The 43,793-nt window shown below is 73.1% G+C and carries 42 protein-coding genes and 4 tRNA genes; 10 read left to right on the top strand and 36 right to left on the bottom strand.

The window, feature by feature from the left end:
• Positions 1-126 precede the first annotated feature (126 nt).
• The 13 genes from rplA to AB0C04_RS19945 all read right to left on the bottom strand — a co-directional run bounded on the left by rplA (position 127) and on the right by AB0C04_RS19945 (position 8,158).
• Entirely contained in the window at positions 127-843 is a 717-nt protein-coding gene (gene rplA / locus AB0C04_RS20005; RefSeq protein ID WP_350875472.1) for a 50S ribosomal protein L1, read from the bottom strand.
• A gap of 83 nt (positions 844-926) precedes the next feature.
• Positions 927-1,358, bottom strand: a complete 432-nt coding sequence (gene rplK, locus AB0C04_RS20000; RefSeq protein WP_350875474.1) for a 50S ribosomal protein L11 — start codon at positions 1,356-1,358, stop codon at positions 927-929.
• A gap of 188 nt (positions 1,359-1,546) precedes the next feature.
• Positions 1,547-2,269: a transcription termination/antitermination protein NusG gene (gene nusG, locus AB0C04_RS19995; protein WP_350875476.1), complete on the bottom strand. Its 723-nt coding sequence runs from the start codon at positions 2,267-2,269 to the stop codon at positions 1,547-1,549.
• A 39-nt stretch (positions 2,270-2,308) separates the two neighbouring features.
• A complete protein-coding gene (secE, locus tag AB0C04_RS19990; RefSeq protein ID WP_350875478.1) occupies positions 2,309-2,701 on the bottom strand; it encodes a preprotein translocase subunit SecE in 393 nt (130 codons plus the stop codon).
• Between the two features lie 213 nt (positions 2,702-2,914).
• Positions 2,915-2,987: transfer RNA gene (locus tag AB0C04_RS19985), tRNA-Trp, on the bottom strand.
• Between the two features lie 205 nt (positions 2,988-3,192).
• Complete coding sequence (locus tag AB0C04_RS19980; RefSeq protein ID WP_350875480.1) at positions 3,193-3,585, bottom strand: MaoC family dehydratase; 393 nt, start codon at positions 3,583-3,585, stop codon at positions 3,193-3,195.
• 1 nt (position 3,586) lies between these two features.
• Positions 3,587-4,033 carry a MaoC family dehydratase N-terminal domain-containing protein gene (locus AB0C04_RS19975; protein WP_350875482.1) on the bottom strand — a complete coding sequence of 149 codons (447 nt, stop codon included), beginning with the start codon at positions 4,031-4,033 and terminating at the stop codon, positions 3,587-3,589.
• A gap of 123 nt (positions 4,034-4,156) precedes the next feature.
• Positions 4,157-4,324, bottom strand: a complete 168-nt coding sequence (rpmG, locus tag AB0C04_RS19970; RefSeq protein ID WP_007073056.1) for a 50S ribosomal protein L33 — start codon at positions 4,322-4,324, stop codon at positions 4,157-4,159.
• Between the two features lie 133 nt (positions 4,325-4,457).
• Positions 4,458-4,530, bottom strand: a tRNA-Met gene (locus AB0C04_RS19965).
• Positions 4,531-4,553: 23 nt separating this feature from the next.
• A tRNA-Thr gene (locus tag AB0C04_RS19960) sits at positions 4,554-4,626 on the bottom strand.
• Between the two features lie 93 nt (positions 4,627-4,719).
• A complete protein-coding gene (locus AB0C04_RS19955) occupies positions 4,720-7,245 on the bottom strand; it encodes a bifunctional diguanylate cyclase/phosphodiesterase (protein WP_357056506.1) in 2,526 nt (841 codons plus the stop codon).
• Between the two features lie 57 nt (positions 7,246-7,302).
• Positions 7,303-7,449, bottom strand: a complete 147-nt coding sequence (locus AB0C04_RS19950; RefSeq protein WP_357056503.1) for a hypothetical protein — start codon at positions 7,447-7,449, stop codon at positions 7,303-7,305.
• A 625-nt stretch (positions 7,450-8,074) separates the two neighbouring features.
• Positions 8,075-8,158: transfer RNA gene (locus AB0C04_RS19945), tRNA-Tyr, on the bottom strand.
• Positions 8,159-8,307: 149 nt separating this feature from the next.
• Here AB0C04_RS19945 and AB0C04_RS19940 point away from each other — a divergent pair.
• Together AB0C04_RS19940 and AB0C04_RS19935 are read left to right on the top strand one after the other, a co-directional pair.
• On the top strand, positions 8,308-8,802 hold the full coding sequence (locus AB0C04_RS19940) for a YajQ family cyclic di-GMP-binding protein (RefSeq protein ID WP_350875490.1): 495 nt from the start codon (positions 8,308-8,310) through the stop codon (positions 8,800-8,802).
• Between the two features lie 552 nt (positions 8,803-9,354).
• Positions 9,355-9,963: a class I SAM-dependent methyltransferase gene (locus tag AB0C04_RS19935; RefSeq protein WP_357056499.1), complete on the top strand. Its 609-nt coding sequence runs from the start codon at positions 9,355-9,357 to the stop codon at positions 9,961-9,963.
• A gap of 48 nt (positions 9,964-10,011) precedes the next feature.
• Here the strand turns inward: AB0C04_RS19935 and AB0C04_RS19930 are convergent, their stop codons facing one another.
• The 8 genes from AB0C04_RS19930 to AB0C04_RS19895 all read right to left on the bottom strand — a co-directional run bounded on the left by AB0C04_RS19930 (position 10,012) and on the right by AB0C04_RS19895 (position 18,903).
• Complete coding sequence (locus tag AB0C04_RS19930) at positions 10,012-11,271, bottom strand: MFS transporter (protein WP_357056496.1); 1,260 nt, start codon at positions 11,269-11,271, stop codon at positions 10,012-10,014.
• 144 nt (positions 11,272-11,415) lie between these two features.
• Entirely contained in the window at positions 11,416-12,291 is an 876-nt protein-coding gene (gene htpX / locus AB0C04_RS19925) for a zinc metalloprotease HtpX (RefSeq protein WP_357056493.1), read from the bottom strand.
• Between the two features lie 116 nt (positions 12,292-12,407).
• A complete protein-coding gene (locus AB0C04_RS19920) occupies positions 12,408-13,892 on the bottom strand; it encodes a proton-conducting transporter membrane subunit (RefSeq protein ID WP_357056490.1) in 1,485 nt (494 codons plus the stop codon).
• Positions 13,889-15,397, bottom strand: coding sequence for an NADH-quinone oxidoreductase subunit M (locus tag AB0C04_RS19915; RefSeq protein ID WP_357056487.1), 1,509 nt, complete (start codon positions 15,395-15,397; stop codon positions 13,889-13,891). Before AB0C04_RS19915 ends, AB0C04_RS19920 begins: the two co-directional genes overlap by 4 nt.
• Positions 15,394-17,370 (bottom strand): NADH-quinone oxidoreductase subunit L, encoded by a 1,977-nt coding sequence (locus AB0C04_RS19910; protein ID WP_357056484.1) that lies wholly within the window; start codon positions 17,368-17,370, stop codon positions 15,394-15,396. Before AB0C04_RS19910 ends, AB0C04_RS19915 begins: the two co-directional genes overlap by 4 nt.
• Positions 17,367-17,777: an NADH-quinone oxidoreductase subunit NuoK gene (gene nuoK, locus AB0C04_RS19905; protein WP_357056481.1), complete on the bottom strand. Its 411-nt coding sequence runs from the start codon at positions 17,775-17,777 to the stop codon at positions 17,367-17,369. Before nuoK ends, AB0C04_RS19910 begins: the two co-directional genes overlap by 4 nt.
• Positions 17,774-18,277 (bottom strand): NADH-quinone oxidoreductase subunit J, encoded by a 504-nt coding sequence (locus tag AB0C04_RS19900; RefSeq protein ID WP_357056478.1) that lies wholly within the window; start codon positions 18,275-18,277, stop codon positions 17,774-17,776. Before AB0C04_RS19900 ends, nuoK begins: the two co-directional genes overlap by 4 nt.
• Positions 18,274-18,903, bottom strand: a complete 630-nt coding sequence (locus AB0C04_RS19895; protein WP_357056586.1) for an NADH-quinone oxidoreductase subunit I — start codon at positions 18,901-18,903, stop codon at positions 18,274-18,276. The genes AB0C04_RS19900 and AB0C04_RS19895 overlap by 4 nt, the downstream gene beginning before the upstream one ends.
• 95 nt (positions 18,904-18,998) lie before the next feature.
• On the opposite strand from AB0C04_RS19895, the gene AB0C04_RS19890 reads away from it, so the two are divergent.
• Positions 18,999-19,574, top strand: a complete 576-nt coding sequence (locus tag AB0C04_RS19890; RefSeq protein ID WP_357056475.1) for a Uma2 family endonuclease — start codon at positions 18,999-19,001, stop codon at positions 19,572-19,574.
• Here the strand turns inward: AB0C04_RS19890 and AB0C04_RS19885 are convergent.
• The gene (locus tag AB0C04_RS19885; protein ID WP_357056472.1) at positions 19,555-19,986 is read right to left on the bottom strand and encodes an ester cyclase; all 432 of its coding nucleotides are present in this window, start codon (positions 19,984-19,986) and stop codon (positions 19,555-19,557) included. The two genes, AB0C04_RS19890 and AB0C04_RS19885, sit on opposite strands and share 20 nt — an antisense overlap.
• An 86-nt stretch (positions 19,987-20,072) precedes the next feature.
• Here AB0C04_RS19885 and AB0C04_RS19880 point away from each other — a divergent pair, with 86 nt between their 5' ends.
• The gene (locus tag AB0C04_RS19880) at positions 20,073-21,098 is read left to right on the top strand and encodes a glutathione S-transferase C-terminal domain-containing protein (RefSeq protein WP_357056469.1); all 1,026 of its coding nucleotides are present in this window, start codon (positions 20,073-20,075) and stop codon (positions 21,096-21,098) included.
• Positions 21,099-21,127: 29 nt separating this feature from the next.
• Here AB0C04_RS19880 and AB0C04_RS19875 read toward each other — a convergent pair whose 3' ends face one another.
• Together AB0C04_RS19875 and AB0C04_RS19870 are read right to left on the bottom strand one after the other, a co-directional pair.
• Positions 21,128-22,090 carry a complex I subunit 1 family protein gene (locus tag AB0C04_RS19875; RefSeq protein ID WP_357056465.1) on the bottom strand — a complete coding sequence of 321 codons (963 nt, stop codon included), beginning with the start codon at positions 22,088-22,090 and terminating at the stop codon, positions 21,128-21,130.
• Positions 22,090-22,833: an NADH-quinone oxidoreductase subunit C gene (locus tag AB0C04_RS19870; RefSeq protein ID WP_357056461.1), complete on the bottom strand. Its 744-nt coding sequence runs from the start codon at positions 22,831-22,833 to the stop codon at positions 22,090-22,092. Before AB0C04_RS19870 ends, AB0C04_RS19875 begins: the two co-directional genes overlap by 1 nt.
• A 140-nt stretch (positions 22,834-22,973) precedes the next feature.
• Between AB0C04_RS19870 and AB0C04_RS19865 the strand changes: the two genes are divergently transcribed.
• Positions 22,974-24,020 (top strand): glucose 1-dehydrogenase, encoded by a 1,047-nt coding sequence (locus AB0C04_RS19865; RefSeq protein WP_357056458.1) that lies wholly within the window; start codon positions 22,974-22,976, stop codon positions 24,018-24,020.
• Positions 24,021-24,050: 30 nt separating this feature from the next.
• Here the strand turns inward: AB0C04_RS19865 and AB0C04_RS19860 are convergent, their stop codons facing one another.
• From AB0C04_RS19860 to AB0C04_RS19850, 3 genes are all read right to left on the bottom strand, one after another.
• Positions 24,051-25,367 carry a DUF2252 domain-containing protein gene (locus AB0C04_RS19860; RefSeq protein ID WP_357056455.1) on the bottom strand — a complete coding sequence of 439 codons (1,317 nt, stop codon included), beginning with the start codon at positions 25,365-25,367 and terminating at the stop codon, positions 24,051-24,053.
• Positions 25,368-25,487: 120 nt separating this feature from the next.
• Positions 25,488-27,419, bottom strand: a complete 1,932-nt coding sequence (locus AB0C04_RS19855; RefSeq protein WP_357056452.1) for a carboxypeptidase-like regulatory domain-containing protein — start codon at positions 27,417-27,419, stop codon at positions 25,488-25,490.
• 79 nt (positions 27,420-27,498) lie between these two features.
• Positions 27,499-28,077, bottom strand: a complete 579-nt coding sequence (locus AB0C04_RS19850; protein ID WP_357056449.1) for an NADH-quinone oxidoreductase subunit B family protein — start codon at positions 28,075-28,077, stop codon at positions 27,499-27,501.
• Between the two features lie 145 nt (positions 28,078-28,222).
• Between AB0C04_RS19850 and AB0C04_RS19845 the strand changes: the two genes are divergently transcribed.
• On the top strand, positions 28,223-28,783 hold the full coding sequence (locus tag AB0C04_RS19845; protein WP_357056446.1) for a sigma-70 family RNA polymerase sigma factor: 561 nt from the start codon (positions 28,223-28,225) through the stop codon (positions 28,781-28,783).
• A complete protein-coding gene (locus AB0C04_RS19840; protein ID WP_357056443.1) occupies positions 28,776-29,981 on the top strand; it encodes a hypothetical protein in 1,206 nt (401 codons plus the stop codon). Before AB0C04_RS19845 ends, AB0C04_RS19840 begins: the two co-directional genes overlap by 8 nt.
• Here the strand turns inward: AB0C04_RS19840 and AB0C04_RS19835 are convergent.
• Genes AB0C04_RS19835 through AB0C04_RS19825 form a run of 3 tightly spaced genes read right to left on the bottom strand, consistent with a single transcriptional unit; the run spans position 29,972 to position 33,284 of the window.
• Entirely contained in the window at positions 29,972-31,498 is a 1,527-nt protein-coding gene (locus tag AB0C04_RS19835) for an aminotransferase class V-fold PLP-dependent enzyme (RefSeq protein WP_357056440.1), read from the bottom strand. The two genes, AB0C04_RS19840 and AB0C04_RS19835, sit on opposite strands and share 10 nt — an antisense overlap.
• A 27-nt stretch (positions 31,499-31,525) precedes the next feature.
• Positions 31,526-32,938 (bottom strand): MFS transporter, encoded by a 1,413-nt coding sequence (locus AB0C04_RS19830; RefSeq protein ID WP_357056437.1) that lies wholly within the window; start codon positions 32,936-32,938, stop codon positions 31,526-31,528.
• 43 nt (positions 32,939-32,981) lie between these two features.
• Entirely contained in the window at positions 32,982-33,284 is a 303-nt protein-coding gene (locus tag AB0C04_RS19825) for an MGMT family protein (RefSeq protein WP_357056434.1), read from the bottom strand.
• 13 nt (positions 33,285-33,297) lie between these two features.
• Between AB0C04_RS19825 and proB the strand changes: the two genes are divergently transcribed.
• From proB to AB0C04_RS19810, 3 genes are read left to right on the top strand one after another with little or no spacing between them, the layout of a single operon-like run.
• Positions 33,298-34,455, top strand: a complete 1,158-nt coding sequence (gene proB, locus AB0C04_RS19820; RefSeq protein ID WP_357056431.1) for a glutamate 5-kinase — start codon at positions 33,298-33,300, stop codon at positions 34,453-34,455.
• Positions 34,456-34,496: 41 nt separating this feature from the next.
• Positions 34,497-35,738, top strand: coding sequence for a glutamate-5-semialdehyde dehydrogenase (locus AB0C04_RS19815; RefSeq protein ID WP_357056428.1), 1,242 nt, complete (start codon positions 34,497-34,499; stop codon positions 35,736-35,738).
• Positions 35,739-35,748: 10 nt separating this feature from the next.
• Positions 35,749-35,934 (top strand): hypothetical protein, encoded by a 186-nt coding sequence (locus tag AB0C04_RS19810; RefSeq protein WP_357056425.1) that lies wholly within the window; start codon positions 35,749-35,751, stop codon positions 35,932-35,934.
• Between the two features lie 104 nt (positions 35,935-36,038).
• Here the strand turns inward: AB0C04_RS19810 and AB0C04_RS19805 are convergent, their stop codons facing one another.
• From AB0C04_RS19805 to AB0C04_RS19780, 6 genes are all read right to left on the bottom strand, one after another.
• Positions 36,039-36,926: a prenyltransferase/squalene oxidase repeat-containing protein gene (locus AB0C04_RS19805; RefSeq protein ID WP_357056422.1), complete on the bottom strand. Its 888-nt coding sequence runs from the start codon at positions 36,924-36,926 to the stop codon at positions 36,039-36,041.
• Positions 36,927-36,981: 55 nt separating this feature from the next.
• Complete coding sequence (moeZ, locus tag AB0C04_RS19800) at positions 36,982-38,163, bottom strand: adenylyltransferase/sulfurtransferase MoeZ (protein WP_357056419.1); 1,182 nt, start codon at positions 38,161-38,163, stop codon at positions 36,982-36,984.
• A gap of 164 nt (positions 38,164-38,327) precedes the next feature.
• A complete protein-coding gene (locus AB0C04_RS19795) occupies positions 38,328-39,137 on the bottom strand; it encodes a DUF3152 domain-containing protein (RefSeq protein ID WP_357056416.1) in 810 nt (269 codons plus the stop codon).
• 132 nt (positions 39,138-39,269) lie between these two features.
• Positions 39,270-40,211 (bottom strand): DUF3152 domain-containing protein, encoded by a 942-nt coding sequence (locus AB0C04_RS19790; protein WP_357056412.1) that lies wholly within the window; start codon positions 40,209-40,211, stop codon positions 39,270-39,272.
• A 5-nt stretch (positions 40,212-40,216) separates the two neighbouring features.
• A complete protein-coding gene (locus AB0C04_RS19785) occupies positions 40,217-41,191 on the bottom strand; it encodes an alpha/beta hydrolase (protein ID WP_357056409.1) in 975 nt (324 codons plus the stop codon).
• Between the two features lie 23 nt (positions 41,192-41,214).
• Positions 41,215-43,236, bottom strand: coding sequence for a hypothetical protein (locus AB0C04_RS19780; protein ID WP_357056583.1), 2,022 nt, complete (start codon positions 43,234-43,236; stop codon positions 41,215-41,217).
• Between the last annotated feature and the right edge of the window lie 557 nt (positions 43,237-43,793).

The following is a 43,793-nucleotide window of genomic DNA, read 5'->3' as shown; positions in this document are numbered from 1 at the left end:
GTTTCGTGCTTCGGGCTCAACGTGGCAGGCGCCGCCGCCTCCGTCGGGGCCCGCCCAACCCAGCGCGCCGGGCGGGCCCCCCCCCCCCCCGCCGGGCCCCCCGCCCCGGTGGAGCGGAGTGTCGGCTCAGGCCTCGGCCGAGCCCTCCTGCAGGTTCTTCACCACGTTCGGGTCGACCGGGACGCCCGGGCCCATGGTGGTGGTGAGGACGACCTTCTTGAGGTACTTGCCCTTCGCCGCGGACGGCTTGGCGCGCAGCACCTCGTCGAGCACCGCGGCGTAGTTGTCCACCAGCTGGCTCTCGGAGAAGGAGGCCTTGCCGATGATCAGGTGCAGGTTGGAGTGCTTGTCCACCCGGAAGGTGATCTTGCCGCCCTTGATGTCCTGCACCGCCTTGGTGACGTCCATGGTCACCGTGCCGGTCTTCGGGTTCGGCATGAGACCGCGCGGGCCCAGGATCCGCGCGATCCGGCCGATCTTGGCCATCTGGTCCGGCGTGGCGATCGCCGCGTCGAAGTCGAGCCAACCACCCTGGATGCGGGCGACCAGCTCGTCGGTGCCCACCTCGTCCGCACCCGCCGCGGCGGCCTCTTCGGCCTTCGCGCCGGCGGCGAAGACGATCACGCGGGCGGTCTTACCGGTGCCGTGCGGCAGGTTGACCACGCCGCGGACCATCTGGTCCGCCTTGCGGGGGTCGACGCCGAGGCGCATGGCGACCTCGACCGTGGCGTCGAACTTGACGTTGGTGGTCTCCTTGGCCAGCTTCACGGCCTCGGCGGGGGTGTAGAGCTTCGACCGGTCGATGACGTCGGCGGCCTTGCGGTAGCTCTTGCTGCGCTGCATGTCTGGTTACTCCTGTGGTCTCTGGCGGGCCGCGGCGTCCGCGCGCCCTCCCACGATCCGTACGGGTCGGTGCTGAGGCGAGGTCAGTCGCTGACGGTGATGCCCATCGAGCGGGCGGTGCCGGCGATGATCTTCTCGGCCTGGTCGAGGTCGTTGGCGTTGAGGTCGGCCATCTTCTTCTCGGCGATCTCACGCAGCTGGGCCCGGCTGACCGAGCCGACCTTCTCGGCCTGCGGGACGCCCGAACCCTTCTGCACACCGGCGGCCTTGATCAGCAGCCGGGCGGCGGGCGGGGTCTTCAGGACGAAGGTGAAGGTCCGGTCCTCGTAGACGCTGATCTCGGCGGGGACGATGTCGCCCCGCTGGGACTCGGTCTGCGCGTTGTAGGACTTGCAGAACTCCATGATGTTCACGCCGTGCTGGCCGAGCGCGGGGCCGACCGGCGGCGCCGGCGTGGCCTGGCCCGCCGGCAGCTGAAGCGTGAACGTCTTGACGAGCTTCTTCTTCGGAGGCATGTCTCTTCCTGGGGCTTGGAGCTTGGGAAAATGCGGCTGACACCGCTCTCGGGGCGCGCACGGTCAGCGCGGTGCGACAGCGGCGACGTTCAAGAGTAGCGCAGGCCGGAACCCGCTCGTTCGCCGAGGTGCGGCGGGCGGACGTACGGCGACGCCGGCGGCGGGCTGAGCCCACCGCCGGCGGCCGGTCAGATCTTGGCTACCTGGTTGAAGTTCAGCTCGACCGGCGTCTCGCGGCCGAAGATCGACACCAGCACCTTGAGCTTCTGCTGGTCGGCGTTGATCTCGCTGATCGTCGCCGGCAGCGAGGCGAAGGCGCCGTCGGTGACGGTGACCGAGTCGCCGACCTCGAAGTCGAGGACCTTGATCTCGGGCTTCGCCTTCTTCTGCTCGGTCTCCACTGCCGGGGCCAGCCACTTGAGGACCTCGTCCAGGGAGAGCGGCGCCGGCCGGTCGGCCCGGTCGGTCGCGCCGACGAAGCCGGTGACCCCCGGCGTGTTGCGCACGCAGGAGTAGGACTCGGCGGTCAGCTCCATCCGGACCAGGATGTAGCCCGGGAAGACCTTCGCCTGGACCTGCGACCGCTTGCCGTTCTTGACCTCGACTTCTTCCCGGGTCGGCACCTCGACCTGGTAGATGTAGTCCTCCATGTCGAGGCTCGTGATCCGGGTCTCGAGGTTGGTCTTGACCTTGTTCTCGTAGCCGGCGTAGGAGTGCACCACGTACCAGTCGCCCGGCGCGTAGCGCAGCTTCTGACGCAGCTCGGCGACCGGGTCGTAGTCCTCGTCCGGCGCGGGCTCGGTGGTCGGGAATTCCGGCTCGCTGGCGGCCTCGACCGACTCGTCGTTCGCCGCCGTCGCCACCGTGGACTGCTCGTCCGCGGGTCCGGCGGTCTCGTCGTACTCAGGCACGCTCGCTCACTTCCGTCACTATCGGCTTGCGGCAGCCGGTCAGCTGGGGTTGCCGAAGACCCACAGCACGCCCTTGGCGAAGCCGAAGTCCAGGACACCCACGATCGTCAGCATCACCGCGACGAAGACGACCACCACCGCCGTGTAGGTCAGCAACTCCTTGCGGGTCGGCCAGATGACCTTACGCAGTTCGGCCACGACCTCGCGGAAGAACCGGGCGATGCGGCCGAACAGGCCCACCCGGTCGGTCTCCGCCCGGGTCTTCGGCCGGCTGTCGGCGGACTCGGCCCGGGCGCGCGACCGGGTCGCGGTGCCACCTCGGGAAACCGGCTCGTCCCCGTCGGTGGCGTCGTCGTCGGCCACGTCGTCGACGACATCGTCGTTCAGGCGGTCGTCGCCGGCGTCCTCGCCGCGCCGCTTGTTCTCGGCCACTTCGCCCTCCGTCGCGGGGTCTTGGTTCCGCACGCCGGGTGGCGTGCGCGGCGTTGGTCACGCCAGCCGGACCAAACCGTCCCGCGACGGGCCGCGGCCGGCGGATCGACCGGTGGGCCCGATGCCTCGGAACCACCCCGTCGATGCCACCACCACGGGCCGGACGCCGCCGTCTCGGCGGCGCGACCCACGGGAACGGTCAGGCCTGAGGCGCAGGGGTGACAGGACTTGAACCTGCAGCCTGCGGTTTTGGAGACCGCTGCTCTGCCAATTGAGCTACACCCCTGTGCGGCAACGCTCGCCCCACCCGACACAGACGGCCGAGCAGGGGTCACTTGCCCCACGGCGGACCAGTGTACGGGTAGCCGCTCGACTTTCCCAACCGGTCCACCCCTCGCGCGTCGGCGAGCCCGCCGGCCGCTGCCCGCCGGGATGGTTCCGACGTTGCCCGACGGGCGTCCGGGCGGCGACCGCCCGGGCCGACCGGTCGGTCAGCGGGCCGTCCGGATGGTCGCTCGAGCCTGCGAGAGCACCTTCTCCCCCAGGCAGGTGGCGGTCACGTCGAGCCGGGTGAGGCCGTCCTCGGTGACCTCGCGTACGACCGCGGTCACCTCGATCTCGGTGCCGTGGTCGTCGTCGGGCACCACGACCGGGCGGGTGAACCGGACTCCGTACTCGACCACCGCGTCCGGGGCGCCGGCCCACTCCGTCACCGCGCGGCCGACCAGGGCCATGGTGAACATGCCGTGGGCGATCACCCCGGGCAGCCCCACCTTGGTGGCGAACCGGTCGCTCCAGTGGATCGGGTTGAAGTCGCCGGACGCGCCCGCGTAGCGGACCAGGTCCGCGCGGGTCACCCGGAACGTCCTGGGTGGCAGCTCCATCTCAGGCCTCCCCGCGTACGACGAGCTTGGACCAGACGGCGACCACCGGCTCGCCGGCGGCGGTGGTGACGTCGGTGCGGGTGGTCAGGAAGCCGTGCCCACCCCGCGTGGTGATGTCCTCGATGGTGTTGACGCAGACCAGCTCGTCGCCGGCGACCACCGGCCGGGTGTACGCGAACCGCTGGTCGCCGTGCACCACCCGGCTGTAGTCGACGCCGAGCGCCGGATCCTCGATGATCTGCCGGTTGGCGGCCATGGTGATCACGAAGGGGAAGGTCGGCGGGGCCACCACGTCGGGGTGCCCGAGCGCGCGGGCGGCTTCCGGATCGTGGTGGGCCGGGTCCGTGGCGCCGATGGCGGTCGCGAACTCGCGGATCTTCTCTCGGCCCACCTGGTAGGGGGCGGTCGGCGGATAGCTCCGGCCGACGTAGGACGGGTCCAGGGACATGCCGCGAACCTACACGGAAACACGATCGCCGATCTGCGCGCCCGGTGGCGGCTGGTGCCGCACCGGTCGATCAGATCGGCGATCGCAGGAGCTTCAGGGGTGGCCGGCGGTGCCGGCCGTTGGTCAGCGGGTCTCGCGGTGGACCGTGTGCCGACCGTCCCGGGGGCAGAACTTCTTCAGCTCGATGCGGTCCGGGTCGTTACGACGGTTCTTGCGCGTGATGTAGTTGCGCTCCTTGCACTCCACACACGCCAAAGTGATCTTCGGCCGGACATCGGTCGCCTTCGCCACGGCGGAGTGCCTTCCTCGCTACGGGTTACAACTACGGCGCATCAGCCTACGCGCGGATGACGCGGACATGCAAAGTGGGCGCCTACGGCGCCCATTCCCACCGACCAACCGGAAAACGCCCGGAGGACGAGAGTAGCGGTGGCCGGACTTGAACCGGCGACACAGCGATTATGAGCCGCTTGCTCTGCCATCTGAGCTACACCGCCGCGGTGGGTCCAGCTGACCCTCGAGCCCCCTTACGGAATCGAACCGTAGACCTTCTCCTTACCATGGAGACGCTCTGCCGACTGAGCTAAGGGGGCCTGCGCGATCTCCCCGTGGGGCGCGCAGAGGTAAGACTACACGGCCCGGGCCGGCAGGTGAAATCGGATCCCCCACCGGGGAATATGCGCAGGTCAGGGCACGACACGCAGGCGCGGCAGCTCCGCGCCGGAGATCGTTTCCGGGTCGATCTGGGCGCCGAACCACGCCTCCAGGCGCTCGTACGGCAGCGGCCGGCTGAACAGGAAGCCCTGCCCGATCTCGCACCCGATGTCCTGGAGCAACTCCAGGGTCAGCTCGCTCTCCACGCCCTCGGCGACCACGGCCAACCCGAACTGCTGGGACAGGGTGACCACCGCGTTGACGATCGCCAGATCGCCCGGGTCGGTCGCCATGCCCTCGACGAAGGAGCGGTCGACCTTCACCTCGTGCACCGGCAGCCGCCGCAGGTGGGCCAGGGACGAGTCGCCGGTGCCGAAGTCGTCCACCGAGAGGCGTACGCCCAGGTCGCGCAGCCGGCGCAGGGTGGGGATCGGGCGGTCCGTGCCGTCGAGCACGCCGGCCTCGGTGATCTCCAGGGTGAGCCGCTGCGGGGGCACCCCGTACTCGGTGAGCAGCTCCTGGACCCGGTCCGGGAAATGCTGGTCGGTGAGCGTCCGTGGCGAGAGGTTCACCGCGACCGAGAGCGGCTGGTCGGCCTGGGCCCAGTCCCGGCTGCGCCGCAGCCCTTCCCGGAGCACCACCTCGGTGAGCCGGTCGAGCTGCCCGGTGTGCTCGGCCACCGCGACGAAGTCCTCCGGGGCCACCGTCCCGTGGGTCGGGTGCTCCCACCGGGCCAGGCACTCCACCCCGACCAGCCGGCGGTCCCGCAGGGTGACCTTGGGCTGGAAGTAGACCTCCAGCTCGCCGTCGTCCAGCGCCCGGCGCAGGTCGCCGGCGAGGCCGAGGCGTCGCAGCGACCGGGACTCCAGGGCCGGGTTGAACAGCTGCACGCTGCCCGGGACCGACTTCGCCGCGGTCGCGGCCAGGTCGACCCGTTGCAGCAGGGTCGCCGCGTCGCTGCCGTGATCCGGGTGTACGGCGACCCCGACCGCGGTGTCCACGTCCAGGGTGAGCGCGTCGAAGACCATCTCGTCGCGGATCTGCTCGCGTAGTTGGGCGGCCAGCTCCAGCGCCGCCTCGGCGCTCTCCAGCCGCATGGTCACCAGGAACTCGTCGCCCCCGGCCCGGCCGACCAGGGCCGACGACGGTGCCGAGGCGCGCAGCCGGTTGGCCACCTCGGCGAGAACCTTGTCGCCGGCGGCGTGGCCGAGCGACTCGTTGACCTGACGCAGCCCGTCGACGTCGAAGAGGAGCAGCGCGACCACCTCGCCGGGTGCCCGGATCTTTACCGACTCGTCGAGCGCGCCGGTGATCCGCCGCCGGTTGGGCAGCTTGGTGAGGCCGTCGTGGTAGGCGTCGTGCCGCAACCGGTCGACCAGCCGGGAGTTCTCCAGGGCGACCGCGGCGTGCGCGGCCACCGTCTCGAAGATCGGAATGTCACCGGGGGCGAAGTGCCCGATGTCGCTCAGACGGTTGGCCACCTCGAGCGTGCCGATCACCGCCTGGCCGGACCGGAGCGGCACGACGATGGCGTCCTTGATCTGGCGGGCACTGATCTCGCCACGCAGAGCCGTCTCGTCTCCCAGCAGCCGCCCCATGGAGACGGTCTTCGCCAGGTCGCGCGCCTGCTGGCGGACGATCGCCGGGGTCGGCGCGACGTCGAGCAGCCCGGGCGCGTCGACGCGGGCGGTCAACAGCACCTCGGGATGCCGCCCCTGCGCGGGCAGCCAGAGCGTCGCGGACTCGGCCTGCATGAGGGCACGGACCCGGTCGAGGAGGACGTCGGCGAGCGAGCCCTCCGCACCGCTGGTCGTGATGACCCGGGAGAGCTCGTACATGCCGGTCAGCGTGCGGTGCTGCCGGAAGAACTGGGCGTAGGACCGGTAGACCAGCGCGAGGGCGGCGAAGAGGGCGCCCAGCAGCAGGGCCGACCACCAGGTGGTCTTCAGTGCGATCAGCACGAGCAGACCGACCGAGGCGTTGATCGACGTGGTCAGGAAGACCGACGGGGTCGTGCGAAGGGCTTCCCGGCCCGCCTGCCAGCCCTGCAGGAGCACGTGTACGCCGACCACCGAGACCAGACTGACCAGGGTGATCATGTTGACCGCGAGGAACAGGCTTCCCCACGTGCCGGGACCGACCCCCTTCAGCGGCGGCAGACCCTGGAGCAGCAGGCTGGCCAGCGACGTCGCCGCGGCAGCCCGAGCGACGTTGAACCAGAACTTGGCGGGCGCGAACCGCTGCGAGGCACTCCAGATCAACGAGGCGAGCGTGTAGATCAGGACCACCGTGAGTGGCGGCAGGAAGAAGAGGGCCACCACCAGCGGAATCTCGGTGAGCGTCACACCGACGGACTGACGCCGGACGACGAAGTTCAGCACCGGAATGCTGATGCCCGCCATCGCGAGGAAGATCAGGAACGCCAGCCCCCACTCGCCGAAGGGCTGGTCGGAGAGAACGCTGATCGCGGTGGAACAAACGACCGCAATCAACGCAAGTGGACCAGTGATCAGCCAGGCGTGGTCCGTGGACTTCCGTCGTTGGTCACGCCTCGACATACCGCTCCCCCTGAGAGACGCCGTCACCCGCGATGCCGTCGCGGGCGACGGCGCGCATTAGCGGAGGGTGCCCGCGCCCCACACGACGTCGGTCAGCTGAACGTTCTCGGCACCGGGGGCGAAGTCGGCACCGAACAGTCCACCGAGGACGGCGGCAAGCACGAGGAGCGAGCCAAGCAGTCGGCCCAGCTTTCGACCAGACATGTTTGCTCCTGTCAGAGAAGTGTCACGGGGATGGTGGAGGTTCCACGATCGTGCCATACGGAGCGTGTGCTGAAAAGCGGCGCGGACACGGCTCGCCCAGGCGTCGACATCGTCGCACCATTCGGACCGCGAGCGTTGCCGCGCCGGGCCAGATCACGGGCCTGACGGCGCGGCGGAGTGCGTCATCCAGCGCCTGTTACGACCTTCAGCACATATCGCCTCGGCGACTCGGGCGGTCCCCAAACGCGCCCTGCCCGGTCACCCTCTGTCACGAGCTCTGCCAATCCCCGTCGATTTCCCCGTAACCCGAACATCGACCACCATACTCGGTCCAGGCAACAACGCTAGGGGGTCATAACGGGAAACGGGGTCCTTACGGACACCCGAGCGGCGAGCCCGCCGGAGCGCGCCGGTCGACAGGCGCAGGAGCCGGCGGGGCGACCCCCACACGAGTCGCCGGGTGGCCGGGGAGCTGCCAGGTCGCGGGTAAGCCGGGGCGGGTCAGAACCCCCGACTCGACGACGATCACGGGTGCCGAACAGATCTCCCACGACCAAACTCGGCCGTACTGGACGAAAACGGCCCCGGAGTGCGTTTCCGCAGCTCACGGGGCCATCTCTGCACCTGGTGGCGGGTAGAGGATTCGAACCTCTGTAGCTTTCGCGACGGATTTACAGTCCGCTCCCATTGGCCGCTCGGGCAACCCGCCAGGGCACCCCACCGCGTCGGAACGCGGCGGCGGAAGCAAGGATAGCGGCTCCACCCGGCGGTGGCGCAACCGGGTACCGTCAGAGGGTCGTGCCGCTGGTCAGCGGGCGACGGCAGCCCAGAGACCGACCGGACAGCAGGAGCATGAGCATGGCAGCTAACCCGTCGTTCGACATCGTCAGCAAGGTCGAGCACCAGGAGGTCGACAACGCCCTCCGCCAGGCTGAGAAGGAGCTCGCGACGCGGTTCGACTTCCGGGGCACCGGCGCCGAGATCTCCTGGTCGGGCGATGAGGCGATCAGCCTCCAGGCCGAGACTGAGGAGCGGGTGCGGGCCGCGCTTGACGTCTTCAAGGAGAAGTTGGTCAAGCGGAACATCTCGCTGAAGTCCCTCGACGCGGGCGACCCGCGGTCGTCCGGCAAGATTTTCAAGATCGACTGCAAGGTCATCCAGGGCATCGACTCCGACAAGGCCAAGGCGATCGGCAAGAAGATCCGCGACGAGGGCCCGAAGGGCGTCCAGGCGCAGATCCAGGGCGACCAGCTTCGGGTCACCGGCAAGAAGCGGGACGACCTCCAGGCCGTGATCGCGCTGCTCAAGGGCGAGGACTTCGGCGTGGCCCTCCAGTTCACCAACTACCGGTAACGAGGCCCCGGCTGGCCTGGCCATCGGGCCGGCCACGCCTCGTCACCTGGGTGATGCCGTCACCAGCGGTCGTCGTTGGTCGCTCCCCGATCGGCCTCCGACGGCCCGGTGACGGCCTGGCAATGGACGTCCAGCCTTGATCGCGCCGGTGGTCGCCCACTCGGTCCCTCGGAGCGGTCGCCTGCCCGTCAGGCCGACTCCTGCACCGCCCTCCGCCGTCGCAGTTCTGCACGCGTGAACCAGGCAGGCCCACCGAGCGAGGCGAGCAAGATCCAGCCCGCGGGGTTCGTCGGGGCGATCAACAACGCGACCACAGCGGCAACCGCGCCAAGTGCCCCGAAGATCCACATCCTGCGAAGTGGGATCGCCTGGGGCGATCGGGGCTCGGCCCGGTGGGCAGGTTCGGGCCGTCGAAGGTCATGAGTTGATCCTCGTAGGGAGCTCCGCGCTGCGTCAACGTACGACCGGGTGCAGGCCACCGCAGGAACGACGTGCTTCCCGCGCTGACACCGGGCCTACTCTGCCCCACCCGAGAACTCATATAGTCGGGCGGTGACCATGGAACAGGTCCGGCAGGCCTACGCGTCCGTCGCAGAGCTCTACATCGGGCTGTTCGGTACGAGCCAGCAGGTACACGCCGACGACCTCGCCTTCATCGGGCGGCATCTGGCGGGCCGGCCTGGCGCGGTGCTCGACCTGGGCTGCGGGCCTGGCCACCTCACCGATCACCTTCGATCGCTGGGCGCCGACGCAACGGGAATCGACCTGGTCCCCGAGTTCGTCGCCCACGCGCAGGCAGCCCACCCGGGCGGCAGCTACCAACTCGGGTCGTTCGAAGATCTCGCCGTTGCCGACCACTGCGTCGCCGGCGTCCTGGCCTGGGGCTCGTTGATTCATCTGCCGCCGCAGGATCTCGACGGCGTGCTCGCCGAGCTCCGGCGAGTAATGGCCCCGGCCGGAAGGTTGGTCGTTGCCATCTTCGTCGGTGACGAGGTCGCGGCCTTCGACCACAAGGTCATTACTGCCTATCGCTGGCCCGTCGACGAATTCTCGGAGCGACTGGCGCGAGCTGGCTTCGCGGAAGTCGAGCGCCTGCAGCGGCCGAGCGAGGGCCCTCATCGACCGCACGCTGCCATCGCGGCAATCGCAACCGCAGGGTGAGCTGAGCCCGCTCGCCGTCCAGCCGTGGCGTTTGCGCAGCGCGAGCGGTCAGGCGGGAACGGGCTCCTCCAGGCGTACCGCTGTCGCCTCCGCCCGGGCGATCGGACCGGCGGGCAGCGCGGCGACCGCGGCCCCGACGGCGACCGCCGCCCCGGCGAAGAGGAACGCCCAGGGCACGCCGCCGTCGTGGTCGACGATCAGCCCGGCCACCGAGCCGCCGGCCGCGCTCGCCGCCACCGACATGGTGACCACCCAGGTGTACGCCTCGTTCAGCATGCCGGCCGGCGCGATCCGGCCGACCAGCGTGTTCTCCAGGGTGAGCGCGGGCGCGATGGTGGCACCGCCGACGACCAGCGCGATGCCCAGGGCCAACGGGGTCGGCATCAACGCGAAGACGGCGAAGCTGCCGGCCAACGCGGCGAGCAGCCAGGCGAACTGCCGGGTCATCCGTGCCGCCGGCTTGCGTACCCCGAACCAGAACCCGCCGACCGCGCTGCCGATACCCCAGACGGCCAGCAACAGACCGGCCAGGCTCTCCGGATCGTCGGCGGCGTAGTTGCCGGCGAAGGCTGGCACGATCACCCCGGCCGCGCCGAACGCGATGCCCAGGCTGGCGACGCAGACCAGCAGGGCCGGGAAGCCGGCGACCCGCAGCGGACCGAGCCCCCGGGCATGGTGCTCCCGGGCGTGCGGCTGCCACCCGCGCATCACCCGGCCGAGCGCCACCGCGATGGTGCCGACGAGGGTGAACACGGCCGCGCCCACCAGCGCGGCGGCGGCGTCGGCGACCAGCACGAAGCCGGCCACCAGGAGCGGGCCGAGCACGAAGACGAGCTCGAAGAGCGAGGTCTCCGCGGCCAGCGCGGTGTTGCGCAGGTGGTACCGGCCGGAGGTGAGGGCTGTCAGCTCGTTCCAGGCGCCGCGGATCGCGGCGGTCAGCGGCGGGTACGTCGCGCCGGCGACGCCGGCGGCGAGGTAGATCCCGGCCAGTCCGTCGGCGCCGGCGCGGCTCGCCAACAGGAGCCCGACCAGGGCCAACGGGTGTGCGACGGCGGTGGCGAGCAGCACCGGGCTGGGGCCGACCCGGTCGGCGATCCGGCCGGCGACCGGGCTCAACGCGGCGCCGGCGATCGCGTAGATCCCGCCGGCCACGGCGGCCAGCGAGTATCGCCCGGTCACCTGCTCGACCACCAGCAACAGCGCCAGCGGGGTCATACCGATCCCGAGCCGCCCGATGATGCCGGTGATCAGCAGCATCGGCGCGCCGGGAATTCGCCAGACACCCAGATATTGGCGCAGCGCGGCCACCCGAACCTCCCGGCTGTAATGAGCGTAAGACGTTTCGACCCTAACGCCGCGGGTCGTACGGATGAAGCGTTTATCGGCCCCGACACAGTGCTCCGCCCGCACCCGGCGGACCGGGTGCGGGCGGAGTGGGTGGGTTCTGTCGGGTCAGCGCTGGTACTGCACCGGGCTGACGGAGCCGGCCATCTGCTCCAGCCGGGCGACCCGGTCCTCCATCCGCGGGTGGGTGGAGAAGAGCGCCGCCACGCCGCCGCCCCGGAACGGGTTGGCGATCATCAGGTGCGCGGTGCTGGTGAGCTGGCCCTGGGCCGGCAGGGGCCGGCGGCGGGCCACCGCGTCGATCTTGCGCAGCGCGCTGGCCAGGGCGAGCGGATCGCGGGTCAGCGCGGCACCCGAGGCGTCCGCCTGGAACTCGCGGCTCCGGCTGATCGCCAACTGGATCACCGTGGCCGCGATCGGGCCCAGGATGATGGTCAGCAGCAGCACGGCCGGGTTCGGCGCGTCCTCGTCGTCCCCGCCGCCCAGCGGGATGAAGAAGGCGAGGTTGGCCAACGCGGTGATGATGCCGGCCAGGCCGGCCGCCACGCTGGAGATGAGAATGTCCCGGTTGTAGACGTGGGACAGCTCGTGCCCGATCACCCCGCGCAGCTCGCGGTAGTCGAGGACCTCGGTGATGCCCTGGGTGACGCAGACCGCCGCGTGCTGCGGGTTGCGACCCGTGGCGAACGCGTTGGGCTGGGCGGTGGGGCTGACGTAGAGCCGCGGCATCGGCTGCCGGGCCTCCGTCGCCAGCTCACGCACCATCCGGTACAGCTCGGGGAATTGCGCCTCGGTGACCGGTTGCGCCCGCATCGACCGCAGGGCGAGCTTGTCGGAGAAGAAGTAGCTGAACCCGTTCATCAGCAGGGAGATGGCAACTGCGATGACCAGTCCGCCACTGCCGCCGAACCAGTAGCCCACCGCCAGGATCAGCGCGGTGAGCAGGCCGAGCAGCGCGGTGGTCTTGAGACGGTTGTGGTGCACGATCACTCCTTCGGTGCACGGATCGCCGGGATCCGTCGACCGGTACAACACACCGGTACCCGCCAACCATCCGTCGTATGGCTGAGAGATCGCTGGGAGCGTGCCCGATTCGGCGTTCAGCGGGCGGCGAGATCCAGCACGAGCTGCGGGGCGAACCCAAGCACCACGGCGGCCACAGTCGCCACAGCCAGCACGGCGGCCACCACCCGGGCGGGCGACGCCGCGACGGAGGTCACACCCGCCGGCGCCGGGGGCGCGTAGAGGCGGGCGGCCAGCCGCAGGTAGTAGGCGAGGCCGACGACCGCGTTCAACGCCACCACCAGCGCGAGCCAGCCGGCCCCGCCGTCCAGCAGCGAGCGCACCACCGTCACCTTGGCGAAGAGGCCGGCCAGGCCGGGCGGCAACCCGGCCAGCCCGATCAGCGCCAGCGCCAGGCCGGCGCCGAGCCACGGGTGGCGGCGGGCCGCGCCACGCAGGTCGTCGAGGGTGCCGCCGTCGGCGTCCGCCGGGCGCAGGGCGGTCACCCCGGCGAACGCGGCGAGCTCCAACAGCACGAAGAAGACGGCGTACGCGACCGCGGCCGCGTACGCGCCGACCCGCGCCTCGTCGGTGCGGCCCGCGGCCAGCGCCAGCGCGCCCAGCGGGGCCAGGATGTAGCCGGCCTGGGCCACCGAGGACCAGGCGAGCAGCCGGACGGTGCGCCGCTGGCGCAGCGCCACCAGGTTGCCGACCGTCATCGTGAGCACCGCGAGCAGGGCGAGCACCGGGCCGGTCCGGTCGGCCGGCAGCGCCGTCCCGACCACCGCGAGCAGCGCCACCACGCCGCCCAGCTTCGACGCTGTCGACAGGTACGCGGCCACCGGCAGCGGCGCGCCGTCGTAGGTGGCCGGCGCCCAGGCGTGGAACGGCACGGCGGCGACCTTGAACGCCAACCCCAGCACCAGCAGCGCCACCGCCGCCGTGGTCAGCGGCAGGTCGAGCAGCTCCGGCCGCTCGTCCAGCGCCGCGCCGAGCCGGCCCAGGTGCAGCCCGCCGGTGACCGCGTAGAGCAGCGCCGCGCCGAGCAGACTCAGCGCGGTGGCCACCACGCTGACCACGAAGAAGGTGACCGCCGCCTCGGCGCTGGCCACGCTGCCCCGGCGCAGCCCGACCAGCACGTAGAGCGGCAGCGTCAACGTCTCCAACGCCACGATCAGGGTGATCAGATCACCGGCCGCGCCGAGCACCACGCCGCCGGTCATCGAGCAGGCGAGCAGGAAGGCGTACTCCCCCGCCGGCGCCCGGCCGGCCCGCAGGTGCCCGCCGGAGAGCCCGAGCACCCCCAGGGTGAGCAGCGCGAACACCGCGCCGACCAGGGCCGCCCGGCCACCGAAGACGAAGGAGCAGTCACCGCCGACGCAGAACGTCCGCCGCTCCCCGCCGGCACCGACCAGCGCCGCGCCGAGCGCGGTGGCGAGCGCGCCCGCGGCGGCCACCGCCAGCGTGGCTCGCGGCCGGGCCAGCACCAGGTCGGTGACGAGCACCAGCACGGCGGTGCCGGCGGCCAGGTAGGCCGGAAGCAGCGCCACGTTGTCCACGCTCTGCACCACGCTCTGGCTCACGGAAGCACCACCTTCACCAGGGCGTCGACCGGGGCCTCGGCGACCCCGAGCACCAGGGCCGGGGCCAGCCCGATGGCCAGCGCGAGCAGCACCAGCGGCACCCAGGCGGTCAACTCCGCGCCGGCCAGGCCGGGGGTGAGCCGGCCGACCGCCGGGCTCGGCCGGCCGTGGGTGACCTGGCGCAGCAGGCGCAGGAAGTACGCGGCGGTGAGCGCCCCACCCACCGCGGCCAGGGCGGCGAGGGTGGTCCAGAGCCCGCCGCCCACCTCGACGGCGGCGATCACCGCGAACGCCTCACCCCAGAAACCGGCCAGGCCGGGCAGGCCCAGCGAGGCGATCGCGGCGAACCCGAGCAGCCCGGCGAGCCGGGGGGCGGTCTCCCGCAGCCCGGAGAGGTCGGCGAGCGCTCCGGAATGGGTGCGGTCCTTCACCGCGCCCGCCAGGAAGAAGAGCAGGCCGGTGATCACCCCGTGCGCCACATTGCCGATCAGCGCCGCCTGGATGCCGGTGGTGGTCAGGGTGGCGACGCCGAGCAGCACGAAGCCCATGTGCCCCACGCTGGAGTACGCGATCAGCCGCTTCAGCTCGTCCTGAGCGAGACAGACCAACGAACCGACCAGGATCGCCGCCACGGCGAGCACACCGAGCACCGGCGCGGCCCAGCGGGCGCCCTCCGGAGCCACCCCGACCGCCACCCGGATCAGCCCGTACGTGCCCATCTTCAGCAGCACCCCGGCGAGCACCACGCTGCCCACCGTGGGCGCCTGGGTGTGCGCGTCCGGCAGCCACGAGTGCAAGGGCCAGAGCGGACTCTTCACCGCGAAGGCCAACGCGAAGAGGGTGAACGCGGCGAGCTGGGTGCCCCGGGACAACCCGGTGCCCCCGGTCAGCGCCACGATGTCGGCGGTGCCGGCGGCGGCGACCACCACGTAGACGCCGACCAGCAGCAGCACCGAGCCGAAGAGGGTGTAGAGCGCGAACTTGCGGGCAGCCCGCCGCCGATCCTCGCCGCCCCAACCGGCGATCACCGCGTACATCGGCAGCAGGACGACCTCGAAGAAGAGGAAGAAGAGCACCAGGTCCAGGGCGAGGAAGGTGCCCAGGATGCCGACCTCGACCACCAGCAGCAGCGCCACCAGCGCCCGGCCGCTGCCGCCGGCCGGCACCCGCCAGAGGCTGTAGCCGCAGCAGAGCAGGGTGAGCAGTGCGGTCAGCACCACCAGCGGATAGGAGATGCCGTCCACCCCGAGGTGGAAGCTCAGGTCCAGGCCGGGCACCCAGGAGAGGTCGAGCTGGTGCCACGGGCGTACCGCCGGGGCGGTCGCGGACCAGGCGAACCAGCCCCGGTCGCCGACGGCCAGCGGGGCCGCCGCGAGCAGGGTGAGGCCGGCGGCCACCGTGCCGACCAGCCGGGCGGCCCGGTCGCCGGGCGTCGCGACCACCGCGACCGCGCCGAGCGCCGGCACCGCCAGGACCGCGACCAGCAGGAACTCTCCTAAACTCATGAGACCCCTCCGATCAGGGCGGCGGCCAGGCCGATCAGCAGCGCGCCGGCCAGCACCGCGGCGGCGGCCCGGGGCAGCGCCGCGCGGTGCAGCGCGGCCAGCCCAGCGCCGAGCCCGGAGGCGGCCCGGCCGCTCCCCTCGACCACGCCGTCCACCACCACCTCGTCGCCGGCTCGCACCCAGCCGGCGAACGCCCGGGTGGGGCGTACCACCAGGGCGTGCTGGAGGTCGTCGAGCCGGAACGCGGCCGCGAAGACCGGCCGCAGCGGACCCAGCGCGGTCGCCGGGTCGGCGGTCCGGTCGCGGCGCCAGCGGGCCCAGGCCAGCCCGGCGCCGAGCACCAGCAGCGCCAGTGGCAGCAGCACGGCGGGGGTCAGATGGACCAGCCCCTCCGCCGGGAGGAGATCCGACGGGTGCCCCGGGGTCGCCACCTCGGCCGGTTGCAGGCGGTCGGCGAACGGGCCGGCGAACCCGGCCAGGCCGAGCAGCGCGGCCGGCACCGCGAGCAGCAGCAGCGGCCAGCGCAGCGTGCCCGGTGGGTCGTGCGGGTGGACCAGCGGCTCCCGGGTCTCGCCGAGGAAGGCGCGCAGCAGCAGTCGGGTGGCGTACCAGGCGGTGACCGCGACGCCGACCAGCCCGGCGAGCCAGACCAGCCAGCCGAGCCAGGACGGGGTGGGGCCGTCGCCGTGCAGCGCGGCGGCCTGCGCCACCGCGAGCACGCCGTCCTTGCTCCAGAAACCGGCGAGCGGCGGCAGCCCGGCCAGCGCGCCGAGGCCGACCACCGTGCACCAGAAGGTGACCGGCATGCTGCGGCGCAGCCCGCCCATCTGGGACATCAGCGTGGTGCCGACCGCGTGGATCACCGCGCCGGCGGCGAGGAAGAGCAGCGCCTTGAACGCGGCGTGGGTGAGTAGGTGGAACAGCGCGGCCGCCGGAGAGCCGACGGCGAGCGCGCCGGTCATGTAGCCGATCTGGGAGACCGTCGACCAGGCGAGCACCCGTTTGATGTCGTCCTGCGCGGTGGCCGCCAACGCCCCGAGCAGCAGGGTGATCGAGCCGAGTACGCCGAGCACGGTCAGCGCGACGGGGGCCGCCACGAAGAGCGGGTAGAGGCGGGCGACGGCGTACACCCCGGCGGCGACCATGGTGGCGGCATGGATGAGGGCGCTGATCGGCGTCGGGCCGGCCATCGCGTCGGGCAGCCAGGTGTGCAGCGGGAACTGGGCGCTCTTGCCGGCCACCCCGGCGAGCAGCAACAGGCAGGCGGCGGTGAGCGTGCCGGGAGAGTAATCGTGGGCCAGCACGTCGGCGATCCGGAAGCTGCCGGCGGAGACGCCGAGCAGCGCGATGCCGAGCAGGAAGCCGACGTCACCCACCCGGGTCACCAGGAACGCCTTCATCGCGGCGGCGGGCGCCTCCGGCAGCCTCCGGTCGTGCGCGATGAGCAGGTAGGAGCAGAGGCCCATCACCTCCCAGCCGACCAGCAGCATGATCAGGTCGCCGGCGACCACCACCAGCAGCATCGCGCCGGTGAAGAGGCTGATCTGGGCGGCGTACGGCGGGTAGCGGTGGTCGACGTCCACGTCGTCGTGCGGGCCGCGCTTGAGGTAGCCGATCGAGTAGACCTGCACGGCGAGCGCGACCGCGGCGACCGCTACCGCGACGAGCGCCGCGGCACCGTCCAACCGCACCCCGAGGGTCACCGTCAACCCGCCGAGGTCGACCCAACCGGTGGCCGCCTCGACGGGCGCGTCCAGGGTGGCCAGCAGCGCGACCGCCAGGGCCAGCGCGCCGGCCGCGCCGGCTACCCCGAGGGTGATCGCCGCCCGCCGCGCTCGCTGCTCACCCCGGGCCGGGTCGGCACCGCCGTGGGCCGCCAGGCCGCGCGGCGACGGCGGCAGCAGCAGACCGAGCAGCCCCGCCACCAGCGGTACGGCCGGCAGCAGCGCACCGAGCAGGGTGGTCTTGCTCACCGTTCCTCCCGTGCCTCAGCTGCCCCGGTGCCCGTGCGCCCGCCCGGCGGCGGCGCGCCGACGGCGGTGCGGACCGGAGTCGGCTCCTCGGCCCGGGTCGGCCCCTCGGTCAGCGGGATCTCGTCGACCGCGACGGTGGCCCGAAGCCGGTAGAGCTGGAGCACGATGGCCAGGCCCACGCCGACCTCGGCGGCGGCCAGCACGATCACGAAGAGCGCGAAGACCTGCCCGCTGTGCGGCAGCGCCGCCCGTACCGTGGCGTCGGCGGTGACCAGGATCAGGTTGACCGCGTTGAGCATCAGCTCGACGGCGATCAGCACCAGCACCGCGTTGCGGCGGCGCAGCACGCCGAAGACGCCCAGGCCGAAGAGGAGCGCCGCGGTGACGTACGGGATGACCGGCCTCACCGCGACCGCCCGATGTCCGGCCGGGAGAGCACCACCGCGCCGACCAGGGCGGCGAGCAGCAGCACGGAGAGCACCTCGAAGGGCAGCACCCAGGTGCGGAAGAGCTGGCCGCCGAGCCGCTCGGCGGTGCCCGCCTCGGGCAGGTCCACCGCCGTCCAGCGGTAGGCGTCGACCAGCAGCGCGGCCAGGCCCAGCCCGGTGCCGCCGCCGATCAGCGCGGCCGGCCAGCCGGGCCGGTCCAGATCGTCGGAGGGGCCGATCGGCGCCCGGGTGAGCATCACCGCGAAGAGCAGCAGCACCACCACCGCGCCGACGTAGATCAGCACCTGCACCCAGGCCACCAGCTCGGCGGTGAGGACCAGATAGTCGCCGGCCAGCGCACCCAGGCAGACGACCAGGTAGAGGCCGGCCCGGACCAGGTGTTTCGTGGTCACCACCAGCACACCCGAGCCGACCGCCACCGCGCCGAGGGCGAGCAGCAGCACGTCCGCACCGGTCATGGAGTCGCCTCGCCGGACGCGCCGGGCTCGGGGCGTACCGTCGGCGCGGCGGGCCGGGCGGCGGGGACGGCGGCCTTACGCGCGGCGCTGGTCTCCTCCTTGGCCGGTTCGCCGTTCGGGTCGTGCGCCGGCGGCGGCGGTACGGTGGCCATCCACTGCCCCAGGTGGTCCTTGTCGTGCAGCAGGTCCTTGATGTCGTACTCGGCGTACTCGAATTCGGGTGACCAGTAGAGCGCGTCGAACGGGCAGACCTCGATGCAGATGCCGCAGTACATGCAGAGCGAGAAGTCGATGTCGAACTTGTCGAGCACGTTGCGCTGGCGAGGACGGGCGGCGCCGGGCACCGCCACCTCCTCCTTGTGCGAGTCGATGTAGATGCACCAGTCCGGACACTCGCGGGCGCAGAGCATGCAGACCGTGCAGTTCTCCTCGAGCAGCGCGATCACCCCACGGGAGCGGGGCGGCAGCTCGGGGGCGACGTCCGGGTACTGCTGGGTGGTGGAGCGCCGGGTCATCGTCTTCAGCGTGACCGCCAGCCCCTTGACCAGCCCCGCGCCGGGCAGGCCGCGGTCAGCGGCGCCGTCGTCCGGTGCGCTGTGTTCGCTGGGGTCGCTCATGTCGACCATCCTGCCCTGTACCCCCGGCGCGCGCGACCACCACCCGTCGGTCAACGGCGGTACCGTGGGCCTGGGGAGAACGACGCACTTGGAAGGACCCGCCCATGACCGCCGCGCTGCAGAGCGACTACCCGCCCGAGGGCGGGTGGACGACAGACGATCTGGACGCGCTGCCGGAGGACGGCCGTCGCCGGGAACTGCTCGATGGCGTGCTGCTGATGTCCCCCTCCCCCACCCGCACGCACCAGACCATCGCGATGCGTCTTGGTGTCGCGCTCGAAGCGGAGTGCCCCGACGCGTACGACGTCACCCAGGGGGTCGAGGTACGGATCAACCGCACCCGCTCCTTCATTCCCGACGTGCTGGTGACCACTTCCGCCGCGGCGGCGCGCGAACCGTCGAGGTACGAGCCGCACGAGGTGGTGCTCGCCGTCGAGATCGTCTCCCCGAGCACCCGCTCGATCGACCGGGTGTTGAAGCCGGCGCTCTACGCCCAGGCCGGCATCCCGTACTACTGGCGGGTCGAGCCGGAGGATGGCGCGCTGGAGGTCGTCACGTACCGGATCGACGCGGTGAACGAGGTCTACACCGAGACCGGGTGGTGGACGAAGTTCGTCGACACCGGCGAGCCGTTCCCGATCAACCTGCCGATCAGCCGGATCACGCCCCGGGCCCGGTGACGCCCCCTGGCGGCGGGAGCATCTCGACGCCGAGCTGTTGCAGGAGCTGGAACAGCTCGTTGCAGCTCCACACGTCGACGATCAGGCCGGCGTCGTCGAACCGCAGGAAGGTCGCCCCGGAGTAGCTGACCACCTGCCCGGTCGGCGGCACCGGCCCGAACTGCCCGGTCTGGGTGCCGGCGGCCCGCCAGTGCACGGCCACCCGACCGCCGCCGGTGACCACGTCCACGATCTTGTAGCGCAGATCCGGGAAGGCCGCCCGACGCTCCCGGTGCCAGGCCAGGGTCGCCGCCGGCCCGGTGCCGCCGAGCCCCGGGCAGTCCGGGCCGACCAGCTCGTACGCGGTCTCTTCCCGGCCGGCGTTCCACACGTCGGCGATGAAGCGTCGGGCTGCCGCCTCCACATCGGTCATCCGGGCAGCGTAGTCACCGGCGGCCCGGCCGGACGGCCGGAGATCCGCCATGATGGGACGCAGAGGCGGACGAGCGAGGAGACGACGTGGGCGACGAGACGGGCGGGAAGTACGTCGAGCCGGGTGGGGAGTTCACCCGGGACCAGCGCTACATCGCGACCCGGATCACCGCCGACGGGCGGGACGGGTTTCCGGTCACGCCGGGCAGATACCGGTTGGCGGTCAGCCGCGCCTGCCCGTGGGCGAACCGGTTGATCATCGTGCGCCGGCTGCTCGGCCTGGAGGACGCGCTCTCCATGGCGGTCGCCGGTCCCACCCACGACGCCCGGAGCTGGACGTTCGACCTGGACCCGGGCGGCCGGGATCCGGTGCTCGACATCGAGCGGCTGGCCGAGGCGTACTTCGCCCGGTTCCCCGGCTACGACCGGGGCATCACCGTGCCGGCGATCGTGGACGTGCCGACCGGGCAGGTGGTGACCAACGACTACGCGCAGATGAGCCTGGACCTCAGCACCGAGTGGACCGCCTACCACCGCGACGGCGCGCCGGAGCTCTACCCGGAGCGGCTGCGCGACGAGATCGACGAGGTCAACGCGGTGGTGTTCCGGGACGTCAACAACGGCGTCTACCGGTGCGGGTTCGCCGGCAGCCAGGAGGCGTACGAGTCGGCGTACCGGCGGCTCTTCGAGCGGCTGGACTGGTTGACCGAGCGGCTGCAGGACCAGCGCTACCTGATGGGCGACGCGATCACCGAGGCGGACGTGCGGCTCTTCACCACGCTGGTCCGCTTCGACCCCGTCTACCACGGGCACTTCAAGTGCAACCGCAGCAAGCTCACCGAGATGCCGGTGCTCTGGGCGTACGCCCGGGACCTGTTCCAGACGCCCGGCTTCGGGGACACCATCGACTTCGACCACATCAAGCGGCACTACTACGAGGTGCATCGGGACATCAACCCGACGGGGGTGGTCCCGCTCGGGCCGGACCTGTCGAACTGGCTCACCGCGCACGGCCGGGAGTCGCTCGGCGGCCGCCCCTTCGGCGACGGCACCCCACCTCCGCCGCCACCCACCGCGGAGCAGGTGGACCCGGCCCACACTCCCCTGCGCTGATCCCGGCGCAGCCGCGCCGGGTGCCGGGGTCAGAGGGCCAGGCGGACGGCGGTGGTCAGGACCAACTGGGCCAGCGAGGCGGGGACCAGGACCAGCCAGCAGAGGCGCTGGAGCTGGTCCTCGCGCAGTCGCGGGTACGACACCCGGAGCCAGATGATCAGGAACGCGACGGCGAAGACCTTGAGCAGGGTCCAGAGCCAGCCGAGCTGGGCGTCGGCGAACGGGCCCTGCCAGCCGCCGAGGAAGAGCACGGTGGTGAGCGCGGCGATGACCACGATGCCGACGTACTCGGCGAGCAGGAAGAACGCGAAGCGCAGCCCGGTGTACTCGGTCATGTAGCCGAAGACCAGCTCGGAGTCGGCCACCGGCATGTCGAACGGTGGCCGGCGGATCTCGGCCAGCCCGGCGACGAAGAAGACGATCATGGCTGGCGCCTGCCAGAGCAGCCACCAGGGCTGCCACGCCTCGACGATGCCGGAGAGGCTGAGCGTGCCCGCGGCCATCGCCACCGAGGCGGCGGCCAGCACCAACGGCAGCTCGTAGCCGAGCAGTTGGGCGGCGCCGCGGAGCCCGCCGAGCAGGCTGTACTTGTTGGCCGAGGCCCAGGCCGACATCAGCACGGCCAGCACCCCGACGCCGACCACCGCGAGCACGAAGAAGAGCCCGATGTCGAGCGGCTGGCCGACCAGGTCGTCCGGGCCGAGCGGGATGACCAGCAGCACGAGCAGGTACGGCAGCAGGGCGATCGCCGGGGCCAGCCGGAAGACCGCCCGATCCGCCTCGCGCGGGGTCACGTCCTCCTTCTGCACGAACTTGACCCCGTCAGCGATCAGCTGCGCCCAGCCGTGGAAACCGCCCGCGTACATCGGGCCGAGCCGGCCCTGCATGTGCGCCATCACCTTGTGCTCGGCCTGCCCGACCAGCAGCGGCAGGGTGAGGAAGGCGACCAGCACGCCGCCCACCCGGATCACCAGCTCCAGCCAGAGCGGCATCAGGCCGTACCTCCCTCGTCGGCGGGCCGCTCGGCGTCGCCCGCCGCCGGCTGGCCGGGGCGCGCCGGACGGGCGCCCGGGGCCGGCCGGGCCGGCCGCTCCCGGGCCGGGCGGGCCGGGGTACCGCCGCGCGGTCCCTCCCCCACGTTGCCGGCACCCGCCGGGGTGGGGGTCGTGCCCCACTCGCCCGGCGCGGGCACGCCCGGCGGGCGGATCGGCCGCCGGCCGCCGCCGGCCTCCGACTCGCCCGGTTCCTTGGCGCCCGGCCAGGGCTTGGCCACCCGGGAGGCCAGCACGAACTCCTTGCGCAACGGGTGGCCCTCGAACTCCGGCGGCAGCAGCAGCGGGAGCAGCCCGTCGTGGCCGGCGAAGTCGATGCCGAACATCTCGTGCGTCTCCCGCTCGTGCCAGGCGGCACCCGGGTAGACGTCGACCACCGAGGGCACGACGGGCGCCTCCCGCGCCACCCGGGCCCGTAGCAGGACGCCGTGCCGGTGACGGGTCGACCAGAGGTGCGCCACCACGTCGAACCCCTCGGCCAGCTCGTCGACGGCGGAGAGCCAGTCGAAGTAGTCGCAGGCCAGCTCCGCGTCGTCGCGGGCGGTCCGCAGCGCCTCCCGCCAGTCCGCCGCCGGCACGTCGACAGTGGCCCGGGCGTGCCGCTGGCCGCCGGAGACCGACGGGGTGGCCTCGGCCGGCGCGAGCAGCGTCGCCATCCGGCGGCCGACCTCTTCCGGAGTCATGCCGCTGATCCTAGGGCGTGTCTCCCGGATCTCGTCGAGCCGAGACGAGGCCCGGACGACGCCCGGCTGGGTCGGCCCGCCCGTGGGCCATCTGCCGCTTTGCCGGGCGGAAGCCGGGCCGGCAGGCCAAGATGAGACACGTGCGCGCCGTGACTGTGACCCCCGGGGTCGCCGACTCCCTGGAACTGGTCGACGACCATCCGGAGCCGGTGGCCGAAGAGGGCGGGGTCCTGGTCCAGGCCCTGGCCGTCGGGGTCTGCGGGACCGACCACGAGATCGTCGCGGGCGAGTACGGCGAGGCGCCGCCCGGCAGGTCGCGCCTGGTGATCGGGCACGAGTCGCTGGGCCGGGTGATGGAGGACCCGACCGGCAGCCTGCAACCGGGCGACCTGGTGGCCGGCATCGTGCGCTACCCGGACCCGGTGCCCTGCCCGAACTGCGCGGTCGGGGAGTGGGACATGTGCCGTAACGGCCAGTACACCGAGCACGGCATCAAGGCGCTGGACGGCTTCGCCCGGGACCGCTGGCGGGTGCCGCCCCGGTTCGCGGTACGGCTGGACCCGGCCCTCGCGCAGGTCGGGATGCTGCTCGAACCGACCAGCGTGGTGGCGAAGGCGTGGGACCACATCGAACGGATCGGGCACCGCGCCGAGTGGCAGCCGCGCAGCGTGCTGGTGACCGGTGCCGGGCCGATCGGCCTGCTCGCCGCGCTGCTCGCCAGTCAGCGCGGGCTGTCCGTGCACGTGCTGGACCGGGCCACCAGCGGACCCAAGCCGGAGCTGGTGCACGCGCTGGGCGCGACCTACCACTCGGTGCAGGTCAACGACCTCGACTTCGAGCCGGACGTGGTGCTCGAGTGCACCGGGGCGCCGAAGGTGGTGCTCGACGTGATGTGCAAGGCCGCGCCGACCGGCATCGTCTGCCTCACCGGCGTCTCCAGCGGCGGCCGGTCCATCGACTTCGACGCCGGCGCGCTCAACCGGGCGCTGGTGCTGGAGAACAACGTGGTCTTCGGCTCGGTCAACGCCAACCGACGGCACTGGGATCTGGCCGCGGAGGCGCTGGCCCGGGCCGACCAGTACTGGCTCAGCTCGCTGATCAGTCGCCGGGTGCCGGCTTCGCGGTTCCGCGATGCGTACGTTCCGGGGCCGGACGACATCAAGGTGGTGCTGGACTTCGCCGCCTGACCCGCCATCCGCCGAGCGGTGGGTGCTGGGTCAGATGCCGGGCAGCCGGCCGTTGCGGAACAGGTCCACGAAGAGCTGGTGGTCCTGCCGGGCGCGGACACCGTACGCGTGGGCGAACTCCACCAGGTGGGTGACGAAGCCCGGCTCGTCCTGGTCGACCACCGCCACGATCGCCTCCTCGGTGGAGTAGTCGACCAGGTCGTGGCTGGACTCGTCGTCGGCCACGGAGTGCATCCGGGCCACCGCCCGACCGAGGTCGGCCAGCACCCCGGCCAGTTCCTCGGGCTCGTTGACGTCCGCCCAGTCCAGGTCGGCGGCGTACGGGGAGACCTCGGCCACCAGCTGCCCGACCCCGTCCAGCTGGGTGAAGCCCAGCCACGGGTCGGCGTGCGCCTGGAGCGCCCGCTGCGACTCGGCCGTCCGGTGCCCCTGGTGCTGGAAGTAGCCGCGGACCGACTGGTCCGGGATGTGCCGGGCGACGGCCGGCACCTGGGCCTGCTTCATGTAGATGACGACGTCGTTCTCCAACGCCTGGGTGTGCCCCTCCAGCAGCAGGTTGTACGACGGCAGCCCGGCCGACCCGATGCCCACCCCCTTGCGCAGCACCACGTCCTTGATCCGCGCCTCCACCGGACGCAGCCGCGCCGAGGACACGGGCAGCGTGCCCAGGTAGCCCTGGAAGGCGGCGAGGACCTTCTCCCGGGTGGCCCCGTCGACCTCGAAGACCCCGTCGCCGACGGAGAACCGCCGCTCGTAGTTGTCGATCGTGGTCTGCGCGGCGAGCAGGTCCACCCGGGTGTTGAGCCGGGCCTGCTGGAGCACGCGGCGCAGCACACCATCGGCGTTGTCCAGGGTGATCGAGCCGATCGCGTCGTCGCCGCCGGCGGCGATCGCGCGCAGCTCGGTCAGGTAGGAGCGGGCGAAACCGCTGACCAGCTCGCTGATCACCCGGTCGGAGAGCGCCTTGGCGTAGCCGAGCAGTGCCACGCTCGCCGCCAACCGCCTCAGGTCCCAGGTGAACGGCCCGACGTACGCCTCGTCGAAATCGTTGACGTTGAACACCAACTGGCCGGAGGCGTTCATGTAGGTGCCGAAGTTCTCCGCGTGCAGGTCACCGTGGATCCAGACCCGGCTGGTCCGCTCGTCGAGGTAGCGGTCGTCGGCGAAGTCGCCGCGCTGGTCGGCGTAGAAGAGCGAGGCGCTGCCCCGGTAGAAGGCGAACGGCGACGCGGCCATCTTGCGGAACTTGCGGCGGAACGCGGCCGGGTCGAGTGACATCGACGCCCCGAACTCGCCGGTCAGCACGTCGATGATGTAGGCGGAACGCTCGTCCGCGGAGGTGCTCATGCTGCGCAGGCTAACCCCCACCGGCCAGCGGAGCGCTCGGCCGACCGAGCCGGGCGGACGGTCGGTCCGGCGGGTGTTACCCACCGGACCGACCGCGCCGACCTGACGTACGGCCGAGGGTCAGCGACCGGCCCGGGTCGGCGCCGCCATGATCGGCGCGAGCGGCGGGCCGCTCGCGGTCCCGATTCCGGACTGGGCGGCGGTGTAGGGCCGCAGCCCGCAGGTCCGGCTCATGTTGGCCGCGATCGTGGTGGTGGCGCCCGCCGTCACGGCCACCTTGGTGCCGTAGCGACCGCCGGGGGCGTACCAGCAACCCTTCGTCAGGCTCCAGTACTCGACGTACACCTCCTGGGTGCGGTGTCCACGCACGGCGAACGTCCCGTCCCGGGCGATGTTGGCGTAGGAGGCGCTGGCGATGTCACCGGTGCGGGCGTTGTACGTCCAGACGTAGCCGGCGTCGACCGGGCTCGCGCCGTCGGTGACCTTGCCGGCGAGCACGCCCCCGGTGGCCAGGCGCGCGTCGACCGTGGCCGTCGCGCCGGGGCCGACCTTGGTGAGGGTGGCGGCGAACCGGTCGGCGACGTCGCCGGACCACTGCCAGGAGTACCCGCTGGCGCTGCTCGGTGCGAACTCCACCGGCCAGCGGTACGGGCCCAGGTCGCTGAGGGTGTACTGGCCCTGGGCGTTGGAGCAGTTCGCGCCGAAGATCGCCCCCTGCCCGGGGTGGAAGGCGAACGGGTAGGCGCAGACACCGGAGACCGCCGCGCCGGCGGCGTTACGGATCGTGCCGGTGATCCTGCCCGGCGGGTCGACCCGGATCGGCGGGATGGTGACCGTCTCCTTCGCCCGCAGCGTGACGGGCAGCGCCTCCCGCTGGTCGCCACTGCCGCCGTTCGCGGTGACCCACTGGGCGCCGTAGCGGGTGGCGGGCGGGTCGTACGGGCCGATCGGCTGGAAGGCGTAGAGCTGCCAGGTGCCCAGCTCGTCGGCCTCGAACGGGCCGGCCTCCAGGTGGCCGTCGTCGGCCGAGCAGTACTGCCGCATGTGGGCGGACTGCCCGCCCCACCTCGGCTGGACCAGGTGCGCGCAGATGCCACCGACCGGCTGCCCGCTCGCCGCGTCCAGCACCGTGGTGGCGACCGCCGCACCGGGCCGGAGCTGGTAGCCGACCCTGGTCACCTGACCGCGCACCACGTCGACGGTCGGTTTCGGATCCGCCGGGAAGTACGACGCCCCGGCCGAGACGTCCAGCTCCCACGTGCCCGGCCGTACGTCGAGCACGTCCACGATGCCGTTCACGCCGCAGACCGACTCGTCACGGCCGCCGTGGACGTAGACGCACGGCCGGGGCACGGGCAGGGCGGTCACCGCGTCGGTCACCACGACCTTGACGGTGCCCAACGGCAGCAGCCACTCGTTCACGGTGAGGGCGTCGCCGTCGGCGACCGTGAAGACCGTGGCCTCCTCCCGGATCTCCTTGCGCGGCACCCACTGCACACCGCGCTGGTTGTCGTAGACGGAGATCCGGTAGCCGCCGGGAGGCAGATTGCTCAGCTGGTAGGTCCCGGTGACCGAGGTGTAGGCGATGGCCTCGTAGGCGTCGCCCTCGCCGTGCACGGTGACAGTGGCCTGGACCGGGGTGCCGTACTGGTCGGTGATCCGGCCGCTGATGCTGCCGGCGCCCCGACCCAACGTGACGTCGCGCTCCACGACGCTGCCCGCCGGGATGCTCACCGGGTCGGCGTTCAGATAGTCGGGGGCGCCGTACCACCACTCGGTGCGGAACCCCTCGGCGTGCACACGGATCTTGTAGTCGGGCGCCTCCCACGCACCCGGGATGGTGTAGCGGCCCGACGCGTCGGAGCAGTGCTCGGCGGCGACGTCGGTGGCGGAGGTGTGCAGGGCGAGGCAGGCGTTCGCGACGGGGTTTCCATCGGGATCGCGGACCACGCCGGTGTAGCCGACGGTGTCGGCGGCTGCCGGAGCAGCGGAGAGAGTGACTATGGCGAGCGCCGCCAGGAGGGCGGCCCCCGTTGCCCGCATGGTTCTCATGCCAGCAACCTAGCGACAGTCGCCGACATCGAAGACCATCCGGTCGGCTCGCAAGCCGCCGTCGGTCGGCCGGTCCGACTCAGGACCCCGGCGGACGGACCGGTGCAGCGGTGAGCGACTCGACCGAGCGCGGGGCCGCGCCGTCGCGGGGTGCGGCGTCCACCGGCGGGGCGAGCGCATCGGGCCGGGCCACGCCGCCGATTCCGGCCTGCTCGGCGGCGATCTTCTCCTGCAGCCGCAGGATGCCGTGCAGCAGCGCCTCCGGCCGGGGTGGGCAGCCGGGCACGTAGACGTCGACCGGGATGAGCTGGTCGACGCCCTTGGTGACCGAGTACGAGTCCCAGTAGGGTCCGCCGCAGTTGGAACAGGCGCCGAACGAGATGACGTACTTCGGCTCGGGCATCTGGTCGTAGAGCCGCTTGATCGCCGGCGCCATCTTGTCGGTGACCGTTCCGGAGACGACCATCAGGTCAGCCTGCCGGGGGCCGTGGGCGAAGGGGATCACGCCGAGCCGGATGAAGTCGTGCCGGCCCATGCTGGTGGCGATGAACTCGATCGCGCAGCAGGCCAGACCGAAGTTGAACACCCAGAGCGAGTAGCGACGGCCCCAGTTCAGCACGAACCGGATCGGCTCGCCGAGCACTCCCGGCAGCTGCACGACCGCCTCCCTCCTGTCACCCAACCGACAGTCAATCACAGTCGCCGGGCGCAACCCGGAGGGCCGCTGACGACCTTGGCGGGAGACGGCGTCTCGGGAAGCCGGGTCGCGGCCAGGGGGTCCGCGATCGCCACGGGGAGGACGAGTGAGTGTGACGAGAGACGTACGGGCCGGTGGCGCCCCACCGGACCCGCACCCGGTCAGGACGTCCGACGAGCCGGAGCTGACCTTCGACGACTTCTACCACGCCCACTTCCGGGGCCTCGTCGTGCAGCTACGGGCCTACACGGGTGACGTCGGTCAGGCACAGGACCTCGTACAGGAGGCGTTCTGCCGGGCCTTCGCCCGCTGGGACCAGGTGTCCAGGTACGACGATCCGCTGGCCTGGACCCGGCGGGTGGCCTGGAACCTCGCCCACAACCGCTGGCGACGGCTGCGTACCGCCCGATCGTGGCTGGTGCGGCAGCGGGAGATCCACGTGGCCGGGCCGAACCCCGACCGGGTGGCGCTGGAGGCCGCCCTGGCGGCACTGCCCACGAAGCAGCGTCGCGCGGTGATCCTGCACTACCTGGCGGACCTGCCGATCGCCGAGATCGCCGCCCAGGAACGGGTGGCCGAGGGAACTGTCAAGTCGTGGCTGCACCGGGGCCGGGCCTCGCTCGCCGCGTCCCTGCGGGAGACGACCGAGGAGGCTCAGGATGTCTGAGCACGAGTCCATCGCACTCGCCGAGCGTTTCGCCCGGTACCGCACCGAGGTGCTGGCCGAGATCGAGCCGCCGGGACCGGCGGCGGTCCGCCGCACCGTACGCCTGCGTCGGCGCCGGACCTTCGGCTCCGCCGTCGCGGCGGCGCTGGCGCTCACGGCCGGTCCGATACTCGGGTACGCGGCCCTGGACGGTCCGACGCCCCGGCCCGGTCCGGTCGACCCCACCGCCAGCCCGACGCCCAGCCTGTCGGCGAGCGCGACGGCCAGCCCGACGGCGTCGCCGGTGGCCAGCAGCGCCAGCCCGACCGGGGCGGCGCCGAACGGTCGGATCAGCCGGGCGCAGCTGCTCGCCACCCCGGTGTCACTGCCGGCCTGGAGTTCACCGGCGGGGTGCCCGACCAAGGGTGTGCGGTTGGCCGCCGAACCGGTCAAGGACGACACCAACGCGCTCATCGCGGTCGACCACGGCGACCTGGACGGCGACGGCGCGACCGAAACTGTCGCCCTGGTCCGTTGCGTGTTCGGCACCCGCGGGCCGGCCCAGGTGATCGCGTTCGACCGGGACGCGGCCGGTGAGGTCGTGACCCTCGGTCGGGTGATCGGCACCGGCCGGCCGGCCCCCGGATGGCTGACCGCCCTGGACGTACGCGCCGACGGCGAGGTCCGGGTCGAGCTGCTCGACATCGCACCCGGCGGTGGCTGGCCGGAGGAGTACTCCCAGCGCCAGTGGCGCGGCTACCGCTGGACCGGCGACGGGTTCGAGCAGGTGTCCGGCCCGACCGGGTTCGGTCCGAACCCGAACTCCGCGGACCTCGGCCTCGTCGCCGGCGACCTGGTCCTGACCACCGCAACGGACGGATCCCGGTCGGGTTCGTTCACCGTCCGGGTCCGTAACGACGGCGACCGGACGGTGCGGGACGCGGTGCTGCAACTGGAACTGCCGACAGCGCTGGAACTGACCGGCGACGGCTGGGCGGGCTGTGATCAGAACCGGCACGCCACCCTGCTCGTGTTCTGCCACCTGACCGACGTCGAGTCACGCCGCGAGGTGCGGCTCACCCTGGACGTGAAGGTGGCCGCCGGCGTCAGCCTGACCCCCGGTCAGGCCCCGCTGAGGGTCTGGCCGGAGGGACCGGGCGGACACAACATGTTGGAGACGGACAGCAGCGACAACGAGGTGACGATCGACTACCGCTGACCAGGGCCCGGTGTGGCGACTGCGGACGCCACACCGGAACCGCTCCAGGCCGGTCGTTGGAGCAGTCCGACGAATTCGACCAGCAGCCGCTCGCGCAGCGCCGGCGGGGCGGCGTTGAGCAGCGCGTTCACCGGAGCCATCCGGCCCGGCACTCCCGCGCCCAGGCCGAGCCCCGCGGCGAGACCGGCGACCAGGTCCGGGGTGAGCGCGTCCGGGGTCAGGGTGGCCGCGAGGGCGAGCAGCTCCGTGGGCAGCTCGACCGGGCCGGACGCCCGGGCCGCGGCCACCGCGGCGGCCAGGTCCGGGCCGAACTCGGCCACCCGGGGGGCCACCGACGCGGTGACGGTGAGGTGCACGCTGGCCGGCAGGTCGGCGTACGACAGCTGCGGCTGGGTGTGCCAGCCGCGCCCGGCCAGCTCGTCGACCAGCACGAACAAATCCAGGTCGGGATCGGTACTGGTGAAGCAGACCACGGTGGACTCCGGCTCGGCCATCAGTCGCAGCCCGTCGACGGCGCGTACCGCGGCGGCCAGCCCGGCGACCGCGTCCCGGGTCAGCGACGCCAGCCGCAGGTAGCCGTCGTCGCCGAGGTGGCGCAGGGTGGCGTACGCGGCGGCGATCGGGCCGCCGGAGCGGGTCGAGGCGATGGTCGGGTTGACCATCGTGTACCCGGGCCAGTCGGCGTACGCGAAGTACTGCGGCGCGCGCAGCGCCGGGTCGCGGTGCAGCAGCACCGAGACGCCCTTCGGGGCGTACGCGTACTTGTGCAGGTCGACCGAGATCGAGGTGACCCCGGGCACGGCGAAGTCGAACGCCGGGATTGGCGTGCCGAGCCGGCGCAGGTAGGGCAGGGTCCAGCCGCCGAAGCAGGCGTCCACGTGACAGCGCACCCCGGCCGCCGCGGCGGCTGCGGCGATCTCACCGACCGGGTCGAGGACGCCGTGCGCGTACGACGGGGCGGAGCAGGCCACCAGGACGGTCTCCGGCCCGATCGCGGCGGCCATCTCGGCCGGGTCGGGGCGCAGCGTCTCGGCGGAGACCGGCACCACGTCGAGCGCCACCCGCAGATAGTGCGCGGCCTTGGCGAAGGCGGCGTGCCCGCTGGACGGGACCACGATGCGCGGTGCGGCGATCTCGGGGTGGGCGTCCCGGGCGGCCTTGACCGCCAGGATCAGCGACTCGGTGCCACCGCTGGTGACGCTGCCGACGACGTCCGGGGCGGTGCTGCCCGGGCCGCCGCCGAGCAGCCGGCCGGCGGCGGCGACCAGGGCGTTCTCCATGGCGAGCAGGGACGGAAAGGCGGTCGGGTCGAGCCCGTTGACGTGTGCGCTCGCCGCGTGCGCGGTGGCGGCCAGCTCGTCCAGCCCGGGCACCGCCGGGTCGTACACGTACGCGAAGAGCCGCCCGCCGTGCGTCGGCCGGTCCCCCGCCCGCAGCCCCCGGATCTCGTCGAGGACCTGCTCCGCGGGCACCCCCCGCTCCGGCAACGCGCTTCCACCGTTCGCTTCGTCGATCATGGAGTTCTGGTGCCCTTCCGGTACGGGTCAGCGGCTTTCGTCCCCCACCACAACTGCCTGATCGACGCGGGCGTCGGGCTGGGTGGCGGCGGTGGCCAGGCGGGCGGGGGTCAGGTCGTAGGGGCGGAGGAGGAGCAGGGCCGCGGCGACCAGGAGAGCGGGCAGGACGGTGAAGCCGAGCAGGATGCCGAGGCGGGCGGTGTCGGACTGGGCGGCGGCGGTGCCGGTGTCGGAGGAGACGTAGCCGGTCAACTGGAGCACCAGGCCGTAGATGCCCGGGCCGAGCGCCAGCCCCAGGGTCTCCCCGGCGGTCCAGATCCCGGTGAAGACACCGGCCTGCCGCCGGCCGGTGCGCGCCTCGTCCCAGGCGATGCAGTCCGGCAGCATCGCGAGCGCGAAGACCTGCTGACCGGCGTACCCGACGCCGATCAACGCGACCACGAGGTAGACCGCCGCCGCCGGCAGCACCGGGGCGGCGATCAGCGCCAGCGCGCCCAGGGCGAAGAGCAGCGAGGCGGCGACCAGTGCGGCGAGCTTGCCCACCCGCGCGCCCACCCGGGTCCAGAGCGGCATCACCAGCAGCGCCGGCCCGACGAAGGAGGCGAAGAGCAGGGTCGCGCCGGTTCGCGGATCGCGCAGGATCTGATCGGCGAAGTAGTTGACCCCGGCGAGGACGGTGGCCACCCCGGCGGACTGCACCACGAAGCAGGTCAGCAGCGCCCGGAACGGCCGGTTTCGGCCGGCCACCGCGAGCTGCGCGCGCAGGCTCGGCTCGCTGTCCCGCACCGCGCCCGCCGGGGCGGTCCGGGTGCCGAGGAACGCGCCGACCGCGCCCAGGGCGATCAGCATCGCGACGAAGAGTCCCATCCACCGGTGCCCGGCCAGCCCCTCGCCACCCGCGGTCACCACCACCGGCGCCACCGCACCGGAGATCAGGATGGCCAGCGCCAGCACCGCGATCCGCCACGTCATCAGCCGGGTGCGCTCGGCGTAGTCGTCGGTCAGCTCGGCCGGCATCGCCACGTACGGCACCTGGAAGAAGGCGAACGCGGTGGCGGTGGCGAGGAAGGCGACCGCCGCGTACGCGGCGCCGGCACCGCCGGCACCGAACGGCGCGGCGAAGATGGCGGCGAAGAGCAGGGCGAGCGCGAGCCCGGCGAAGAGCAGGTACGGGCGGCGGGCTCCCCAGCGGGACCGGGTGCGGTCGGAGATTCGGCCAGCCACCGGGTTGACCAGCACGTCCCACGCCTTCGGCAGGAGCACCAGCAGGGCGGCCAGACCGGCGGCCACGCCCAGCGTGTCGGTCAGGTAGGGCAGCAACAGCAGCCCGGGCACGGTGCCGAAGGCGCCGGTGGCCAGCGAACCGAGCGCGTAACCGCCGTGCACCCGACGCGGCAGACCGCCCGGGACGGAAGCCGGCCCAGCCGGCGGCGCGTCCATGGCGCCGAATGTTACTCACGTTATGGCGGCGGTCACATCCCTCTTACGGCGACCAGCCGGCCGCCCCGATGTCCACCCCGTCGCCGCGCAACGGCGTCCCCTCGGCGCGTAACCGGGCCCGGGCCTCCCGCTCGTGCCCCGGCGGCAACCGGCCGGCGGAGGTGACCACCCGGTGCCAGGGCACCGAGCCGCCGTGCCGGGCCATGATGTTGCCGACCAACCGCGCCGAGGCGCGACCCGAACGTTCGGCCAACGCGTCGGCGACCGCGCCGTAGGACATCACCCGCCCCGGCGGGATCCGGTCGACCAGGTCGAGCACCGCCTCGACGTACTCGTCAGGTGTCACAATCGGCCACCATATGGGAACGCCGCCGGGCACTGCCGCCCTGACCACGCAGAATGGGCGGGTGCGCGACGCTGTCACGGCGGCCCGGCGGGTCGTCGTCAAGATCGGATCCTCCTCGCTGACCACCGCGACCGGCGGGCTGGCCGACGAGCGGGTCGATGCGCTGGTCGACACCCTCGGCGGGCTCGCTGCCGACGGCCGGGAGGTGGTGCTGGTCTCCTCCGGCGCCATCGCGGCCGGCCTGGCCCCGCTGGGCCTGCCCCGGCGCCCGCGCGACCTGGCCACCCAGCAGGCCGCCGCCAGCGTCGGCCAGGGCAAGTTGATCGGCCGGTACGCGGCCAGCTTCGCCCGGCACGGACTGACCGTCGGGCAGGTGCTGCTGACCGTCGACGACGTGACCCGGCGTGCGCACTACCGCAACGCGTACCGCACCCTGCGCAAGCTGCTCGACCTGCGGGCGGTGCCGATCGTCAACGAGAACGACACGGTGGCCACCGAGGAGATCCGGTTCGGCGACAACGACCGGCTGGCCGCGCTCGTCGCCGCGCTCGTCCACGCCGACCTGCTGGTGCTCCTCTCCGACGTGGACGCGCTCTGGACCGGCGACCCGGCCCGGCCGGGCTCCACCCGGATCACCGAGGTCCGCGACGAGCAGGATCTCGCCGGCGTCACCATCGGCGGGACCGGCCGCTCCGGGGTCGGCACCGGCGGCATGGTCACCAAGGTCGAGGCGGCCCGGATCGCGACCGGCTTCGGCATCCCGGTGGTGCTCACCGCGGCCCCGCTCGCCGGCCCGGCGCTGGCCGGCGAGCCGGTCGGCACGCTCTTCCACCCGCAGCGGCAACGCCCCGCCGCGCGGCTGTTCTGGCTCGCGCACGCGACCGCGCCCCGGGGCCGGCTGCACCTCGACCCGGGCGCGGTCGCCGCGGTGGTCGGGCGGCGCAAGTCGCTGCTGCCGGCGGGCATCACCGCGGTCGACGGGGCGTTCACCGCAGGTGATCCGGTGGACCTGGTCGACGCCGAGGGCGCGCCGGTGGCCCGGGGGCTGGTCAACTACGACGCGGTGGAGCTGCCCGGGCTGCTCGGTCGCTCCACGTCGGAACTCGCCGCGGCGCTCGGCCCGGCGTACGAACGGGAGGTCGTCCACCGCGACGACCTGGTGCTGCTGTGATCGGGGCCGCGGGCGCCCCGCCCAACCGGAGGAGTGCCGGCGTGAGCGTGACCGAACAGGCGCGACGGGCCCGCGAGGCGGCGAACGCGCTGACCGTGGCGACCCGTACGACAAAGGACGCCGCGCTGGCCGCGATGGCCGACGCGCTGGTGGCGCGTACCCCGGAGATCCTGACCGCGAACGCGGCGGACCTGGCGGCCGGCCGGGAGGCCGGGCTGAGCGCGGCCGTGCTGGACCGACTCGCCCTCGACGAGGGCCGGGTGGCCGGCATCGCCGACGCGCTGCGACAGATGGCAGCGCTGCCCGACCCGGTGGGTGAGGTGGTCCGCGGCTCGACCCTGCCCAACGGGCTGGAGCTGCGCCAGATCCGGGTGCCGTTCGGCGTGGTCGGCATCATCTACGAGGCCCGCCCCAACGTGACCGTCGACGCCGCCGGAATCTGCCTGAAGTCGGGCAACGCGGCACTGCTGCGCGGTTCGTCCTCCGCCGCGCACTCCAACGCCGCGCTGGTCGCGGTGCTGCGCGACGCGATCGCCGGCGCCGGGCTGCCGGCCGATGCGGTGCAGCTGCTCGACGCCACCTCCCGCGAGTCGGTCAAGGAGCTGATGCGCGCCCGCGGCCTGGTCGACGTGCTGATCCCGCGCGGCGGCGCGTCGCTGATCCGCACCGTGGTCGAGGAGTCCACCGTGCCGGTGATCGAGACCGGCGTGGGCAACTGCCACGTCTACGTGGACGCCGCCGCCGACCTGGCCAAGGCTGTCGCGATCACGCTGAACGCCAAGACCCAGCGCCTCTCCACCTGCAACACCGCCGAGTCGCTGCTGGTGCACGCGGGGGTCGCCGACGCCTTCCTGCCCCCGGTGCTGGCCGCCTTCGCCGAGGCGGGGGTGAGCGTGCACGGCGACGAGCGGGTCGCCGCGCACTCCGCGGCGGTCGTGCCGGCCACCGACGAGGACTTCGCCACCGAGTACCTCTCCGCCGACATCTCGGTCGCCGTGGTCGACTCGCTCGACGCGGCGGTGGCGCACATCCGGCGCTACGGCACCGGCCACACCGAGGCGATCGTCACCGACTCGACCACCGCGGCCCGGGAGTTCGTGGCCCGAGTGGACGCGGCGGCCGTGATGGTCAACGCCTCCACCCGGTTCACCGACGGCGGCGAGTTCGGCTTCGGCGCCGAGATCGGCATCTCCACCCAGAAGCTGCACGCCCGCGGCCCGATGGGGCTGCCCGAGCTGACCAGCACCAAGTACGTCGTGACCGGCGACGGTCACCTGCGTTAGCCTGCGCCGGATGGACGCCCCGGACGACACCGCCGCACTGGCCCGGATCGAACGGAAGCTGGCGCTGCTGCGCGGGCTGGTGGCCACCGTCCTCGGGCCGGGCGTACGCGACGAGCGGTTGCGCCGGGGACGAAACGCCGGCGGGTACGCCGACAACTGGCGGCGGCTGCTGATCGACGCCGGCCTGTCCGACTGACCGCAGCCCACCCGGCGGGCGGTCGGCCTGACCGTCGCCCAACCGGCCCGGCGCCGGCCGACGGTGGTCCTCGGTCGGGATCCGCCGCTCTGCCGGCGGGCGGCTCAGCGGCAGCCGCGGATGGCGGCCAGGGTGGTGTGCACGTCGAACTGGTGCCCGTCGTCGCTCTCCCACCCGCCGTCGCTGCGCTGCGTCTCGGCCAGCCGGCGGTGGGCCGCCAGCATCGTCGGGTGGGTGCCGTCGAGGTCCACCCGGCGCAGCGTCGCGGCCAGCCAGGCGGCGTCCGCCGCGGACATCCCGGGCAACCGGCTGGCGAGCGCCACCAGGATCCGCGCCGACTCGTCGTAGCGGTGCTGCCCGTGGAAGACCGCTGCGCTCAGCCACCCCGCCGGCAGGAACGACGGCCAACTGCCGTCCGGGCCCAGCTGCCCGGCGAGCGCCTCCGCCGCGCCGTGCACCACACCGGCGTACGCCCCGCCCACCCGGCTGTCGAGCGGGCCGCCGGCTCGGGCGTCCCGGCCGGCGACGGCGAGCCAGTAGCCGGCGTTCGCGGTCAGGAAGAAGCGGGCCTCCGGGTCGCCGGGCCGGGCCCAGGAGGGGGCCACGCCGGCCAGCGACTCGTCCTCCTCCCAACCGCCGTCGGCGAGCTGCCGGGCGGCCAGCCAGTCCAGCGCCTTGCGGGCGGCGGGCCGACCGAGCGCACCGAGGTCGTCGAGCTCGGCCAGCCGGAAGCAGGTGGCGTCCACCGAGGCGACGTCGCCGTCCAGGGTCGCCGGCCACCCGCCGTCGGGCGACTGCCCGGCCTCGGCCATTTCGAGCAGCTCCGGCGGCGTCGGCGCGCCGGTACGGAGCCGGGAGAGGCGGGCACGCTCCACCGCATCTCCGTGAGCCACGACGAAGCCGATCGCGGCGTCCAAGTCGACCACGGCGGACACGCTACCGGCGCAAACGCGATTTCGCCTCGGTAGCTCGGCCGAGGTCACACCGCCCACCCCGGGTACGCGAAGGGGCCCTTCCGGTGCCGGAAGGGCCCCTTCGACGTGACAGTCAGTACGCGGGCAGCGCCGGATCGACCTGCTTGATCCAGGAGAGCACGCCGCCCTGGACGTGCACCGCGTCCCGGAACCCGGCCGCCTTGAGCGCGGCCAGCGCCTCCGCGGAGCGCACGCCGGACTTGCAGTGCAGCACGATCTGCCGGTCCTGCGGCAGCCGGGCGAGCGCGTCGCCGGAGAGGATGTCGCCCTTCGGGATCAGCGTGGAGCCGGGGATCCGGACGATGTCGTACTCGGCCGGCTCCCGCACGTCGACCAGGAAGATGTCCTTGCCGGCGTCCTGCCACTCCTTGAGCTCGAGCGCGGTGATGGTCGCGTCGACCGTCGCCTCCTGCGCCTCGACCGAGACCGCCCCGCAGAAGTCCTCGTAGTCCTCCAGCAGGTCGGTGACGGTGGGGTTCTCGCCGCAGAGCGCGCAGTTCGGGTCCTTCCGAACCTTGATCTTGCGGTAGGACATCTCCAGGGCGTCGTAGACCATCAGCCCGCCGACCAGCGGCTCACCGATTCCGGTGAGCAGCTTGATCGCCTCGGTGACCTGGATCGCGCCGATCGAGGCGCAGAGCACACCGAGCACGCCGCCCTCGGCGCAGGAGGGGACCATGCCGGGCGGCGGGGGCTCCGGGTAGAGGCAGCGGTAGCAGGGGCCGTGCTCGGCCCAGAACACCGACGCCTGGCCGTCGAACCGGTAGATCGAGCCCCAGACGTACGGCTTGCCGAGCAGCACCGCCGCGTCGTTCACCATGTAGCGGGTGGCGAAGTTGTCGGTGCCGTCGACGATCAGGTCGTACTGGGCGAAGATCTCCCGGACGTTCTCCCGGTCCAGCGCGGTGTTGTGGATCTCCACGTTGACCAGCGGGTTGATCTCGCGGATGCTCGCGGCGGCCGACTCGGCCTTCGAGCGCCCGATGTCGGAGACACCGTGGATGATCTGGCGCTGGAGGTTGGACTCGTCGACGGTGTCGAAGTCGATGATGCCGAGGGTGCCGACCCCGGCCGCGGCGAGGTACATCAGGGCCGGCGAGCCCAGGCCGCCGGCGCCGACACAGAGCACCCGGGCGTTCTTCAGCCGCTTCTGCCCCTCGACCCCGACGTCCGGGATGATCAGGTGGCGTGAGTAGCGGCGGATCTCGTCTACGGTCAGCTCGGCGGCGGGCTCGACGAGCGGGGGCAACGACACGGTGGACTCCCCGGGATCGGCGGTCTAAACCGCGCCATTGTCGCTCGGGCGGGGCCCGGTCGGCCATGAGGGAGGACACGTAGCCCGGCATCCGGGACCGGGAATAAAGCCAACCACCGATGCCTCGGATCCCCGCGAGGTCCAGCGCGGCGTGGACCGGCGGGTCAGGGCACGATCTCGCCCGCGTACCGGCGGCCGTCGAGGTAGGGCCAGGCGTTGGCGAGGCAGCCGTCCAGGCCGTACGTCTGCTGCTGCATGACCGGCGCCGGCTGACCCGGTGCCGGGCAGGCCTCGTGCCCCTCGTCGAACTCGTGCCCGACCTCGTGGTTGATCACGTACGTCCGGTAGACCGAGAGGGGGGCGTCGTAGTCGGGGACCGCCTCCATCCAGCGGGCCAGATTGATGATCACCTGCCCGGGCAATCGGCAGGAGGTGTAGCCCTCGGTGCTCAACCCGCCCTCGGCGCACATCCGCTCCGAGGTCACCGGGGTGGCCAGATAGACGGTGAAGTCGGCGGCGGCCACCTCGGCGACCCGCTGCACCCGCAGCTCCCCCGAGGCGATCCAGCTGCGCGCGTCGCCCAGTGTCTCGTCCACGGTGGCCGCGAACGCGTCAGCGTCCTGACCGGTGCCCTGCTCGACGACGACCCGGTAGCGGCGCAGCGGGCCGTCCTCGCCCCGCACCTCGGTGCGGCCCTCGGCGACGCTGAACCTGCCCGCGCCCACCGAGGGGACGACGTGCGGCGCGGCGTGCGCCCCAGCGCCCTGGGGAAGCCGGACCTGGCCGGCGGGGGCCGGCGGCGGGGCACCGGTCCGGGCGACGGCGACCCCGACGGCGGCCGCCAGGAGCAGCACCAGGCTGAGCAGCACCGCGCGACGGCGACGCCGGTACATCCGGACCAGCGCGGCCCGCCGATGTGGGCTGGGCGGACGGCCGGTACGGCCAGGCGGGCCGTAAGGGTACGACGACGTCATGAATCCCAGCGTGCCAGATTAAACGGGCATTTCCTCGCTTTTAACGCCAATGCCGCTGCAATAGCGGGGGCAACCTCCGCACTACTGGGCATGAATCGCCATATGAACGACAAAGGGTGCAAAGAGCCGGATTCACAACGACGGGCCGGCGTAGCGGCGGCCGTTCCGGTATGGCCACGGGTTGGCCACACAACCGTTCAGGAAGAGAGTCTGCTGCATCATCACCGGCGCCGGCCGGCCGCTGCCGGGGCAGCGCTCGTGTCGGTGCCCCAACTGGTGCCCGACCTCGTGGTTGACCACGTACGTCCGGTACACCGACAACGGGATCCGCGCCCGGACGAAGTGCGGGACGGAGAGCCGCCAACGGTCCAGATTGATGATGACCTTGCCGGGCGCCCGGCAGGAGGTGTACGGACGACCGTTGATCCGGATGTCGACGCCACCCCTGGCGCACATCTGCCCCGCCGTGCGAGCCGTCGCCAGGTAGACCGTGAAGTGCGCGTCGGCGTCACCCGGCACCTGACGCAACCGCAGCCGGCGGCTGTCCACCCAGCTGCCCGGCCCGGTCAGCGCGACCTGCACCGCCTGCCCGAACTCGGCGGCGTCCTCACCGCTGCCCGACTCGATCGCGACCCGGTAGCGCTGCACCTGCCCGGCCTCGCCCAGCACCGGCCCGGTGCGCTCGTCGTAGCCGAACCGCCCGGGGCCGGCCGACGGGAACGACCCGGACAACTGGAACACCGGCGGTGGCGGAGTCGACGGCGACGGGGTGGGCGACGGCGGGGCGACCGGTGGCAGTGGCGCGGCCACCAGCGGCAGGGCCTCCTCGCGGACCTCCCGCGCCGGTTCGACCTTTGGATGTTCGGCGACCACCGTGACCGCCGCCCCGACGGCCAGCAGCGCTGCGGCGAGCAGCGCGAGCGACTGGAGCAGCCCGCTCCGGCGGCGCCGTGGCCGGGCACCGGAGCGCGATCCGCCCGGGCCGGCGGGGTGGGCCGGTGGCCCGTGGCCGACCGGGCGGCGAGCGGCCGGCGGGACCGGGTCGGCCGCTCGGCGTGGCGGTGAGCTGGGCATCCGGCTCAGCCTGCCAGATCAGACCGGCGCGCGGGCTCCTCCGTTTCGGCGAGCAGAGCCAGCACCGCACGGGCCACCAGCCGGGGCACCTCGAGCTGCGCCACGTGGCCGACGCCGTCGAGCATGAGCAGCCGACTGTCCGGGATCACCCGGGCGGTCTGCGGCGCGACCCGGACGTCCACCAACCGGTCCTGCCGGCCCCCGACGACCAGGGTCGGCGCCCGCACCGCCCGGGCCAGCCGCCACATCGACCCAGGCCCGGGCAGGTACGACCGCAGGAAGCTGGAGACCAGCCCACGGAACGTGCGGACGTACGCGGCCGCGTAGTGCTCGGCCTGGTAGCGGACCAGGATCTCCGCCACCGCCTCCTGCCGGCGCTGATCACAGATCCGGCTGACGTCGGCGACACAGGCCTCCAGCACCTGCTGGGCCATCACCTCGGGGGCGAGCTGGGTCAGGTGCCGGGCGGCGAGGCGCTCCGCCCCGGGCAGGGCGAGCAGCGGCAGCATCCGCCCCTGCAACGAACGTCGGAAGTCGAGGAAGGGCAGCGCCGGGGAGACCAGGGTCAGCGTCCGCACCAGGTCGGGGCGGAGCCCCGCCACCTGCACGCAGATCGCCCCGCCGAGCGAGTTGCCGAACAGGTGCACCGGGCCACGGCCGGAGTGCTCGACCCACCGGATGACCCGCTCGGCGAAGGCCGGGATGGTGTAGCGACGACCGGGCTCGCTGCGACCGAAACCGGGCAGGTCGATCGCCTGGCCGTCCAGCCGGTCGGCGAGCAGCCCGGCCAGGTCGGTCCAGTTCTGCGACGAACCGCCCAGGCCGTGGACGTAAAGGGCCGGCTCCGCGTCCGGGCCGGTGGCCGGGGTGTCTCGGACGTAGGTGACCACCCCGTCGAGGCGGACCGGCCGCCCCGGCCACGGCGGCGGGACCTGATGATCGGGAAGGCGGGACTCCGGGCAGAGACTGGCGCGCTTCATCGCTTCAGTCTCCCCCGGAATGCTCAAGCCAGCAGGGCCTCCAGCCGACGGTTGACCGCCGCCAGGGTGGCCCGGACGACCGCCTGGCGCGGGTCGCCGGCCACCAGCGCCGAACCGGCGAGCTGCTCGACCCACCCGTCGCAGACCAGCAGCACGACCACCGTGGCCACCTCGCAGTTGCCGAACGGCACCACCGCGGCGTGCTCGACGAAACAGCGCCCGCCTTCGGCGTTGCCCGGCCCGCGCAGCAGCTCGTCCACCGCCGCCGCGGCGGCCACCGCGCAGAGCCGCAGGACGTACCCGTCGACGGCCGGCCCGGTGGCGTAGCCGGCGGCGCTCTCGTCGGCGGCGTTGAGGCGTACCTCGACGGTGGCGTCCAGCCCGAAGGTGCTGACCTGGACGTGGTCGATCACGACCCGGGGACCGGGCACCCCGCCGGTGTCCAGCGGCCGGGACGGCGCGCTCTCCGTGCTGGTCAGCTGCCCCCCGGAGTACGACGCCCCGATGGTCGCCGGGCTACCGGTGGCCATGCCGACCGGTGCGGCGCCGCCGGGCGTCTCCTCCACCGTGGCTCGACCTCGCGGCGACCCGGGCTGCCGGCGGCGGCGTGGCGTCTCGGGCTCGGCGCGCGGTGGACGGCCGGCCTCCACCGCGGCGGGAGCCTCGCCGGCCGACGGCGTGGCCTCGACGGCCTGTCCCTCACCGGTCCGACGACCGGCCGGGCCGCCCGCCACCGCGCGGCCTTCGACGCGGCGCTCGGCCACCCGGCCTTCGCCGCGCCGCTCATTCGTCTGAGGCGGGGCGGGCGGCTCGGCACCGCGTCGGCGGACCGGTGGTGGTGGCTGCGGCGGAACTCCCGGCACGTCCTGCGGGGCGGCGGCGAGCCCCATCCGCTCCTGGAGCAGGCGGGCGACCTGCCGGCTCACCTCGGCCGGATCGGCACCGTCGGACAGGTCGAGACGAAGGCTGTGGGCGCCCGCCGGGGTGCGTCGCAGCGACGCGTCACGGACGCCGGCCACCTCCCGTACGGCGCCGAGGATCGCGTTGACGTCGAACCCTTCGGGCCGCTCCTGTGGTGGGGCGGGCTCGTCGTCGCGACGCAGGTGGGTAGCGATGCGGGCGAGTTCCGGGGTCTCGGCGGGTGGCTCCACGGCTGGCGGCTCCGGCACGACGGGCACGTCCGGCTCGGCGGGGACGCGCTGCGGCAGTACCGCCGCCGTCGGGTCCGGCCGGCGCTCGTCGGCCGACTCGGCCGCGGCTACCGGTTCGGGGGCGGATCGGCGGGCCGCGTAGGGCGGGGCGCTCGTCGGGGCGGGCGCGTACGAAGGACGGTTGCGCCCGGCTGCGCTCGTGGCGGCGACCCGGGCGGGGCCGGTCGGGGCCGGCGGTTCGCCGGCCAGGCTCGGTGTGCGGGGGCCGGCCCCCGGGTCGCGGGGCGCGGCCGGCGGGGTGGCGGTCGGTGGGACCGGCGGGTCGGCCGGGTCGCCGCCCTCCGGCCGGAGGCGGAACGGCCGGGCGGCGCGGAGCTCCGCGACGTCCGGGGCGTCGCCGGCGGGCACGTCGACGGCGGCCGGCGGAGCGCTCGTCGGTCCTGCACCACCCGCCCAGGACGGCCGGTCGGGCGGCGCGGACCACACACCACCCGGGCCGCCCGCCCAGGACGGCCGCTGCACGGCCGCCGGCGGAGCGCTGGACGGCGCCGGTGGGGCGCTGCTCGGCGAGGCGGGTGGGGCGCTGGACGGCGTGGCGGGCGGGGCGCTGCTCGGCGTCGTACCGCTCGGCGGGGCCGAGGCCCAGGACGGTCGCTCGGGCAGGGGTTCGGACGGCGGACGCACCATCGGGCGCTCAGTAGCCCAGGACGGCCGTTCCACGGCGGCGGGCGGTGCACTCGCCGGCTCCGGCGGGGCACTGCTCGGCGCGGCCGCCGGCCGCCCACCGGCCCAGGCCGGCCGCTCCCCCGGCGTACGCCGGTCGGCCTCGACGGCGTATCCGGGCTCCGGCTCGGGACGGGTGACCTCGTAGGGCCGAGCGGGCTCAGCCCGCACCGGCTCGTACGGCTGCTGCGGCTCAGCGGGCCAGGCGGGCGTGCCCTCCTCGCGGGCCCGGCGGCCCGCCGGCTCCCCGCCCTCGCGGGCCCGGCGCCCGGCCGGCTCGTCGTGCTCGTGGACCCGACGCGCGGCCGGCTCCTCGCCCTCGTGGCCCGCACGCCCGGTCGACTCGTCACCCTGACGCGACCACGGCGGAGCCCAGCCCGCGCCCCAGCTCGGCCGGTTCCAGCTCGGCCCGGACCAGTCCGGTTCGCTGGCCGGTGGCTCGGTGGCCGTAGGCGGCTCGGCGGCAGCCCGCGGCTGCGCCGGGCGGCGCTCCCCGCCGGGCGGGTAGGCGTCGCCCCAGCCGCGCGGCTCCGCCGCCTCGTCACCGGCGGAGCGCTCGGCGGTGGGCGCGTGGAAGCCCGGCGGCACCTCGAAACCGGAGGCGGACGTGCCGACCGGCGGAACCTGGACGGCGGGCGGCGCCGACGTCGGCGGCCCGGTCTCGGCCCAGCGCGGCGGCCGGGGCAACTGCTGCTCGTCGGAGGAGTGCCGGGCGGGGCCGGTCTCCG

This window comes from Micromonospora sp. NPDC048909 (assembly GCF_040649635.1).
Taxonomy (GTDB): Bacteria; Actinomycetota; Actinomycetes; order Mycobacteriales; family Micromonosporaceae; genus Micromonospora.
This window is presented reverse-complemented; position numbering and strand designations above follow the sequence as displayed.

Bases quoted from the DNA above. Each gene is read 5' to 3' on its own strand.
- AB0C04_RS19835 (WP_357056440.1), bottom strand. From the start codon at position 31,498: ATGATCGACGAAGCGAACGGTGGAAGCGCGTTGCCGGAGCGGGGGGTG.
- AB0C04_RS19895 (WP_357056586.1), bottom strand. From the start codon at position 18,903: ATGGTCGACATGAGCGACCCCAGCGAACACAGCGCACCGGACGACGGC.
- AB0C04_RS19890 (WP_357056475.1), top strand. From the start codon at position 18,999: ATGACCGCCGCGCTGCAGAGCGACTACCCGCCCGAGGGCGGGTGGACG.
- AB0C04_RS19950 (WP_357056503.1), bottom strand. From the start codon at position 7,449: ATGTCTGGTCGAAAGCTGGGCCGACTGCTTGGCTCGCTCCTCGTGCTT.
- AB0C04_RS19830 (WP_357056437.1), bottom strand. From the start codon at position 32,938: ATGGACGCGCCGCCGGCTGGGCCGGCTTCCGTCCCGGGCGGTCTGCCG.
- AB0C04_RS19915 (WP_357056487.1), bottom strand. From the start codon at position 15,397: ATGAGTTTAGGAGAGTTCCTGCTGGTCGCGGTCCTGGCGGTGCCGGCG.
- AB0C04_RS19790 (WP_357056412.1), bottom strand. From the start codon at position 40,211: ATGCCCAGCTCACCGCCACGCCGAGCGGCCGACCCGGTCCCGCCGGCC.
- AB0C04_RS19795 (WP_357056416.1), bottom strand. From the start codon at position 39,137: ATGACGTCGTCGTACCCTTACGGCCCGCCTGGCCGTACCGGCCGTCCG.
- proB (WP_357056431.1), top strand. From the start codon at position 33,298: ATGGGAACGCCGCCGGGCACTGCCGCCCTGACCACGCAGAATGGGCGG.
- AB0C04_RS19870 (WP_357056461.1), bottom strand. From the start codon at position 22,833: ATGACTCCGGAAGAGGTCGGCCGCCGGATGGCGACGCTGCTCGCGCCG.
- rplK (WP_350875474.1), bottom strand. From the start codon at position 1,358: ATGCCTCCGAAGAAGAAGCTCGTCAAGACGTTCACGCTTCAGCTGCCG.
- AB0C04_RS19875 (WP_357056465.1), bottom strand. From the start codon at position 22,090: ATGCCGCTCTGGCTGGAGCTGGTGATCCGGGTGGGCGGCGTGCTGGTC.
- AB0C04_RS19975 (WP_350875482.1), bottom strand. From the start codon at position 4,033: ATGTCCCTGGACCCGTCCTACGTCGGCCGGAGCTATCCGCCGACCGCC.
- AB0C04_RS19855 (WP_357056452.1), bottom strand. From the start codon at position 27,419: ATGAGAACCATGCGGGCAACGGGGGCCGCCCTCCTGGCGGCGCTCGCC.
- AB0C04_RS19840 (WP_357056443.1), top strand. From the start codon at position 28,776: ATGTCTGAGCACGAGTCCATCGCACTCGCCGAGCGTTTCGCCCGGTAC.
- AB0C04_RS19955 (WP_357056506.1), bottom strand. From the start codon at position 7,245: ATGTCGAGGCGTGACCAACGACGGAAGTCCACGGACCACGCCTGGCTG.
- AB0C04_RS19900 (WP_357056478.1), bottom strand. From the start codon at position 18,277: ATGACCGGTGCGGACGTGCTGCTGCTCGCCCTCGGCGCGGTGGCGGTC.
- AB0C04_RS19940 (WP_350875490.1), top strand. From the start codon at position 8,308: ATGGCAGCTAACCCGTCGTTCGACATCGTCAGCAAGGTCGAGCACCAG.
- AB0C04_RS19980 (WP_350875480.1), bottom strand. From the start codon at position 3,585: ATGGAGCTGCCACCCAGGACGTTCCGGGTGACCCGCGCGGACCTGGTC.
- AB0C04_RS19860 (WP_357056455.1), bottom strand. From the start codon at position 25,367: ATGAGCACCTCCGCGGACGAGCGTTCCGCCTACATCATCGACGTGCTG.
- rplA (WP_350875472.1), bottom strand. From the start codon at position 843: ATGCAGCGCAGCAAGAGCTACCGCAAGGCCGCCGACGTCATCGACCGG.
- AB0C04_RS19810 (WP_357056425.1), top strand. From the start codon at position 35,749: ATGGACGCCCCGGACGACACCGCCGCACTGGCCCGGATCGAACGGAAG.
- AB0C04_RS19785 (WP_357056409.1), bottom strand. From the start codon at position 41,191: ATGAAGCGCGCCAGTCTCTGCCCGGAGTCCCGCCTTCCCGATCATCAG.
- AB0C04_RS19885 (WP_357056472.1), bottom strand. From the start codon at position 19,986: ATGACCGATGTGGAGGCGGCAGCCCGACGCTTCATCGCCGACGTGTGG.